60 protein-coding genes (2 of these 60 only partly in view) are annotated in these 57,671 nt (G+C 43.3%); 19 read left to right on the top strand and 41 right to left on the bottom strand.

The annotated features are described in order from the left end of the window. From perR to ACOJQI_RS05090, 8 genes are all read right to left on the bottom strand, one after another. Positions 1–32: the 5' portion of a peroxide-responsive transcriptional repressor PerR gene (gene perR / locus ACOJQI_RS05125; RefSeq protein ID WP_421383957.1), read on the bottom strand. It extends 406 nt beyond the left edge of the window; the window shows 32 of its 438 coding nt (coding positions 1–32); the start codon lies at positions 30–32; its stop codon lies beyond the left edge, outside the window. A gap of 93 nt (positions 33–125) precedes the next feature. Then, positions 126–680, bottom strand: a complete 555-nt coding sequence (locus ACOJQI_RS05120) for a cob(I)yrinic acid a,c-diamide adenosyltransferase (RefSeq protein ID WP_421383956.1) — start codon at positions 678–680, stop codon at positions 126–128. Between the two features lie 3 nt (positions 681–683). After that, positions 684–1,634, bottom strand: a complete 951-nt coding sequence (locus ACOJQI_RS05115; protein ID WP_421383955.1) for a D-2-hydroxyacid dehydrogenase — start codon at positions 1,632–1,634, stop codon at positions 684–686. Between the two features lie 254 nt (positions 1,635–1,888). Further along, positions 1,889–2,359 carry a thioredoxin-dependent thiol peroxidase gene (gene bcp / locus ACOJQI_RS05110; protein WP_421383954.1) on the bottom strand — a complete coding sequence of 157 codons (471 nt, stop codon included), beginning with the start codon at positions 2,357–2,359 and terminating at the stop codon, positions 1,889–1,891. A 56-nt stretch (positions 2,360–2,415) separates the two neighbouring features. Then, positions 2,416–2,838: an ion channel gene (locus tag ACOJQI_RS05105; RefSeq protein ID WP_421383953.1), complete on the bottom strand. Its 423-nt coding sequence runs from the start codon at positions 2,836–2,838 to the stop codon at positions 2,416–2,418. Positions 2,839–2,976: 138 nt separating this feature from the next. Beyond that, positions 2,977–3,762: an ABC transporter permease gene (locus tag ACOJQI_RS05100; protein ID WP_421383952.1), complete on the bottom strand. Its 786-nt coding sequence runs from the start codon at positions 3,760–3,762 to the stop codon at positions 2,977–2,979. A 3-nt stretch (positions 3,763–3,765) separates the two neighbouring features. Beyond that, positions 3,766–4,557 (bottom strand): ABC transporter permease, encoded by a 792-nt coding sequence (locus tag ACOJQI_RS05095; protein WP_421383951.1) that lies wholly within the window; start codon positions 4,555–4,557, stop codon positions 3,766–3,768. A 12-nt stretch (positions 4,558–4,569) separates the two neighbouring features. Next, positions 4,570–5,613 carry an ABC transporter ATP-binding protein gene (locus ACOJQI_RS05090; protein ID WP_421383950.1) on the bottom strand — a complete coding sequence of 348 codons (1,044 nt, stop codon included), beginning with the start codon at positions 5,611–5,613 and terminating at the stop codon, positions 4,570–4,572. A 166-nt stretch (positions 5,614–5,779) separates the two neighbouring features. Here ACOJQI_RS05090 and ACOJQI_RS05085 point away from each other — a divergent pair, with 166 nt between their 5' ends. From ACOJQI_RS05085 to ACOJQI_RS05075, 3 genes are all read left to right on the top strand, one after another. Then, positions 5,780–7,075 (top strand): glutamate-1-semialdehyde 2,1-aminomutase, encoded by a 1,296-nt coding sequence (locus ACOJQI_RS05085; RefSeq protein WP_421383949.1) that lies wholly within the window; start codon positions 5,780–5,782, stop codon positions 7,073–7,075. Between the two features lie 177 nt (positions 7,076–7,252). Beyond that, the gene (locus tag ACOJQI_RS05080) at positions 7,253–11,764 is read left to right on the top strand and encodes a glutamate synthase-related protein (RefSeq protein ID WP_421383948.1); all 4,512 of its coding nucleotides are present in this window, start codon (positions 7,253–7,255) and stop codon (positions 11,762–11,764) included. A gap of 425 nt (positions 11,765–12,189) precedes the next feature. Beyond that, positions 12,190–13,275: an FUSC family protein gene (locus ACOJQI_RS05075; protein ID WP_421383947.1), complete on the top strand. Its 1,086-nt coding sequence runs from the start codon at positions 12,190–12,192 to the stop codon at positions 13,273–13,275. A gap of 30 nt (positions 13,276–13,305) precedes the next feature. Here ACOJQI_RS05075 and nikC read toward each other — a convergent pair whose 3' ends face one another. From nikC to fabL, 10 genes are all read right to left on the bottom strand, one after another. Beyond that, positions 13,306–14,202 (bottom strand): nickel transporter permease, encoded by an 897-nt coding sequence (nikC, locus tag ACOJQI_RS05070; protein ID WP_421383946.1) that lies wholly within the window; start codon positions 14,200–14,202, stop codon positions 13,306–13,308. Between the two features lie 15 nt (positions 14,203–14,217). Continuing rightward, entirely contained in the window at positions 14,218–15,222 is a 1,005-nt protein-coding gene (locus tag ACOJQI_RS05065; RefSeq protein WP_421383945.1) for an ABC transporter permease, read from the bottom strand. A gap of 155 nt (positions 15,223–15,377) precedes the next feature. Then, entirely contained in the window at positions 15,378–16,931 is a 1,554-nt protein-coding gene (locus tag ACOJQI_RS05060) for an ABC transporter substrate-binding protein (protein WP_421385396.1), read from the bottom strand. 76 nt (positions 16,932–17,007) lie between these two features. Beyond that, on the bottom strand, positions 17,008–17,985 hold the full coding sequence (locus tag ACOJQI_RS05055; protein ID WP_421383944.1) for an ABC transporter ATP-binding protein: 978 nt from the start codon (positions 17,983–17,985) through the stop codon (positions 17,008–17,010). Then, positions 17,960–18,976, bottom strand: a complete 1,017-nt coding sequence (locus ACOJQI_RS05050; protein ID WP_421383943.1) for an ABC transporter ATP-binding protein — start codon at positions 18,974–18,976, stop codon at positions 17,960–17,962. The genes ACOJQI_RS05055 and ACOJQI_RS05050 overlap by 26 nt, the downstream gene beginning before the upstream one ends. Positions 18,977–19,375: 399 nt before the next feature. Next, positions 19,376–21,124 (bottom strand): ABC transporter ATP-binding protein, encoded by a 1,749-nt coding sequence (locus ACOJQI_RS05045; RefSeq protein WP_421383942.1) that lies wholly within the window; start codon positions 21,122–21,124, stop codon positions 19,376–19,378. A 114-nt stretch (positions 21,125–21,238) separates the two neighbouring features. After that, positions 21,239–21,769, bottom strand: coding sequence for a nucleoside tri-diphosphate phosphatase (locus ACOJQI_RS05040; RefSeq protein WP_113929686.1), 531 nt, complete (start codon positions 21,767–21,769; stop codon positions 21,239–21,241). A 136-nt stretch (positions 21,770–21,905) separates the two neighbouring features. Further along, positions 21,906–22,157 (bottom strand): YgaB family protein, encoded by a 252-nt coding sequence (locus tag ACOJQI_RS05035; protein WP_421383941.1) that lies wholly within the window; start codon positions 22,155–22,157, stop codon positions 21,906–21,908. A 389-nt stretch (positions 22,158–22,546) separates the two neighbouring features. Beyond that, complete coding sequence (locus tag ACOJQI_RS05030) at positions 22,547–22,726, bottom strand: gamma-type small acid-soluble spore protein (RefSeq protein ID WP_421383940.1); 180 nt, start codon at positions 22,724–22,726, stop codon at positions 22,547–22,549. Between the two features lie 101 nt (positions 22,727–22,827). Further along, positions 22,828–23,577, bottom strand: coding sequence for an enoyl-[acyl-carrier-protein] reductase FabL (gene fabL / locus ACOJQI_RS05025; RefSeq protein ID WP_421383939.1), 750 nt, complete (start codon positions 23,575–23,577; stop codon positions 22,828–22,830). A 105-nt stretch (positions 23,578–23,682) separates the two neighbouring features. Between fabL and ACOJQI_RS05020 the strand changes: the two genes are divergently transcribed. Next, entirely contained in the window at positions 23,683–23,907 is a 225-nt protein-coding gene (locus ACOJQI_RS05020) for a hypothetical protein (RefSeq protein ID WP_421383938.1), read from the top strand. A 21-nt stretch (positions 23,908–23,928) separates the two neighbouring features. Here the strand turns inward: ACOJQI_RS05020 and mutY are convergent, their stop codons facing one another. Further along, on the bottom strand, positions 23,929–25,035 hold the full coding sequence (gene mutY, locus ACOJQI_RS05015) for an A/G-specific adenine glycosylase (RefSeq protein ID WP_421383937.1): 1,107 nt from the start codon (positions 25,033–25,035) through the stop codon (positions 23,929–23,931). Positions 25,036–25,120: 85 nt separating this feature from the next. Next, entirely contained in the window at positions 25,121–25,426 is a 306-nt protein-coding gene (locus ACOJQI_RS05010; protein ID WP_421383936.1) for a hypothetical protein, read from the bottom strand. A 111-nt stretch (positions 25,427–25,537) separates the two neighbouring features. On the opposite strand from ACOJQI_RS05010, the gene ACOJQI_RS05005 reads away from it, so the two are divergent. Continuing rightward, complete coding sequence (locus ACOJQI_RS05005; protein ID WP_421383935.1) at positions 25,538–26,521, top strand: metal-dependent hydrolase; 984 nt, start codon at positions 25,538–25,540, stop codon at positions 26,519–26,521. A 36-nt stretch (positions 26,522–26,557) separates the two neighbouring features. On the opposite strand, the gene ACOJQI_RS05000 is transcribed toward ACOJQI_RS05005, so the two are convergent. Further along, positions 26,558–26,827: a YfhJ family protein gene (locus tag ACOJQI_RS05000; protein ID WP_421383934.1), complete on the bottom strand. Its 270-nt coding sequence runs from the start codon at positions 26,825–26,827 to the stop codon at positions 26,558–26,560. Positions 26,828–26,966: 139 nt separating this feature from the next. On the opposite strand from ACOJQI_RS05000, the gene ACOJQI_RS04995 reads away from it, so the two are divergent. Together ACOJQI_RS04995 and ACOJQI_RS04990 are read left to right on the top strand one after the other, a co-directional pair. Continuing rightward, positions 26,967–27,131 (top strand): small, acid-soluble spore protein K, encoded by a 165-nt coding sequence (locus ACOJQI_RS04995; protein ID WP_113929677.1) that lies wholly within the window; start codon positions 26,967–26,969, stop codon positions 27,129–27,131. A gap of 43 nt (positions 27,132–27,174) precedes the next feature. Continuing rightward, positions 27,175–27,336 (top strand): YpzG family protein, encoded by a 162-nt coding sequence (locus tag ACOJQI_RS04990; RefSeq protein WP_119547620.1) that lies wholly within the window; start codon positions 27,175–27,177, stop codon positions 27,334–27,336. Positions 27,337–27,387: 51 nt separating this feature from the next. Here ACOJQI_RS04990 and ACOJQI_RS04985 read toward each other — a convergent pair whose 3' ends face one another. Next, a complete protein-coding gene (locus tag ACOJQI_RS04985) occupies positions 27,388–27,711 on the bottom strand; it encodes a YfhH family protein (protein ID WP_421385395.1) in 324 nt (107 codons plus the stop codon). Positions 27,712–28,300: 589 nt separating this feature from the next. Here ACOJQI_RS04985 and ACOJQI_RS04980 point away from each other — a divergent pair. Further along, on the top strand, positions 28,301–28,978 hold the full coding sequence (locus ACOJQI_RS04980; protein ID WP_421383933.1) for an SDR family NAD(P)-dependent oxidoreductase: 678 nt from the start codon (positions 28,301–28,303) through the stop codon (positions 28,976–28,978). A 68-nt stretch (positions 28,979–29,046) separates the two neighbouring features. Here the strand turns inward: ACOJQI_RS04980 and recX are convergent, their stop codons facing one another. Further along, a complete protein-coding gene (gene recX / locus ACOJQI_RS04975; RefSeq protein WP_421383932.1) occupies positions 29,047–29,850 on the bottom strand; it encodes a recombination regulator RecX in 804 nt (267 codons plus the stop codon). Between the two features lie 96 nt (positions 29,851–29,946). On the opposite strand from recX, the gene ACOJQI_RS04970 reads away from it, so the two are divergent. The 3 genes from ACOJQI_RS04970 to ACOJQI_RS04960 all read left to right on the top strand — a co-directional run bounded on the left by ACOJQI_RS04970 (position 29,947) and on the right by ACOJQI_RS04960 (position 31,359). Then, positions 29,947–30,855: a TIGR01777 family oxidoreductase gene (locus tag ACOJQI_RS04970; RefSeq protein ID WP_421383931.1), complete on the top strand. Its 909-nt coding sequence runs from the start codon at positions 29,947–29,949 to the stop codon at positions 30,853–30,855. 54 nt (positions 30,856–30,909) lie between these two features. After that, a complete protein-coding gene (locus ACOJQI_RS04965) occupies positions 30,910–31,038 on the top strand; it encodes a YfhE family protein (RefSeq protein WP_421383930.1) in 129 nt (42 codons plus the stop codon). Positions 31,039–31,164: 126 nt separating this feature from the next. Further along, positions 31,165–31,359, top strand: coding sequence for a YfhD family protein (locus tag ACOJQI_RS04960; RefSeq protein ID WP_421383929.1), 195 nt, complete (start codon positions 31,165–31,167; stop codon positions 31,357–31,359). Between the two features lie 266 nt (positions 31,360–31,625). On the opposite strand, the gene rlmD is transcribed toward ACOJQI_RS04960, so the two are convergent. The 7 genes from rlmD to ACOJQI_RS04925 form a co-directional block, all read right to left on the bottom strand. Further along, complete coding sequence (gene rlmD, locus ACOJQI_RS04955; protein ID WP_421383928.1) at positions 31,626–33,056, bottom strand: 23S rRNA (uracil(1939)-C(5))-methyltransferase RlmD; 1,431 nt, start codon at positions 33,054–33,056, stop codon at positions 31,626–31,628. Continuing rightward, positions 33,013–33,885, bottom strand: coding sequence for a DNA-3-methyladenine glycosylase family protein (locus ACOJQI_RS04950; protein WP_421383927.1), 873 nt, complete (start codon positions 33,883–33,885; stop codon positions 33,013–33,015). Before ACOJQI_RS04950 ends, rlmD begins: the two co-directional genes overlap by 44 nt. A gap of 123 nt (positions 33,886–34,008) precedes the next feature. Next, positions 34,009–34,812, bottom strand: a complete 804-nt coding sequence (gene pdaA, locus ACOJQI_RS04945) for a delta-lactam-biosynthetic de-N-acetylase (protein ID WP_421383926.1) — start codon at positions 34,810–34,812, stop codon at positions 34,009–34,011. Between the two features lie 218 nt (positions 34,813–35,030). Continuing rightward, positions 35,031–36,581 (bottom strand): fumarate hydratase, encoded by a 1,551-nt coding sequence (locus ACOJQI_RS04940; RefSeq protein WP_421383925.1) that lies wholly within the window; start codon positions 36,579–36,581, stop codon positions 35,031–35,033. 127 nt (positions 36,582–36,708) lie between these two features. Then, on the bottom strand, positions 36,709–37,152 hold the full coding sequence (locus tag ACOJQI_RS04935; protein ID WP_421383924.1) for a GNAT family N-acetyltransferase: 444 nt from the start codon (positions 37,150–37,152) through the stop codon (positions 36,709–36,711). A 57-nt stretch (positions 37,153–37,209) separates the two neighbouring features. Next, positions 37,210–37,386 (bottom strand): SE1561 family protein, encoded by a 177-nt coding sequence (locus ACOJQI_RS04930; protein ID WP_421383923.1) that lies wholly within the window; start codon positions 37,384–37,386, stop codon positions 37,210–37,212. Positions 37,387–37,522: 136 nt separating this feature from the next. Continuing rightward, positions 37,523–38,404 (bottom strand): YfkD family protein, encoded by an 882-nt coding sequence (locus ACOJQI_RS04925; RefSeq protein ID WP_421383922.1) that lies wholly within the window; start codon positions 38,402–38,404, stop codon positions 37,523–37,525. A gap of 316 nt (positions 38,405–38,720) precedes the next feature. Between ACOJQI_RS04925 and ACOJQI_RS04920 the strand changes: the two genes are divergently transcribed. Further along, a complete protein-coding gene (locus ACOJQI_RS04920) occupies positions 38,721–39,140 on the top strand; it encodes a pyridoxamine 5'-phosphate oxidase family protein (RefSeq protein ID WP_421383921.1) in 420 nt (139 codons plus the stop codon). Positions 39,141–39,246: 106 nt separating this feature from the next. Here ACOJQI_RS04920 and ACOJQI_RS04915 read toward each other — a convergent pair whose 3' ends face one another. Continuing rightward, positions 39,247–39,633, bottom strand: coding sequence for an OsmC family protein (locus ACOJQI_RS04915; protein WP_421383920.1), 387 nt, complete (start codon positions 39,631–39,633; stop codon positions 39,247–39,249). A 116-nt stretch (positions 39,634–39,749) separates the two neighbouring features. Here ACOJQI_RS04915 and ACOJQI_RS04910 point away from each other — a divergent pair, with 116 nt between their 5' ends. Together ACOJQI_RS04910 and ACOJQI_RS04905 are read left to right on the top strand one after the other, a co-directional pair. Beyond that, the gene (locus ACOJQI_RS04910; protein ID WP_421383919.1) at positions 39,750–40,931 is read left to right on the top strand and encodes an MFS transporter; all 1,182 of its coding nucleotides are present in this window, start codon (positions 39,750–39,752) and stop codon (positions 40,929–40,931) included. Positions 40,932–41,113: 182 nt separating this feature from the next. Continuing rightward, a complete protein-coding gene (locus ACOJQI_RS04905) occupies positions 41,114–43,042 on the top strand; it encodes a heavy metal translocating P-type ATPase (protein WP_421383918.1) in 1,929 nt (642 codons plus the stop codon). Between the two features lie 261 nt (positions 43,043–43,303). On the opposite strand, the gene ACOJQI_RS04900 is transcribed toward ACOJQI_RS04905, so the two are convergent. Together ACOJQI_RS04900 and ACOJQI_RS04895 are read right to left on the bottom strand one after the other, a co-directional pair. Then, the gene (locus tag ACOJQI_RS04900) at positions 43,304–44,149 is read right to left on the bottom strand and encodes a YihY/virulence factor BrkB family protein (protein ID WP_421383917.1); all 846 of its coding nucleotides are present in this window, start codon (positions 44,147–44,149) and stop codon (positions 43,304–43,306) included. Positions 44,150–44,173: 24 nt separating this feature from the next. Then, complete coding sequence (locus ACOJQI_RS04895; protein ID WP_421383916.1) at positions 44,174–44,554, bottom strand: YtxH domain-containing protein; 381 nt, start codon at positions 44,552–44,554, stop codon at positions 44,174–44,176. 631 nt (positions 44,555–45,185) lie between these two features. On the opposite strand from ACOJQI_RS04895, the gene ACOJQI_RS04890 reads away from it, so the two are divergent. Further along, positions 45,186–45,410 (top strand): DUF1128 domain-containing protein, encoded by a 225-nt coding sequence (locus ACOJQI_RS04890; RefSeq protein WP_119547518.1) that lies wholly within the window; start codon positions 45,186–45,188, stop codon positions 45,408–45,410. A gap of 59 nt (positions 45,411–45,469) precedes the next feature. On the opposite strand, the gene ACOJQI_RS04885 is transcribed toward ACOJQI_RS04890, so the two are convergent. From ACOJQI_RS04885 to motA, 6 genes are all read right to left on the bottom strand, one after another. Next, complete coding sequence (locus tag ACOJQI_RS04885) at positions 45,470–45,991, bottom strand: type 1 glutamine amidotransferase domain-containing protein (protein ID WP_421383915.1); 522 nt, start codon at positions 45,989–45,991, stop codon at positions 45,470–45,472. A 124-nt stretch (positions 45,992–46,115) separates the two neighbouring features. Next, the gene (locus ACOJQI_RS04880) at positions 46,116–47,060 is read right to left on the bottom strand and encodes a class I SAM-dependent methyltransferase (RefSeq protein ID WP_421383914.1); all 945 of its coding nucleotides are present in this window, start codon (positions 47,058–47,060) and stop codon (positions 46,116–46,118) included. Between the two features lie 38 nt (positions 47,061–47,098). Then, positions 47,099–48,415, bottom strand: coding sequence for an FAD-dependent oxidoreductase (locus ACOJQI_RS04875; RefSeq protein WP_421383913.1), 1,317 nt, complete (start codon positions 48,413–48,415; stop codon positions 47,099–47,101). 226 nt (positions 48,416–48,641) lie between these two features. Next, complete coding sequence (locus tag ACOJQI_RS04870; protein ID WP_421383912.1) at positions 48,642–50,015, bottom strand: alanine/glycine:cation symporter family protein; 1,374 nt, start codon at positions 50,013–50,015, stop codon at positions 48,642–48,644. A gap of 129 nt (positions 50,016–50,144) precedes the next feature. Then, positions 50,145–50,915, bottom strand: a complete 771-nt coding sequence (gene motB / locus ACOJQI_RS04865) for a flagellar motor protein MotB (protein ID WP_421385394.1) — start codon at positions 50,913–50,915, stop codon at positions 50,145–50,147. After that, a complete protein-coding gene (gene motA, locus ACOJQI_RS04860) occupies positions 50,899–51,699 on the bottom strand; it encodes a flagellar motor stator protein MotA (RefSeq protein ID WP_421383911.1) in 801 nt (266 codons plus the stop codon). The genes motB and motA overlap by 17 nt, the downstream gene beginning before the upstream one ends. 153 nt (positions 51,700–51,852) lie before the next feature. Between motA and ACOJQI_RS04855 the strand changes: the two genes are divergently transcribed. Next, on the top strand, positions 51,853–53,397 hold the full coding sequence (locus tag ACOJQI_RS04855; protein WP_421383910.1) for a methyl-accepting chemotaxis protein: 1,545 nt from the start codon (positions 51,853–51,855) through the stop codon (positions 53,395–53,397). 41 nt (positions 53,398–53,438) lie between these two features. Here the strand turns inward: ACOJQI_RS04855 and ACOJQI_RS04850 are convergent, their stop codons facing one another. Then, complete coding sequence (locus ACOJQI_RS04850) at positions 53,439–53,813, bottom strand: DUF1992 domain-containing protein (protein WP_421383909.1); 375 nt, start codon at positions 53,811–53,813, stop codon at positions 53,439–53,441. 180 nt (positions 53,814–53,993) lie between these two features. Between ACOJQI_RS04850 and ACOJQI_RS04845 the strand changes: the two genes are divergently transcribed. After that, on the top strand, positions 53,994–54,149 hold the full coding sequence (locus tag ACOJQI_RS04845; protein WP_187442715.1) for a hypothetical protein: 156 nt from the start codon (positions 53,994–53,996) through the stop codon (positions 54,147–54,149). Between the two features lie 94 nt (positions 54,150–54,243). On the opposite strand, the gene hmpA is transcribed toward ACOJQI_RS04845, so the two are convergent. Then, entirely contained in the window at positions 54,244–55,455 is a 1,212-nt protein-coding gene (gene hmpA / locus ACOJQI_RS04840; protein ID WP_421383908.1) for an NO-inducible flavohemoprotein, read from the bottom strand. A gap of 195 nt (positions 55,456–55,650) precedes the next feature. Between hmpA and ACOJQI_RS04835 the strand changes: the two genes are divergently transcribed. Continuing rightward, positions 55,651–56,103, top strand: a complete 453-nt coding sequence (locus tag ACOJQI_RS04835) for an RrF2 family transcriptional regulator (protein WP_421383907.1) — start codon at positions 55,651–55,653, stop codon at positions 56,101–56,103. A gap of 128 nt (positions 56,104–56,231) precedes the next feature. Next, positions 56,232–57,671, top strand: the 5' end (the start) of a protein-coding gene (locus tag ACOJQI_RS04830; protein WP_421383906.1) for a hypothetical protein. The gene runs 1,779 nt beyond the window's last position; the window shows 1,440 of its 3,219 coding nt (coding positions 1–1,440); the start codon lies at positions 56,232–56,234; the stop codon falls past the right edge of the window.

Genomic DNA, 57,671 nt, shown 5'->3' with positions numbered 1-57,671 from the left:
TCGATCGCTTCCTTCAATTGGACATCTGACATCGTCATGCACCTCTATTCCATAAAGATTCTTACTTTATAATGTTTATAATTAGTGTACTAACGAAAGACCTGTTTTGTCAATAAATCTCATCATTAATTCCCTTGATGAAGATTTTGCTCTTTTTCTCCGAGCTGATTATTAATATACCTTGCCGCCACGAACAGAAAGTCCGACAGGCGGTTCAAGTAAGATAACACTAATGGATTAACTTCCTCTTCAACACTTACCGCTTCTCTCTCCGCCCTGCGGACCACTGTCCGGGCAGTATGTAGTGCTGCACCGGCAGGGTGTCCCCCCGGCAGGATGAAGTTAGATAAAGGTGTCAGCGCTGAATCCCACTTGTCGATGGTCGCTTCAAGCTCAACCACATCATCATTTGTCACTTTCCACTTCACTTCTTTTCCTGCTGGTGTAGCTAATTCCGCTCCCACATGAAACAGCGTCGTCTGAATTTTATGGAAGACAGATTGGAATTCATCCCGTCCATCAAAATACTCATTCTTGATATAGCTTAACCCAAGGCCAATCAAAGAATTCGCTTCATCACAGGTGCCATATGCCTCTACTCTCCTGTCTGCTTTCGAAACCCGCTGTCCGTAAACTAATGATGTTGTTCCTTTATCACCGGTTTTTGTATAGATTTTCATCTTTTAGTACCCTCTTTCCGTATCAATTTCATTTATATAGTCATTTCCATTAGTAGTATATGTTGTCAGGTTCTTTTTAAAAATAGCAAAAGAACGCGGAAGATATTGTTTTGTCCTGCTTGAAAGATGAGGCGTGACCGTCACCTTGTTCATCCTCCAAAAAGGATGATTCTCTTCAAGCGGCTCAGTTTCAAACACATCAAGGAAAGCATGTGCAAGTTCACCATTTTTCAGGGCTTCGATAAGAATTGAGCTTTTGAACAAGTCCCCTCTTCCTATGTTTATGAATACTGCTGAAGACTTCATACGTTGAAAATGTTCCTTTTTTAGTATGTACCTGGTCTCTTTTGTACTGGGGAGGATTGATATGACATAATCTGCTTTTCCAAGAGCTCCTCCCATCTCATCCAGCGTGTACATATCATCAAAGTTTTCCGTTATTTTACCACTCGTATTAATTCCTGAAACATTCATCCTAAAAGCTTTTCCGAGCCTGGCAATCTCGCCCCCAATGGCACCCGCCCCCAGAACAAGCAGGTTCTGCCCGCATAACTCTAATCCTGGAACCTCCCTTTGCCATAGCCCCTGTTTAACTTCTTCTCTGATCTTCGCAAGCTGCTTGGCATGCTGAAGCATCAGGCCAAATGCAAACTCTGCCATCGGAATCGCATGGATTCCCTTCACGTTGGTCACCAATATCCCTTTTTCCTTGATCATTTCCAGGGGCATTAACTCCAATCCGGCAGATATAACCATAATCCAGCGCAGCTGCCTGGCTTGAACAATATGGTCTTCTGTCAGATCTTCTCCAAAAGTAACGAGTACTTCTGCCTCCGTTAAACATCTCGAAGCAGACTGAATGTCTCTATGAAATTCAAATTCGCAGCCTTTGAAACCGGCTTTTAATTCTTCCGCCATCTCTTCTGACGGAAGAAACGTAAATAGTATCTTCATACCTGCACCTCTGTTTTCATACCTTTGTCATTGTAAGAATATTTTATCATTTATTCATTTGAAGCCCAACTTTCTGGTTAGTACAGAATTATAGTCATATAATCAGGAGCTTTCCGCTTAACAATAAAAAAGAACGGCCGCACGCTGCAGCCGTTAAAGTTCCGAGACTTATTTGAGGAGGTATGCCCTACTTTAATCTATGTAAATGAAAGGAAAGTGAATGGACAAAAGCCTCCTCTTAGTAAAAATAGGCTTTATTGGAGATTTTCTTTTATGTATTCCAACGCATCCTCCACATGCCCTTTCACTTTTACTTTTCTCCACTCTTTTGAGATATTGCCTTCCTTATCAATGATGAATGTTGACCGTTCGATCCCCATATATTCCTTACCAAAGTTTTTCTTCAGTTTCCACACTCCGTAATCTTCCGCCACTTTATGATCTTCATCCACAAGCAGCAGGAAAGGCAGTCCATGCTTTTCAACAAACTTCTCATGTTTATCCTTTGGGTCAGGGCTCACTCCCAAAATCACTGCATCAAGGCCTTCAAACTCTTCATGCTGGTCCCTGAAATCGCATGCTTCTGTAGTACAGCCTGGTGTCATGTCCTTTGGATAGAAATATAGAACCACATTCTTGCCTTTGTAATCCGAAAGTTTTACTGTCTCACCGTTACTCGCTTCTAATTGGAATTGTGGTGCTTGTTTGCCTGTTTCGACTGTCATCCAAACTCCTCCTATCACTTTGGTTACTTTTAGCTTACCCAAAATGACATCAAGGCTCAACCATTTGTCTTCCTCGTATGATCCCCTTCTATAAAAAATGTCTTTATCACAAATGCAGCAGGGATGGTGTATCCCAGCCAGGACTCGATGAGGGCAATCCCCCGGCCGATCCCGATGGGGGTTACATCACCATACCCTACAGAAAAAAGGGTGACACCGCTGAAATATAAACACGTAAACAAATGGTCAAGGAAATCTCCCTGGATTACGTCTCCGCCTTCTATCAGCAAATCGATCCCTTCCACTTCCAACAGGACATAGACCAGACCGAATCCGACCATCAGCACCAGATAGGAAATCCCCAATAATAGAAAGTTCTTAATGGAAAGGTGCTTTTCCCTCCACTTTGAAGGGAAGAAAAGTGTTCTGAGGCTTAATATCATACATATAGCTATGGCAGCAATTAAAATATATATCATTGTCCATCATCCTTTATACGGGAGACCTTGTCTTTCCATCTTACGTGAGGACAACCTGAAAAATGTTGTTCTCATAGAAAAAACATCCCCTTTAATAAGGAGATGTTTGATGAAAAATATTTAGGTATATATAAAACCCTAATTCCCAGCTCCGCGGTACCTCTTTACCCCCTCATTCCATAGGAAGATAGAAAGTGCAAAGAATGTAGCACCAATTAATGGAGTGATGTAGGAGAAGGTAAACCATTCTTCCTTGCCTAGGAAATAGGCTGCCGGATAGACCCCTACGAAAGCAAATGGCAATATCCATGTAAGCACAAAACGGATGACATTATTATAGATATCGACCGGGTATCTTCCGTAATTCCCGATATTGTACATCATCGGCATGATGGACGTTTTCGCATCCGACCAGAAGCCGATGCTGGCCAGGGAAATGAAGATCCCCGCATATACCAGGGCACCGCCGGCTGTAAACAACACAAAAAGAATCGGATCCAGCCATCCGATTGATAAGCCAAGATTGTTTCCGGCATAAAACATAATCACCAGTCCAGTTATTACACCGAATAGTGACTCCAGCTCCATCCTTTCCAGAATGACCTGGAAGAGACTGTGAATCGGACGCGTCAAAATCCTGTCCATCTCCCCCTTTACAATATACCTTTCGTTGAAATCCCATATATTGAAGAAAGTTGAAAAAAGAGCAAAGGGTACAAGGAAAAAGCCATAGATAAATATAATTTCATCCCGTGTCCAGCCGCTCAATAATTGGGTATGGCCGAATACAACCAATATAAACACGAGGTTTACAGCTTGAAACAGAAGGTCAGAAAGTATCTCAACCACCAGGTCTGTCCGATACTGCAATCTGGTTTTCATATATTGTGAAACATACCTGAAGAACATTGATAGGTAAAACACTTCTTACCCTCCTTGAATGATCATCTGTTTTTTTGCAATCTGCCATAGTGCCCCGATTGGAATCAGCAATACGAGCACCCACACAATTTGAAGGCCCAGAGCTTCATATACCTCAAAGCCGGTATAGCCTTCTGTGAATATCATACTCGGCACATAGCTGATGCTCTGAAAGGGCAGGAACTTCATTGCATCTTGAGCCCATATCGGAAAGAAACTGATAGGCAGCAGGAGACCCGAAAAGAGGTCGATCACGACTCTCTTCGCACGGATTAATCCATCATTATTAAATAAGAAAAAAGTAGTGATCCCTGTCAGCAGATTGATCTGTGTATTAATCATAAAACTGAAAATGATGGACAGTGCAAAGAACATCCAAGTCGAGGCGTTGGCCGAAACCTCTATAGGGAATACCAGGGCGACAATGAACATGCCGGGAACCGAGAAGAATAATAACCGGAAAATCCCTTCCCCAAGACCCTGCATCGTTTTCATTCCAAGATAGCTGTATGGCCTGATCAACTCCACGGCAACTTTACCTTCTTTGATTTCCGCCGCTATCTCCCTGTCGATATTGTTGAAATAAAAGGCTCGCGCCATCCAGGCCACCGCAATATAGGTGGTCATTTGGATGACTGAAAGGCCTTCGATATCCTCTTTTCCACCGTAGATAGCCTGCCAGAGGAAATAATATGCACCAATATTGATACTGTAAATCAGGATGCCGCTGTAATAATTTGTTCTGTATGCAAGCATCATCAAAAAGCGGATCCTGATCATCTCGATATATTTTGACATTGCCGATCCCCCCTACACCTTCACTGTTTCTCGTTCAGTTGGTTTAATATCGACAATCCCTTGTTCATATATATTTCGGATGATTTCTTCTGTTGTCGTTTCCTTGATTTTCATATCCCTGACTTTATATGCAGATACTACAAGGCCGATCAAGTCGGAGATTTTGTTTTCATCGGCTTCAATCGTTGCCGAGAACCGCATTTCTTTCTCATCAAGCTGCCATTCTGCTCCTAAATTCGAAGTTAGTGCATTTAACTCCTCTGCAGAAGGGCTGTCAATGAATTGGAACTGGATTTCCTTGTGCTCTCCCCATTCCGTTTTCAGGTTTTTGAGTGCACCGTCATAAATGATTTTTCCTTCATCCAGCATGACCACCCTTTCGCAAAGAGCCTCTATATCAGAAAGGTCATGGGTCGTCAGCAAAATGGTTGTATTATATTTTTCGTTGATTTCTTTCAGAAACTGTCTTATTTTTAGTTTCACGAGGACATCCAGGCCAATTGTCGGCTCATCCAAAAATAATAAGGGTGGATTGTGGACAAGGGCTGCCGCCAGCTCGCATCTCATCCTCTGTCCAAGGGAGAGTTTCCTGACAGGCTTGTCCAGCAATGGTTGAATCTCCAATGTTTCAATCACGTGGTCCATATGTTCTTTATATTGTTGATCCGGGACCTTATACACTTTTTTTAAAAGCTGGAAAGATTCCTGAACAGCGATATCCCACCAAAGCTGGGAACGCTGTCCGAACACTACGCCGATACTTTTAACAAACTTCTCTCTTTCTTTATGAGGGTTCATGCCATTGACAGTCACCCCTCCGGATGTTGGAGTCAGGATCCCTGTGAGCATCTTGATGCTCGTTGACTTGCCGGCACCGTTTTCTCCTATATATCCAACCATCTCTCCTTGCTTTACTGTAAAACTGATATCGTTAACTGCTGAAACAACTTTATAATTACGCGTGAACAAGTCACGAAAAGCACCCTTTAATCCAGAGCGGCTGGAGTAGGCTTTAAAATCTTTTCGCAAATTGTGAACCTCTATAGCATTGCTCATTGATACTCCTCCTTCAATTTAAACCATGGAATAGTGTAACACAGCCCCCTGTGAAGAAGTGCGGAAGATGCTTGCCAATTCATAAGGTTTCCTTAATTTGCGCATTCCCGTCCATCGTACTAAAATGATTGAGAGATTTAGAAATATAAAGGAGGAAATGGTCAAAATGGATTTCACTAATTCTGAACGTTTACATAAAAAAGCACTAGAAAGGATCGTCGGGGGCGTCAACAGCCCCTCCCGCTCTTACAAAGCTGTCGGAGGCGGTTCCCCTGTTGCCATGGAACGAGCTAAAGGAGCCTATTTCTGGGATGTAGACGGCAATAAATACATCGATTATCTTGCCGCATATGGACCTATCATCACAGGCCATGCACATCCGCATATTACGAAAGCAATCACAAAAGCAGCTGAAAACGGGGTATTATACGGAACACCCACCCCATTCGAAGTAAAGTATGCCGAGATGCTGCAGGAAGCGATGCCGAACCTGGATAAAGTCCGGTTCGTCAATTCAGGGACAGAAGCGGTCATGACAACGATCAGGGTAGCGAGAGCTTATACCGGGCGCGATAAGATCATCAAATTCGCGGGATGCTATCACGGCCATTCAGACCTGGTGCTTGTAGCCGCAGGTTCCGGCCCTTCCACACTCGGCACTCCCGATTCTGCAGGAGTACCGAAAAGCATAGCCAACGAGGTCATAACAGTACCATTCAATGATATAGAACCTTTCAAAGAAGCAATGAAGAAATGGGGCGATCAGATTGCCGGTATCCTCGTGGAACCGATTGTCGGCAACTTCGGTATCGTCGAGCCAAAGGAAGGATTCCTTCAGCAGGTGAATGATATTTCCCATGAAGCAGGAGCCCTGGTCATTTATGATGAAGTCATCACTGCTTTCCGTTTCATGTACGGCGGAGCACAGGATATGCTGGGTGTAAAACCCGATTTGACAGCAATGGGGAAAATCATCGGAGGCGGCCTGCCGATCGGTGCTTATGGAGGCAAAGCCGAGATCATGGAAAAAGTTGCACCACTCGGACCTGCATACCAGGCAGGCACAATGGCTGGCAACCCAGCTTCAATCCTTTCAGGAATCGCCTGTCTTGAAGTTCTTAAAGAAGAAGGAGTATATGAACGCCTGGACGAACTGGGTGCAATGCTGGAAGGTGGAATTCTTAAAGCAGCAGAAAAATTCAACACTCCTATAACGATCAATCGATTGAAAGGTGCACTGACTCTCTACTTCACTAAAGAAAAAGTGGAAAATTATGAGCAGGCCGAAGCAACTGATGGAGAAATGTTCGCCAGGTTCTTCAACCTCATGCTGCATCAGGGAATTAACCTTGCACCATCAAAATACGAGGCTTGGTTCCTTACTACGGCTCATACTGAGGAAGATATTGAAGAAACGATCAAAGCTGTTAATCATGCATTCGAACAACTTCATAACGCATAAAAATTCAACTATATACAAGGAGGGTTTCCTCCTTGTTTTTATTTTACCCTAATATGTAAGCGTTTACAGGAGGGATTCTCACCTGTTTCATCACATAACCATCCACTGTTTTGAATAAAAAATTGAATTCTGAAAATTCTTGTGATATTATGGAATTAGTATTCAGAATATTTAGTTATGTATTCTGCAATTTTTACGGAGGTGCTTTTATTGAAAGATCAACGAACTCAATGGAGTCCTGAACTCTTTAAAGATTTCCATAATGGTGCACATGATGCATGCGGAATTGTTGCATCAATCGAAAAAGAAAGAATCCCGACAAGAGAAAATATTGACCGTTGTATAGAAGCTTTGGTCACGATGGACCACCGTGCAGGATTTATAAACGGTGAAGGAGATGGAGCTGGTATACATATAGATATTCCCAGAGCCGTCTGGTCCGAAAAGCTCGAAGCCGCTTCTATCGATTCCTCTCTAGCACTATTGCCCCGATTCATTATCGGCCACTTTTTCATTAAAGGAATTCCAGTAAACCAAGGGCAACATGAAATTGTTGACAAGCTTGAGAAACAAGGTTTTGAAGTATTGCTGACTGATCTTGATTCAACAAGGCCTGACACCTTGGGACCAATTGCCGCTCAAGAGAACCCTCATTTTCTGCAGGTGGCAATGCTTGCTCCGGAAAATCAAGAGCAAGCGGTGACTTATACACAATTATTTGACCTGCTGGCTTCAATTGAAGAAAACAGCGCCATCCATGTTTCTTCTCTTAGCCCGGACCATGTTGTCTATAAAGTGATGGGAGCAGGTGCTTCCCTGCAGAAATACTATAAAGACCTGACCCACCCAAAGGTTGCATCCACTATGACACTGGGGCATAACCGCTATTCAACCAACACACTGTCCAACTTTTTCCGTGTCCAGCCATTCAGTGTAATCGGCCATAACGGTGAAATCAATACCATCAGCAAGCTAAGGGCAGAAGCGAAAAAGATTGATGTACCGCTCGTTGAAAATGGCAGTGATTCGCAGGACCTGAACAGAACAATCGAAACCCTGATTGGAAGGGATGGCTACTCCCTCTTTGAAGCAATGGAGTTAGTATTTCCTCCAATCATTAATGAAATCAAGCAGTATCCAGACCACCTTCAGGACCTCTATACCTATTTAAGAGAAACTTGGGGCCATTTCGCCCAGGGTCCTGCCGGCATCATCTCCAGATTCGGCGAAGAAGCTGTCTTCAGTGTGGACTCTTTGGGACTGCGCCCGCTGTGGATGGTGGAAATCGAAAGCGCCTATGTATTTGCTTCTGAACCTGGTGTAATCAGATCTTCTGAATTCACCGGAGATCCCAAACCTCTTTCCCCTGGAGAAAAGGTCGGGTTCGCATGGGAGAATGACAAGATTAAAAAATTTGAATACACCGACTTCCAAGCTGAGACCTATAACCGTTTTGAAAATAGAATCGATTTCAAAGGCTATAAAAACAGGCTGGAAACTCTTACTCTTCCAAAACACATCATGATGAGTTATCCTACCAGCATTGAAAATGGACAATATAATGCATTCGGCTGGGAAAGAGAACAAGTTCAGCTGTTGGAACAAATGGCAGAAAAAGGTGCAGAACCTATCCGCTCCCTTGGACATGATTCACCACTTGCAGCCATTAACCCTAATCGCAAGAATGTGACGGACTTCATCAAGGAAAGTGTTGCAGTCGTTACGAATCCCGCCATTGACAGGGACCGTGAAACGGAGCACTTCTCTACCAGAACGATCATCGGCAAAAGACCGCATTATAACAGCAAATCCAAGAAGCACCTTGCCGTAGAATTGTTGACTCCTCTGGTTATTGAGGGCAAGGCGGGCTGGCAGGCTTCAGAGATTTTGCAGCAGCCCAGTTATGACGGCCTTGTGAATCTCTTCCAAAAAGAAAATCTGTGTCACTTTATTTCTACCACATTCACCGAGAATGAAACGATTCAGGAAGCTTTAGATAGATTAGCAGACGAAGCCCAGGAAGCCGTTTCCTCCGGCAAGAGCCTGCTTGTACTTGATGACGGCAACTCTCACCATGACGGGAATCTGTGGATGGATCCCCACCTTGTCCTGGCAGCGGTTGACCAGAGGCTGACGGATGTCTCTTTACGAAGAGACTGTTCCCTGCTTCTTCGTTCAGCAGCAATCCGCTCCCTTCATGATGTCATCGTCGCATACGGTTTCGGTGCTGATGTGATCAGCCCTTACTATATGTTCTTGACAGTCTTGGAAGATGAGTCCATTGAACCTGTGGTCAATTTGTATTCTTCCCTTCAAAAAGGATTGGAGAAAGTCATTTCAACCATCGGAATCCATGAACTCAGGGGTTATGGAAGACTCTTCTCTGCGATTGGCTTGAGCGACGAGGTTGCGGAGACATTAAATATCGTAAACTTCTTTGGTTCTGAAAGTCTTGCCTTCAATTTTGATGAAATGAAGAAAGATGCTGTACAAAGAGCAGCTGATTACTTCGATGAAAAACAAAGAATCGCCAAGAGCTTCCATCTGTTTCCGCGGATTTGGAAAGCGATCGGTGATGTGGCCCGAACCGGTGACTATTCAGGCTACAGGGAAAAGATCACTGAGCAGGAAGAATCCAAGCCTGTCACCATCAGGCATTTAACTTCTCTCAAAAAGTCTGAGAAAACGGTTGATCCTTCAAAAGTTGATATCAGCGTAGGAGATCACAGTCTTCCATTTGCCATCGCGTCAATGTCATTCGGCTCCCAGAACGAAATTGCTTTCAGGGCTTATGCGGAAGCTGCGGACCGTCTCAACATGGTCAGCCTGAATGGTGAAGGCGGAGAGATCAAAGACATGATCGGCAAATACCCAAAAACACGCGGCCAGCAAATCGCATCCGGACGATTCGGTGTCAATGCTGAACTCCTGAACTCTTCTAACCTTCTTGAAATCAAGATCGGCCAGGGAGCCAAGCCGGGAGAAGGTGGCCACCTTCCAGGATCAAAGGTGACAGCAAAAATTGCCCAGGCACGTAACGCAACCATCGGGTCTGATTTGATCTCGCCTTCGAATAACCATGATATTTATTCGATTGAGGACCTTGCTCAGATGATTCATGAGCTGAAAACCGCCAATGACCAGGCGAGAGTTGCTGTAAAAGTACCTGTCGTACCTAATATCGGAACGATTGCAGTAGGTATTGCCAAAGCGGGTGCCGATATCGTTACCCTGAGCGGTTTTGACGGTGGTACTGGTGCAGCGCGGATACATGCCCTTCAGCATGTCGGCCTGCCTGTCGAAATCGGTGTTAAAGCTGCTCATAACGCACTTCTTGAAGCCGGATTGAGGGATACAGTCGAAATCTGGGCTGATGGCGGAATCAAAAGTATGCAGGATGTTATGAAAGTAATGCTCCTGGGTGCCAACCGCATCGGTTTCGGTACCCTGTCCATGATTGCGATTGGCTGTACGACTTGCCGCGGCTGTCACCTTGACACCTGCCATGTTGGGATCGCCACTCAAATTGAATCTGAAGCACAGGCAAAAGACCATGGCCTTCGCCGTTTCGTACCTAGACAATTAGATCTTGCTGTATCCGGCCTCACTAACCTCTTCACTGCTTTTGGAGAAGAATTGAAAGCCTTGGCAGCCTCCATCGGAATCCAGCGTCTTCAGGATGCAGTCGGTCGTTCCGATCTATTAGAACAGGTAAGCGGCAAGGAATTCATGAACTTATCAACTCTGTTGCAGCCATTGGAAATCGGACAGTTCCATAAAGAAGCTGCCGCATCCCTGGAGCAGCCGAAGATGCTTCAGGCAGTAGCTGGAGGATATCTGGACAGCAGTGTTGAAGAACTTCACCTTTCAAGAGAATTCTCGGGAGTCATCTCAAACCAGCGCGTGCTGGGAAGCCGTGCATCTGGACACCGGGTACGTTCAAAGCTGCAGAATGTGAACTCCGAATTACAGCCCGTTCAGCTTTCTTATAAAGATTGTTCCATTCCTGGAAATGGACTTGGTGCTTATAACGTTGATGGCATCAATATTTCCGTCAGCGGCGGTGCTCAGGATGGGCTTGGTAAATCCAGCTATGGCGGTTCTATCACTGTCACGAAAGGAAGAACAAAAAATAACCTGTTCTTTAACGGTTCAGCTGGTAAAGGCTTTGGTTATGGAGCCCAGCAAGGTCTGCTAATGGTTCAAGGGAATGCCGATGCACGTGCAGGTATAAGGCTGTCAGGAGCCGATATGATCATCGGCGGACTCATCACCAAGCCGATTCCTGCAAAGGAATATGGAAATATCGGGGCAAACGCCAATATCAAAGGATTTGCCTTTGAATACATGACAAATGGCCGCGGACTCGTACTCGGAGATCCAGGTCCTTGGATTTGCGCAGGTATGACTGGCGGAGTCGTTTATCTTCGTCATCAGCCTGAAATGGGACTTACACAAGATGCATTGAAAAGAAGGATTGCAAAAGGCGCCAAAGTTCAACTTCAGCCTTTGAGTGAACAAGGACTTGCAGATGTCACTGAACTGCTATCCAGCTACATCAAAGTGCTTGAGGCTGAACAGCCTGAAGAAGCGGAAAGCTTAAGGAAACTACTTGACTCGCCAAGTGAACACTTCCTTCAGGTAATCCCTTCAAAAGAGCAAGCAGATCCATCTGTTTCAACGGAATAAGACCAAAAGTGCAAGCGGCCGATCAGCGCCGTACAGATTGGAGGGCTCTCGCATGAGATAAATCACGAAGAGCGACAGCGATTCGATGATGACTTATCGCAAGGAGAGAGACCGAAATCTGCTAGGCGCTGGCCGCTGGAGCTGGATGCAGAAATCAATCTTCCGTCATCCACACACTAAGACTTTATAATTTACTAAACAACAAGAAAAAAGGCTGAAGCTGGATAATAGTCCAGCTCAGCCTTTTTTCTTGTGTATGACCGGTGAAATTTCCTATTCCCTTTTGCCAGCCTTATCAGTAAAATAAGGTCTATGCCAAAGGAAAAATTGTTTAGCATTCTCCCTTTGTGTTAAATCTACAATATAGTCATTTACGAACAACAGGAATCAGCCAAAATAAGTACTATGGAAAGGATATTCATACAATGAAGTTAGGTGCCCGTATTTTTAAGACCGGGATTGCAATTGTACTTGCCCTGCTGGCAGCAGACTTGCTCAACTTCCCAAATCCGGTTTTCGCCGGGATTGCTGCAGTTTTTGCTGTACAGCCGACCATTTACCGCTCTTATCTTACAATTATTGAACAGATTCAGGCCAATCTGATCGGCGCTATTCTGGCTGTTCTGCTTGTACTCTTATTTGGCCATAATATATTGGTCATCGGACTGGCTGCCATTATTGCCATTCTGATCATTTTAAAACTAAAGATTGAAAACACGATTGGACTCGCTCTTGTTACCCTGATAGCGATAATGGAAGCACCTCAAGATGACTTCATCCAGTTCTCTTTGATCAGGTTTTCCACTATTATGACAGGCGTGTTCGCTTCTTTCGTCGTCAACTTGATTTTCATTCCGCCGAAATATGAAACTAAGCTGTACCATAAGATTGAAGACATCACTGAAGAAATTTTAAAATGGATTCGCTTGAGCAACAGACATTCATCTGAGTTCCATCTATTAAAGAAAGATTTTGAGAAAATCAGAGAAAGATTGACGAAGAGTGAACAGCTCTACCTTTTATATAAGGAAGAACGGAATTATTTAAAAAGCAGTGACGTGGCAAAAAGCAGAAAGCTCGTGATCTACAGGCAAATGATTTCTGCTGCCAGGAGGAGTTTCGAAATTCTTAAACGCCTGAACCGTTATGAGAACGAAATCAATCATCTTCCTGAACAAATGAGGAGCTTGATAACAGAACAGCTCGACTGTCTGTTGACCTATCATGAACAGCAGCTTCTCCGCTTCATTGGAAAGATGCATACTGTCACCGACAGTGAATACACCAATACGGTTTGTTTAAACAGAAAAGAAATGATGAACCACTTTATGGAGGAGATTAATAAGTCCTACAATGAAAGTGACATCAATACATTCCACATTCTGCATATCTTCTCTGCCATCTTTGAATACGATGAACAGCTTGAGCATCTGGATACACTCATTACAAGCTTCCAATCCTATCACAAGGATGAAAACGAAGTAACCGTCAAAGAAGTGGAAGAAAGATAACAAAAAGGATGCCTCTTTGGGCATCCTTTTTTAGTTCTTCATTTTTGGATCAAGAGCATCCCTCAGGCCGTCACCCATGAGATTGAACCCTAATACTGTTAACATGATGGCCAATCCCGGAAAGATCATAGTCCAAGGTGCATCGAGCATATATTGGCGGGCATCTGACAGCATTTTCCCCCATTCAGGATCTGGAGCCTGCGCACCGAGTCCAAGGAATCCAAGTGCTGCTGCTTCAATGATGGCTGTAGCAATCGCCAATGTTCCCTGGACGATAATGGGTGCCATACTGTTTGGAAGGACATGGCTGAATAGAATCCGCATATCACTCATCCCAATCGCCTTTGCCGCCATTACATATTCTTCTTGTTTAACACTGAGAACCCGTGATCTTATCAGGCGTCCAAAGTTAGGTACATTGATAATGGCGATGGCAATCAGGGCATTTCTTAGTGACGGCCCCAATGCAGCCACTACCGCGATTGCCAGAAGGATACTAGGGAACGCGAGCAAAATATCAAAGATCCTTGAGATGATGGTATCGACCCATCTGCCGTAATATCCCGCCACAATGCCCAATAAACTTCCCACTACAGCTGAACCAACCACTGCGAAAAATCCTACCGAGAGTGAGATTCTTGCGCCATGAATGATTCGTGATAAGATATCACGGCCAAAGTCATCTGTCCCCAGCCAGTGATCAGCTGAAGGAGCCTGAAGCCTGATATCCATATTCTGCTCATTAATCCCCTGGGGGGCGATAAGCGGGCCTGTCAGGGCAAGAAGGACAAAGAATAGAACAATCGAGAGCCCTACCAGAGCTGTTTTATTTTTACGAAAGCTTTTCCATGCTTCTTTCCACGGAGATATCGTTTCTTCTGCTGCTTTTTGTTTTATTTCACCTGTGTTTGGTGCCAGTTCTGCCATATCGGACACCTCTCTTTAATTGTATTTGATTCGCGGATCGACTGCTGCGTACAGAAGATCGACAATGAGATTGATCGTTACAAAGATGGTCGCTACAACCAGGATTCCGGACTGGATAACTGGATAATCCCGATAACTGATAGCATCATAGATATACCTGCCGATTCCCGGCCACCCGAAGATGGTTTCCGTCAATATCGCTCCGCCAAGCAAAAGCCCCATCTGCAGACCGATAACCGTCAATACAGGGATGACCGCATTCTTCAAGGAATGCTTATAAACAACAAGGAACATCTTTAATCCTTTTGCTCTTGCTGTACGGATGTAATCCGATCTCATCACTTCCAGCATGCTTGAACGTGTCATCCTTGCAATGATTGCCATAGGGATTGTCGCGAGCGCTAATCCTGGAAGGATTAAATGCTGTATGACGGCACCCAGCTTATTGAATTCCCCTTGAATCAGCGTATCAAGGATATATAGGTTTGTAATGGCATCGACTGGATTCCGGATATTCTCCCGGCCCGTTGTAGGCAGGATGTCCAATTGAATGCCGAAAATCCACTGCCCCATCAAGCCAAGCCAGAAAATCGGCACAGAAACACCAATCAAGGCCAGGATCATCGCTGTATAATCAAACCATGAATTCTGGAACCACGCACTGATGATTCCTGCATTCACACCTATGACTACTGCTATAATGATCGCTACTATAGCCAATTCGAAAGTAGCTGCAAGGTATGGCCAGATTTCACTGGCAACCGCAGATTTGGTTCTGATGGATTCACCCAAATCACCTTGGAAAAGGCCGGCTAAGTATTCGAAGTACTGCACATACCATGGATTGTCCAATCCAAGCTGTGCTCTTAATGCTGACACAGCTTCCTTGGTCGCCTGCTGTCCAAGAATGGTTTGAGCAGGATCCCCAGGGATTGCCCTGATAATCATGAAAACGATAAACGTCATTCCTAATAGTACAGGGATAAGCTGCAATAATCTGCGAATCGTATATTGAAACATTGTTGGTCACCTCTTTTAGTAAGGATCTTTTTCCTGCTGCCCCATACTTGATGTGGGTTTGATGACCGTGATGGTTTTCATCCCATCTAATCCGGCAAACCCATCCAATATGTACAAAAGGGAGAAATCTGAGAAATCCCCCCTTTTGTTATTGCTTATTCGATTTCTACGCCGCTCAACAAGTCAGATCCAGTTGGATGCGGTTTGAAATTCTTGATTTTCGAGCTTCCAGCCAATAGCGGAGTAGAGTGCGCTAAAGGTACCCAAGGAGCGTCTTCATGGATGATTTCCTGAGCCTGTTTATAAAGCTCTGCACGTTTGTCTTCGTCTACCTCGGACTGTGCTTCGATCAGAACTTCATGTAGCTCGTCGCTGCTGTAATAAGAGTAGTTGTTGCTTCCGATATTGTCCTTATCAAGAAGAGTGTAAAGGAAGTTATCGGCATCACCGTTATCCCCTGTCCAGCCAAGAAGGAATGCATCCGCTTCACCTTTGCTTGCTTTATCCAGGTATGTTGCCCACTCAAATGATACGATTTCTGCTTTTACACCAATCTTTGCAAAGTCTGCCTGGATTGCTTCTGCCACTTTTTGACCATCAGGCATGTACGGACGAGGAACAGGCATTGCCCACAGTTCCATTTCAAATCCATCAGGGTATCCTGCTTCCGCAAGAAGTTCTTTTGCTTTATCAAGGTCAAATTCATACGGTTCAATATCATCGTTGTATCCGTTGATTACCGGCGGCATCGGGTTCTTGGCCGGATCAGCTTTACCTTCGAAGAAAGCATCGATGATGGCCTGTTTGTTTACAGCATGGTTAAGTGCCTGGCGCACTTTAGGGTTGTTGAATGGTTCCCTTGTGGAAGTTAACCCTAAGTAACCTACGTTTAATGATGGACGTTCAAATAATTGCAGTCCTTCTTCAGAAGTGACCTTTTCAGCGTCACTTGGGTTGATACCATCTGCCAAATCAATTTCACCTGAAATTAGTGCATTCAAACGTGCAGAGTTTTCAGGAATAGATTTGAAGATGATTTGATCAAGTTTTGGCAGGTCTTCTTGCCAATAGTCTTCATTTTTCTCAAGGACGATTTTGTCATTTTCTTTCCACTCAACAAATTTGAATGGACCTGTACCGGCATCTGTAGGCTGTTTCGCAAACTTGTCACCAAGCTTTTCGACAGCTTCAGGGCTGGCAATCGAGAACGGGCTCATTGCAAGGTTCTTCAAGAAAGGTGCTTGAGGGCGTTTCAATGTGAATTGTACTGTTCCCTCATCGACAGCCTTAACTTCTTTGATTACATGTCCTTCATCCGCTTTGAATCCGCCAAACATGGATCCATAGTATGGGAATTCATCAGCAGTACCATTCATCCAGCGCTCGAAGTTGAACACTACAGCATCAGCATTAAAGTCTGTTCCGTCTTGGAATTTGACTCCATCCTGAAGTGTGAATGTGTAAGTAAGGCCATCTTCAGAGACTTCCCATTCTTTTGCAAGGCCAGGGTTGATCTCTGTGTCCTGCTCTCCGAATTTCACAAGAGTTTCAAAAATGTTTTTTGTTACTTTGAATGACTCCCCATCAGTGACAGTGATCGGATCCAGTCCGACTGAGTCACCGCCGCGTCCAAAAATCAACGTTTTGGAAGCAGAGTCACCAGATGACTCATCACCTCCGCAGCCGTAAAGAGCGGTAGAAACTGCCATAAGAAGTACTAAAAGTACTGCCCAGCTCCTTTTCTTCAAATAAATCCCCTCCAAAAAATTTTTTTATATGCTTACGTCACTTGTTGTCTTCGTAAAGATGACAAGCAACATAATGCCCTGGTAAATGTTCCTGGAATTCAGGTGTCTTGCTTTTACAAATATCCATTGCATGCGGACATCTTGTATGGAAAGCGCAGCCTGCCGGCGGATTTGAAGGACTCGGGATATCCCCTTGCAAAAGGATGGTTTCCCTTTCAAATGCCGGGTCAGGTATCGGCACAGCTGACAATAGAGCCTGGGTGTATGGGTGAAGCGGCTTCTCATAGAGATTTTCACTTTCACTCAGCTCTACCATTCTTCCTAAATACATGACACCCACTCTATCACTTATATGCCTGACCACCCCTAAATCATGAGCGATAAATATATAGGTGAGATCAAACTCTTCCTGCAGCTCCTTCATCAAGTTAAGGACCTGGGCTTGAATCGAAACATCCAATGCCGAAACCGGCTCATCGGCAATGATCAGCTTCGGCTGGGTCATCAAGGCCCTTGCAATTCCTATTCTCTGCCTTTGGCCGCCGCTGAACTGGTGAGGATACCTTTTTGCGTGATAGCTGCTCAAGCCGACAATTTCAAGCAGTTCATGGACTTTCTTCTTCCTTTCCTTAGCCGATCCGATCCCATGGACAATGAGCGGCTCTTCCAGGATTTTTTCAACAGTATGTCTTGGATTCAGTGAAGCATAGGGATCCTGAAAGACCATCTGGATATCCCTGCGGATTTTCCTCATTTCCGCCTTTGATAGACTTGTAAGCTCTTTATCTTCAAAAGTAACCTTGCCTTCAGAAGGATCTATCAGTCTCATTAACATTCTTCCGGTTGTCGACTTTCCGCAGCCGCTTTCCCCGACGATTCCAAGAGTCTCCCCTTTTTTCACCTGAAACGAAACGCCGTCAACTGCTTTCACATGGTTGACTGGCCGTCCGAGGATTCCGCCTGTAATGGGAAAATGCTTTTTAAGTCCTTCAACCTTTAACAGCGGTTCTGTCATGAGCCCTCTCCTCCTTGCTGTCATATAAAAAACATCTGCTTGTATGGCCTGGTGCCGTCTCATAAAGCTCAGGAGTTTCACTTAGGCAGCGGTCGAAAGCATATTCACACCGAGCCGCAAACCGGCATCCATGCTTGATGGAGCCTGGCTTCGGGACACTTCCCGGAATTGAGTAAAGCTTTTGCTTTTTATACCGCATGTCCGGGACTGACTGGATAAGTCCCTTTGTATACGGATGCTGCGGATCGTTGAAAATATCTTCAACAGTCCCTTCCTCTACGACTTTTCCTGAGTACATTACGATCAGCCTTTCACACGTTTCAGCGACTACACCCAGGTCATGTGTGATGAGGATTACAGCTGTGTTCATTTCTTTATTCAACTGCTTCATCAATTTCAGGATTTGCGCTTGGATTGTCACATCCAATGCGGTTGTCGGTTCATCGGCAATCAATACCTTCGGATCGCATGCCATGGCCATGGCAATCATGACCCTCTGCCTCATTCCCCCTGACAGCTGATGAGGATACTCATCCAGTAATTCTTCAGCTCTTGGCAGGCCTACAAGCTGCATGATTCGGACTGCATCCTTCCTCGCCTCTGCTTTGCTGCTCTTTTTATGTATCCGGATTGCTTCGGTCAACTGATTGCCAATCGTAAAAACAGGATTTAATGATGTCATTGGCTCCTGAAAGATCATGGCTATATCATTTCCCCGAATCTCTCTCATTCTTTTTTCAGTAGCTTTTGTTAAATCTTCATCCCTGAACAGGATTTTTCCGCCTGTCACTTTTCCCGGCGGACTAGGTACCAATCCCATAATGGAAAGGGATGTAACACTTTTCCCGCAGCCGGATTCGCCGACAATCCCCAATATTTCCCCTTCATTCACATGGAAATTAACTTGATCTACCGCCGGAACTTCTCCGTCATCTGTAAAAAAGGTGGTTTGAAGCTCTTCCACTTTTAAAATAGGAGTATTTGCTGACAATTCTATAACCCCCTAGGTAAGACTATTTAAAATTTTATAACATTTCTGAATTCTCTTGTTCTTATTATACATAGCCGCTCAAAAGAATCAATAGGAAATATCCAATTAGTAGATAGAATGACATTCTATGGGAATTTCCTCCTAGAACCAAACCCTTGATTTACGGGTGTTTTTTTAAATACAACGAATACTTTTTCAGACGGGTGATGGCAGCCAAAGATTTTTAGACAAAACATGCGAAATTTCGGCATGAAACCATAAAAAAAGAAGTTGAATCGATATTGATTCAACTCCTTTAATACCTTTATAAAGAGATTTTTTCAAAGGGCTCTCTATCTTTTTTTCCAATTTGAAAAAGAATTTAATTTAGTTCAAAAGGATTACCATGATTCTTACGTACTATTGGTCGAGCTGCTGAACCTGGAACAGCTTATGGTAGTGTCCCTGTTTTTCCATCAACTCAGAATGGGTGCCCATCTCCGCAACTTCCCCGTATTCAATATGAATGATACGGTCCGCATGCGTAATGGTGGACAGCCTGTGAGCTACAATAAAGGTAGTCCGGTCCTTTGCCAGTTTCTCCATTGCTTCCTGGATAAGGTGTTCACTTTCCAAGTCCAAGGCAGAAGTCGCTTCATCCAGGATAAGGATCGGCGGATTCTTAAGGAATACCCTCGCGATGGCAACCCTCTGCTTCTGACCTCCGGAAAGTTTAACCCCGCGTTCACCTACTTTGGTATCGTAGCCCTCCGGCAGGCTCATGATAAAGTCATGTGCATTGGCAGCTTTGGCTGCAGCAATGACCTCTTCATCAGATGCTTCCGGGTTTCCAAACAAGATATTCTCCTTAACGGATTCACTGAACAAGATATTATCCTGAAGAACCATTCCGATATTATTGCGGAGACTTCTCACCTGGTAGTCCTTAATGTTTTTTCCATCAAGAGTGATTTTCCCGCGTGTGACATCATAGAACCGGGGAATGAGGCTGACAAGTGAAGACTTTCCGCCTCCGCTCATCCCGACGAGGGCAACTGTTTCTCCAGCCGGGATCTTTAAATTGATGTCACGCAGTACTTCTTCATCCTCAGCATTGTACTGAAAATGTACACCGTCAAAGATTATTTCCCCTTTAACATTTTTACATTCAACCGCCCCAGGCTCATCATCGACATCATATTTTTCATCCATGAATTCAAATACCCTGTCCATGGAAGCGATGGACTGAGTCAGCGTAGTCGAAGAGTTGACAAGCCTTCTAAGTGGATTGTAGAGTCGATCGACATAAGCAATGAATGCCGCCATGACACCTATAGTGAGATTTCCGTTGATTACCTGCAGCCCTGCATACCCGATGACGATCAGCGGTGCGATATCCGTAATCGTGTTAACGACGGCAAATGCCTTTGCATTCCAGCTCGTTTGTATTAAAGCTTTATCCAGGAAATGGCTGTTATGTCCCCTGAATTGATTTTGTTCATGATCTTCCATAGCAAAGCTTTTGATTACGGACATGCCCTGCACCCTCTCGTGAAGGTAGCTTTGCACTTCTGCAAGAGCCTGCGACCGGTCCCTGGTAAGTTTGCGCAGATTGCCGAAAAAATACTTCACTGAAATGGCGTAAAACGGAAAGGCGATCAGCGACACCAGCGTCAACCCTACATCGTATGTAAACATAATCCCGAGAGCAATGATGATTGTCGCGACATCAAGCCACAGGTTCATCAAGCCTGTAATTACAAAATTCTTCGTCTGTTCGACATCATTGATCACCCGTGAAATGACCTCTCCGGCTCTTGTATTGGAATAATATTTAAAGCTCAGCTTTTGAGTATGGCTGAACAGCTTATCCCTCAAATCATAAAGTATCTTGCTGCCTGTCCATTGAGCGAAATATTGTCTGTAATATTCCACTGGCGGACGGACAATGACGAAGATAAAGATCATGACACCCATGATCATTAAAAGCTTATCCGTCTTCTCCCCGCTTGATAGAGTATCGCTTCCGACGATATCATCTATGACATATTGAATTAAGATTGGAATCAGCAAAGGTATGGCAAACTTAATGATTCCGATTAATAGTGTTCCGATTATCTGCAATTTGTATGGCCGTACAAACTGCATAAAGCGTTTTATGCTATCCATCCATTCATCCTCCTCCCGGTATTTTTCCCTTTGAGAACAATAAAAAACCTGTTGATTCAAGCCCAACAGGTTTCCTGCAGCATTCAGAATATTTAACCGGCCAATGAAGCTTTCTTATTTTCTGTGATAAAGAAACCTTTCATACCAGACATCAATGAAATCCGGAGCGAATGGACCTTTCCGCTGCCTGATCCAGCGAACAAGCTTGTCCACATTCCTTTTTAAAATATGGTCAATGACATCCGGATATCCCATCTGTTTTCTGTGCTGCTCATACTCGTCCTCATCAAGCAGAGTATAGGTCATATCTGGAAACACTTTAATATCCAGGTCATAATCTATATATTTCAGTGCTTCATGATCATAAACAAAAGGTGAACTCAGATTACAATAATAATAAATTCCATCTTCCCGAATCATGCAAATGATATTAAACCAAAGCTCTGCATGAAAATAACAGATGGCTGGTTCACGGGTAATCCATGTTCTTCCGTCCGATTCGGTTACCATCGTCCGGTCGTTTCCCCCGATAACAAGATTTCTCGTTCCTTTTAATACTGTCAGTTCGTTCCATACACGATGGATCTTGCCATCGTGCTTATAGCTATGTATTTGTATTGGTTGCCCTTCACTGGGAACCGCCATCAGTCTCCCCTGCCTTCCTGCAGAATATTCCGCTAATCTCTTAAGTCTATTCTATTATTATAACGTTTTGAGAATAATTTTAAAACAAAAGAGCCATTGTTTTTGGCAATGGCTCTTTCTTTGGGGGTGAAATTCGTCAAAGTAAGACTTTTTCTTCCGAATATATTTGGATGACTTCATTTGTTTGATCCTGAAAGATTTGCTGAATCTCCTTTAACTCTTCTTTCATTGTGGTGATTTCTTTTGTGATTGAATCGAGCTTGGATTGCTGCTGTAATTCAGCGAGCTCCTTTTCGATTTCTTGGCAGCGCTCTATTTCTGATTGAAGAAAAAGGAGTTTATCCATGGTTTTCAACTGATCCGTAATAAGCTTGTTAAATTGAGACAACACAAACACCCGCTTTCTCAGTAGTTCTCCTTAATTAGATTCCCTGTCTTTATGTAAATCCCTTTGACTAGTTATGTCGCTTAAAGGGTTTGTTTGTCGGCGGGTATTTTTTTGCTCAATACAACGAAATTTCTAGAAACTTATAAGTCTTTAGATGCCGCCCGTACTTCTTACCGACTTTCTTGGTGACTCTAGAAGGGCTTTAAACGACTTTTTCCCCTCACGATCCACTCTCTTCGGGTCTCTAGAAGCACTTTAGACGACTTTTTCCCTCACGATCCACTCTCTTCGGGTCTCTAGAAGGGCTTTAGACGACTTTTTGCTGTCTACCATCCTTTTCAAAACACAAAAAAGCACCCTGTTCCCAGCAGGGTGCTTCCTCAAACTAATTAGCGTTGGTTTTTGCCTTTGTTAGCTTGAGATTGAGCGTTTTGATTTCTTACTTCTTGAACGTCTGTCTCAGAAGCAAACTCAGCACCGTATTGGCCAGCTTGTCCTTGAGATTGAGCGTTTTGTTGTTTAACGTGTTGTACGTTAGTACCAGATTGAGTTTGGTTGCGTTTTGCCATTGTAATCACCTCCACGAATGTTAATTTAACCAAGGAGGAGAATTACTATTCCAAAAAAGTTTATAAAAAGTCGGTTTTTTTGAAGCCTTTTTGAACCCGCTTTAAACCAATAATGAGCGGCCGCCATCTACAATGATTGTCTGGCCGCGGATCATAGATGCGTCATCGGATACAAGGAACATAACAGCATTCACCAGGTCTTCGATTTCCACCATTCTGCCGGCCGGCGTTTTGGTACGCGCATCTTCCAGCAATTCTTCCCGGTTAGGGAAATGAGTCAGGGCATCTGTATCGATCGCTCCGCCTGAAACCGCGTTGACCACGATATTTTCTTTTGAAAGTTCCACAGCCAAGTAACGGGTCAATGCCTCCACAGCCGCTTTCGATACGCCGACAGTCGTATAGTTATCCAGATAACGGATGGATCCTAAAGAGCTGATGCTGACAATTTTGCCTCCTGTTTCCTTATCCATTAATTTGGCAGCTTCCTGTGCACAGAACAAAAGGGCTTTGCTGTTGATATTCATCGTCCAATCCCAGTGGGACTCTTCCAGTTCCATCGCTGGCCTTAACACGCCTGAGGCCGCATTGTTGATGAATACATCCAGCCTGCCAAATTCTTCTTTGATTGTCTGGAACATCCCTTTAATTTTTTCAACGTCACCGACATTCGCTCTGACGATCAGAGCTTTCCTGCCGAGCTTCTCAATTTCTTCTGCAGTCTCCAATGCAGCTTTTTTGCTTCTTGCATAGTTTACAACAATGTCATAGCCTGCTTCGGCAAGCCTTAAAGCCAGTGCCTTGCCGACTCCCCGGCTGCTCCCTGTTACTAGTGCTACTTTATTTGTCATTTAACATTACCTCTTTCCTGATAATTTTCATTTTGGCCTTTGGTGGCATAATCAATAATGTTTACAGAGAAACTATAACCAATTATGCGAAGGAGGATACTCAGTATGTATGTTGGCAGAGATATGACAGAGCTATCGATGGTACCGAAAACGGAATGGGACAAGAGTGAGCTGGCTTTTTTTCACCACTCCCTTCAACAAATGGTTCCCTATCTGAATGCCGAAGGGCAGACAATCCATAGGGAGATCGTTGAGGAAATAGAAAGCCGCGGCGGCCTTAAACGGAATGAAGCTGACGCCAGCCACGGGACCAAAGTTACTTATGATTGATAAAATGAAGCTGCCTTGACATCATTCTGCAAGGCAGCTCTCTTTATAGCTTTTCCAGATTTTCTGGTGCGAAACAGGAAAGGCAAATTGAGCCAGCTCTTCCTCATCAACAAGTCTTAATTTCTCTGAAATGCCGCTGCTGTCTTTGACATGTCCGACATACACATCGATATTCCATACTAAGTGGGAAAAAACATGCTCAATTTTCGTCAAAAGACCGTTGTCGATATTTGCCTCTACATTATATTCCATCTGCAGATACTCTTCCAACTGTTTCCTTTGGGAACCAAATGAATCAAGTTCAAAGTTCGGAAATTCCCATAGGTTGGCAAGCAGCCCTTTTGATGAGCGCTTATGGATAAGGAGTTTTCCTTCTTCCGTCCGTAACACTACGGCTCCCATCGCCAGCTTTTTAACACTCTTCTTTTTCGTTTTAATAGGCAGCGTATTCTGGTGCCCTTCATGGAATGCCCCGCAATGTTCCCTGACAGGGCATAACAGACATTTGGGCGAAGTCGGGGTGCAGATCAGGGCACCCAGTTCCATCAATGCCTGGTTAAAATAAGATGGATTTTCATGTGATATGAGTTTCCGTACTGCTTCTTCAAATACTTTTCTGGATGAAGGCTTGGCTATATCTTCCCAGATCGTCAGGATCCGCGACAGTACCCGCATGACATTTCCATCTACAGCCGGCTCCGGTATTCCGTAGGCAATACTTAAAATCGCCCCTGCGGTATATGGTCCGACCCCTTTTAACTTTGAGATTTCCTTGGGTTCCGAAGGCACTACACCTCCATAGGTGTCGCGCACCTCTTTAACAGCCGATTGGAGATTCCTGGCCCGGGAATAATAGCCAAGCCCTTCCCAGGCTTTCAGCACTTCTTCTTCATCTGCCGAGGCAAGTGCTTCAATTGTAGGGAACTTATTGATAAAATTAAGAAAATAAGGGATTACGGTATCCACTCTGGTCTGCTGAAGCATGATTTCAGATACCCAGACCTTATAGGGATTGCTGTCTTCTCTCCAGGGAAGCTCTCTCTGCTCAGCGGTAAACCAATCGAGCAGGTCTTTCCTGAATGTCTCTATGTCAATTTCTTCTATATGTGTTAAAGGATTACTCTCCACTTTTGTACCTCCAAGATGTTAAACCTTCACTTATTGAGGGAATATAATACTAACGAATAAGGTTCTTTTAAAAATATGAACTGAATCAACCATGTTTTAATGCAAAGCAGTCCATTTGGTTCAGGCCGCCCGATATGCAGTCATCCAGCATGCCGAACAATAGGTGGTGACGGGACTTCCTCAGCTTCTTCAATGCATGATAATGGGATTCCGTCGGAAGTGTGATCACTTCTATAAAGTTAGTCTGGCTTCCGGGAGAAGGCATCCAGCGGATATCAACCGCATCATAGGATTTCAGGGTTTCGAGGATGTTCTTCATCAGCTGCTGGTATTGTTCAATGGACGATTCTTTGATTTCATACTGAATATACATCTGAAGTGAATGATTCATTGAAATAATCTCCTTTTATACCATATCATTTTCGTCTATGAATACAAGACCATATGATTGGAATTATGACTAAAAAATTTCAGGTAAAACCTTTTTAAAGGAGGATTAACCTTGGATACTGGTACACATATAGTAATGGGGTTTGCTATAGGCGGATTGGCCACACTCGATCCTGTAGTGGCTGAAAGCGCGGCGACCTCGCAAAGTGTTTTGATCGGTGCCATCATCGGGTCGCAAATTCCCGATATTGATACCGTACTTAAATTAAGAAATAATGCCGTATATATCCGGAATCACCGGGGGATCACACACTCCATCCCGGCTGTTCTGATATGGCCGCTGCTTATATTAGCTGTTCTTTATCCATTTTATCCAGATGCTAACCTGCTTCACTTATGGATTTGGACGTTTCTCGCCGTTTTCCTCCATGTATTTGTCGACATATTCAACGCCTATGGAACCCAGGCAATAAGGCCGTTTTCGTCGAAATGGGTCGCATTGGGAGTAATCAATACCTTTGATCCGATTATTTTCGGCATTCATGTCGTCGGGTTAATCTTTTGGGGATTCGGCTTTGAACCAGGACCGACTTTCCTGTTCATGTACATGATTATCATCTTATATTACATTTTGAGATTCTTTGTGCAGAATGCGGTTAAGTCCGCAGTACGGAAGAAAATCCCTGATGCTGAGAAGATCATCGTCTCTTCCACAATGCGTTTTTACCAATGGAGACTGGCAATCATCACAAAAGAATTCTTCTATGTAGCACGTGCTTATGGCAGTTCCATCACTTTCTTTGAAAAATATAAACGTATTCCCGTTCCGGATAACCAAGTCATCAATGCAGCCAAGAAAGATAAAAACCTGTCTGCTTTCCTCTCCTTCTCACCTGTGTACAGATGGGAAATTGAGGACTTTGAAGATGATGGCTATGAGGTAAGGTTTATTGATTTACGCTACCGCAGCAACGGACACTATCCTTTTGTCGCTGTCGTAAAGCTCAATGATGAGTTAGAAATTGAAAGCTCCTATACAGGATGGATCTATAGTGAAGAAAAATTGAGGAAGAAGCTCGAGGTCATTCCTGACTAGCCATAATAAAAGGTGCCGCTAACCACGGCACCTTTTTTAATGGCTGATATCATTGTCATCTTCAAGCATATGACTGTACTTTGGATTTCCGGCAGCAAACTCATGCAGCCTCCCTCCATAACTGTCGATCCATTGCTTCACTAAACGGCTTGTCATCTCTTTACCGAGGTATTCCCCGCGTGCTTTGGCGTAAGTGGTTTCAAAATCTTCCCATAATAATTCCACCCAGGTCCTCGCTCTTGCATACGATAAACGTTCATTTTTCTGCAGTAATTCATTCGTCAAATCTTCATGAAAAGTATCCATATATATTATCCTCCATTCCCAATATTTTTAATGATAACTGTTTCGATTAAGCTCCATACTATAAGTACGCAATCAGCAGATTCCAATGGCGGATTTGCTTTTTGCGAGGTAACCATCATTTATTCTTGGGAGGAATATTATGCGCAATAAAGAAAGAGGCTTTCCTAACCAGAATAACAACAAATTTGAAGGTGAACCACGGGCGAAGCCGGAGTATGCTTCCAAACGGGCTGACGGCACCATCAATACTCATCCCCAGGAACGCATGGCTGCATCCAACCAGCGTGAAAACGATTCAATTTAAGTTCTCGAGTGAAAGCCAATTTAAGGAGGCGGTTGTTTTGGGTATGGGCAAAAAGAACAACTCAAATCATTTTGATAAAAATTATGTGAGTCCTTTCAACCAGGCTTTTTACAATGCCAAACACGCGCACTCACAGGCTAATGGACATACCATTCAAACTCAAGACTTGATCATACTGGAAAGACAGACCCGAAAAAGATCCTAATATAATAAATGGAAACAAGGCTGCTCTATATGCTCCTTGTTTCCATTTTTATTATTTCTTCTGATTCAGCATAGAAATCGGCAGTGCTTCTTCCTGGCCCGATCCACCAAGACGGTATCCCCAGGCAAATACACCATTCATATAGTCTATCTTGAAAAAGACACCGGGATCTCCTTCAATTCCATATATGTCTCCAGCCTTGAAATCTTTAGGGTTCAGAAGGTAAGCTTGTGCCATCAGGGCTTTTCTTTCGAGAACGGCAAATTCATTTACCATTCCGAGTTGTTCGGCTTTTCTGGCCTTCTCTTTCAACTGGGCAATCTCTTGTTTCAATTCATACTCGCTCAGTTCACTGTATCTGGTTTCTTTGTCCACAATGATCACTCCATTCTCCTTTATTATAGGAAAAATGTTAGGATAAATAAAGTTTGGTTTATTATGGCTTCTGGAGGAAAAAATACTAATTAGTGCAGGAAGATTGCCAGGCCAATAAAAAATCTATATAGGACCTCTCGTGAAAAATTGGGACATCATTTAGGCTTGGTGACTGATATGATGTCCTCAATCAAGGGCTTTGGGGACATCATTTAGGCTTGGTGACTGATATGATGTCCTCAATCAAGGGCTTTGGGGACATCATTTAGGCTTGGTGACTGATATGATGTCCTCAATCAAGGACTTTGGGGACATCATTTAGGCTTGGTGACTGATATGATGTCCTCAATCAAGGACTTTGGAGACATCAATTAGGCTTGGTGACTGATATGATGTCCTCATTAAGGGGCTTTGGGAACATCAACGGGCTTGCTGACTGCGATGATGCCCTTAAAACGGTTTTATTCGTACATCAAACTAAAAAAAACTGAAAATGATGCTCTATCCACACGATTACAGTGGTGAACCTTTAAGAAATTTTTGAAACAGCTTAAAGAATCTCTATAAAAAAGATATAGGAGGAATACATATGAAAACAGCAGTTATTTCAGGTGGGGGCTCCGGCCTTGGAAGAGAGCTCGCAAAAGTCTACAGCAATGACGGATATCATATTTTGCTCCTTGGGAGGACTGAGGAAAAACTTCAGTCAGTGAAAGAGGAAATTATTACTGACGGGGGCACCGCCTCCTACATGACAGTGGATATTGCCTCTTCTGAAGAAGTGCAGAAAGTAAGCAAAGCAATTCAGGAAAAACATGATGTTCAGCTTCTGATCAATAATGCCGGTGTCGGAATCTTCGGCCCCTTCCTTCATACTTCCTTTGAAGAAATGGACCATATGCTTTCTGTCAATTTTTCAGGGACAGTGTATTTAACGAAAGCCCTGCTGCCTGGAATGGTTTCCAAAGACTCCGGTACAATCATCAATATCATCTCTACTGCCGGCCTGCGCGGAAAGAAGAATGAATCCTATTACGCCGCCAGTAAATTCGCCTTAAGGGGCTTTGCAGAGAGCCTGCAAAAGGAATTTGAAGATACAGGCATCGAAATCATCAATGCTTATATGGGCGGAATGAATACACCGTTCTGGGATGAGTCGGAACATGTTAAAGACCCAAGCAGGCTGCGTTCTCCACGCGAAATTGCTGACATCATTTATGACGAAAGCAAAACCTCAACTGACATCATCATTGAGGCAAAAAAATAAGAGTACTTTTATACGTTAAAGCGCTAAGGGGGACTGTCCCTCTTAGCGCTTTAACGTATTGACGCATTTTACTCTTCTTCTTTCAACCTTTCGATGGCTCCCTCGATTTCTTCAATCGAAAAACCTTTTCGGTATAAATTCTGTTTCATCTTCATTTCATAGTCATAGCCGGTGAATTTTGACTTCAAACGGTTATGGGCTTTTTTGGCATGAACAAGGACGGCTTCCAGTTTTTCATCTTCTGATTTTTCATTGTCTGTTTCTTCCCAGGCAAGTTGGATGATGGAAAAAGGATACCCCTTCCGAGCCAGGTTCTGCTCTATTTTTTGCTTTGCCACAACAGCGGAATCCTTTTTATACTTTTTAAACAGCTTGTCCGTCAATGCCATCGCTTTCTCTAATTGAATCTCCTTGGTAAAGGCTCCAAGTGCATCATCGATAAATGCCTTATCCACTCCTTTAGAAGCAAGCTCTCTTTCAACCGCTCCCGGGCCTTTGTCCGACGTGTTGATCTGGGTATTCACAAAAGCTTGAGCAAACTCATGGTCATTCAGGTACTTATATTTTTTTAATTTATCGATAGCTTCCGCAGCCACTGCATCTCCAAGCTCTTTTTTCTTAAGGTAGTCCGAAACTTCTTTCTCTGTTCTCATCCTGAACGACAGATAATGGATCGCCAGGTTGAAAGCTTTTCGAATATCGTCTTCATACCCTATTTCAGCAATCGCCAGCTCATCAATTTCTTTTCCTTTGCCCAACTGGAACCTGGCGAGTATTTCTTCATCGATACTGAAAGAATATTCACCATCAATGAAGATATTATATCTTTCTTCATTCTTTACTTGTTTGGTTATCTTCGTAATGACTCCCATGTTTAACACCTCTCTATTAATGTAACACATCCAAAATGTTTTTTATTATCTGGGAGGGTAAAATAAAAACAAAGCAGAAATTAAGGAGGTATAAAGATGAAAGCGGTCATATCAGGTGGAACAGGATTTGTCGGGAATGCTTTAACAGAAGAACTGCTTGCCGGCGGATATGAAGTTTCCATTTTAACCAGAAACCCCGACAAACATGAAAACCGGGATCATGTCTCGTACATTAAGTGGTTGTCTGATGGAGCACATCCTGAAAACAAGCTTGAAGGCAGTGATATTTTCATCAACCTTGCCGGCGAATCCATCAACAGCGGCCGCTGGACGGATGAACGAAAGAAAAGGATATTAAAGAGCCGTGTTGACGCCACAAGGGAAATGATCAGGATTGTTGAAAATCTTGAACGGAAGCCTTCAGTTTTCATCAATGCCAGTGCAATCGGGATTTATGAATCCTCCAAGTCAAAGACGCATACAGAAAACTCATTGGATACGAGCTCGGACTTTCTTGCCGAAACGGTAAAAAGATGGGAAGCGGAAGCAAGCAGAGCCAAAGATTCCGGGGTGCGGACGGCTTTTACCCGATTCGGAATCATCCTGGGGAAAGAGGAAGGCGCACTTCCAAAGATGGCCCTTCCCTATAAGCTTTTTGCCGGCGGTACTGTGGGATCCGGGGAACAGTGGATGTCCTGGGTCCATATTCAAGATGTTGCAAAAGCGATCCGCTTCGTCATTGAGACGAATCACATAGACGGTCCGGTCAATGTGACATCCCCCAATCCAGTCACGATGAAGGAGCTTGGAAAGACATTGGGAGATGTATTGAACCGCCCCCATTGGATACCGGCACCAGCCTTCGCAATAAAAGCAGCTTTGGGTGAAATGAGCACTTTAATCCTTGAAGGCCAGAAAGTAATCCCTTCTGTATTGTTGGAAAATGGCTACACATTTAAATATCCTCAATTAAAAGAAGCACTGACGGCAATTTATCGACAGTAAAGTATGATTTCTCAAATGATAGGAAAAAATAGGTATATACTCATTTGAGAAAGGATGATCCCTGTGGAGAAAAAGCGTAAAGAAAAAACAAAATCAGCACTGTCTTCAATGCAAGAGGTAACGTATTCCCGTGAGTTTAAACGTGCGGACAGAGCCGGCGGATTCACTCAGAAGAAACATTAAAATTATTCGGAAAGAGCGGTATCAAAAAATACCTCTTTTAAAATCCTCTTTACGGCTAATACTAAAGGAGCGAAAACATTTTCCGTTTTCGCTCCTTTATCTTTATTTTGAAAGGGGACGGTCGTAATGGGCAGAGCACACGGACATAAAACACGTGATAAAAACAAAAATAAACTTCCTCAGGTTCCAAAAAACATGAAATCTGACGGTATTGATGAGGAGTTCTCCCGAGAACTTGCTGATCAAGCGGATATGGAAGCACAAGCTCGTGCAAATGCGGCTAACCAGCGCCAAAGGGTGGCAAACCGGAATAAACGATAAAAAACTGATAAGATGGTCCTGGTTATAAAGGACCATCTTATCCACAACTACATACAAAATCTGTTAATTAACTGTTGATAATAATCCACAGACCATTGTGGATATTGTTAATAACTTTCTGAATATTAGTAATATTAACAATAATAATGTGAATAAATCTGTTTATAAACACTTTAGCATATTAACGCACCGGGGGACTGTCCCCCGGTGCGTTAATATGCTAAAGCGAAAAGGAGCCGCTTATTTCAGCAGCTCCTTTATATTATTTATTTTTTTAATACAAGCTTCGCAACGCTCTCTACATGCGCGGTTTGCGGGAACATGTCCACTGGCTGGATATATTCCACTTCATATGACTTGCTTAGTGTTTTCAAATCTTTTGCAAGTGTAGAGGGGTTGCAGGATACATAAATGAATGTTTTCGGCTTTACTTTCAGGATCGTATTCAAGAAGCTCGGTTCACATCCTGTACGAGGCGGATCCACGACGACAACATCCGGCCTCCAGCCTTCAGCCTTCCATTTCGGGAGCCATTCCTCGGCTGTTCCCACTTCATATACTGCATTTTCCATTCCGAACTTCCTGCTGTTTTTCCTGGCATTTTCAATTCCTGCTTTTACAACATCCATGCCGCGGATTTCTTTCGCTCCGCTTGCAAGCCACATCCCAATTGTACCGACGCCGCAGTATGCATCGACCAGTTTCTCGTGACCTGTCAATGCTGCTGCATCCCGGACTTCATTATAGAGATTGATTGTCTGGGTTGGATTCAACTGGAAGAAGGCCCGTGCAGACAGTTCATAAGAAAACTTATCAAGCCGCTCGACGATGGATTCTGTTCCATACAGGTGAATTGTTTCATTACCGAATATTAGGGATGTCGACTTCGGGTTAATATTTTGCGCAACCGATTTGACTTCAGGAAGGCGTTTGTTGATATCCGATACAATCATATCTTTCCGTGGTAGTTCTTTTCCGACTGTCACCAGGACAACCTGAATTTCGCCAGTGGTCACTCCCACTCGGACTACAACGGTTTTAACGATTCCTTTTTTGGTTCTTTCATTATAGATGGGAACCTTGAAGTCACTCAATATTCTTTTTACTTCGTTGGTCACTTTATTCGTTGAAGGATGCTGCACGATGCACTCCGGAATATCAACGAGTTTATGGGAATTCAGGCTGTACAGGCCGGAAATGATCTTTCCATCCCGAAAGCCAAGCTGAAACTGGCTCTTATTCCGGTAAAACCAAGGTTCCACCATGCCGATCATTGGTTTGACTTCGAGCTTTTCCAAGTCGAATTTGGTGTGGCGCTCCAGTGCCTGCATAAGGATATCCCTTTTCTCAACAAGCTGCTGCTCATAGCTTAAATGCTGAAGCTGGCAGCCTCCGCACTGCTCATAGACAGGACATGGCGGTTTGGTGCGGTGCTCCGACCTTTTTCTTACTTTTTTTACTCGTCCCTCGGCAAACTTAGGATGTACTTTAACCGCTTCGACAACAACCTCTTCCCCCGGCAGCGCCCCGGGAACAAACACAACCTGCCGCTTAAAGTAGCCTACACCTTCGCCATTTATTCCAAGCCTTTTAATCGTCAGCGGGAATTGCTGTTTTTCTTTTATCTTTACTGTTTTATCATTCTTCACTGTTTCACTTCCTATTTTCAATACTTCTCCATAAATATAATGATGCATAGCTCAAATATGGATCCCAAGCTGCGCTCATTTCATCAATTTCATCCAGGCTGGGCTTTCTGTCCATGCCATACAATTGCTTCAGGGCATTCTGGATCCCGATATCTGTCTTTGGGAAAAGATTCAATCTGCCAAGGGCAAACATCAAGTAATTTTCAGCCGTCCAGGGACCTATCCCTCTTAGCTTGACCAATTCTTTTATAATCTCTTCATCCGATTTTCCCTCAAGCTCCTCAAGTTTTAATCGTCCTTCGGCAATCTCCTTTGAAACACCGATGACATACTCCGCTTTCCTCTGGCTGAACTGCATCTCTCTAAGTTCACTTATATCCACCTTGGCAATTTCAGAAGGCCTGGGATAAAACCAGACACCATCTTTGTTTCTCCCGTATTTATGGACAAACCTTTGCGTAAGCGTATGGGCAAATGCCAGATTGAGCTGCTGATGGATTATGCTTTTCATCAGTGTGGCATAGGGGCTGAACTCAAGGACGATGGGTGTTCCCGAATGTTCCTCAAATATATCCTTAAGATCTGTTTCTAAGAAATGCTGGTGGATACCCTGAAGAGTGCCTTCCCACTGAAATACCCTTTTTAGATAGTCTATTCTGATATTTTCCTTATCTTCCGTCTCCATTTTTACCAAAAAAGAAGGACTTTCGGTTGTTCCAGTTGCAGTGACCGTCAAAACCTCATCCTCTTCCCCATAAAAAGGAACCTTAACTGTCCGGCTGTCCATATCCACAGCATTCAATGGATCCAGGGACAGCCTGTCCAATACCAAATCAAAATTATAAGGAGGTAAAACCGTAATCGCTGCTTCTCTCATAACATCCTCACTTTTACAAACGTTTATGAGTATTATATCACTTCGGCCTAAGGGCATAAACGAATAGCCTTTTGCAGTTCCATAAAAAAAGGATGAAACAATAGATGTTTCATCCTGGCTTATTCAGGGACTAAGCAAGGGATTCTCTCCGCCCTTGCTCATCTCATAGTAATCCAAGCTTTTGAAAGTATACCCCTGCTTCTTCAAATCCTGGATCACTTTTTCCAGAGCCTCTGCATTATCTTTTGATACCGTATGCAGAAGCATTACAGATCCCGGATGAATCTGTTTCATGATGTTGTCATAAGAATACTTCCAGCCCTTTTGACCGTCCGTATGCCAGTCAACAAAAGCAAGTGACCATAAGACATGGGTGTAGCCTGCATCCTTTGCTACCTTCATGGTCCTCTCACTGAACACACCTCGCGGCGGCCTCAAATAGGTCATCGTCTTTTGTTTTGTAATTTCTGCCGTCTTCTCTTTAACGAGATTCAGCTCTTTCCTGAGCTTTTCGTCAGACACGGCCGTTAAATCAGGGTGGCTCCAGGAGTGATTTCCGACAATGTGCCCCTCATCAACCATTCTTTTCACAAGGTCAGGTGCACTGTTCAGATAATGGCCTGTCACAAAGAAAGCTGCTGGCACTTTCTCTTTCTTCAACACATCAAGAATCTTCTCGGTATAGCCGTTTTCATAGCCGTTATCAAACGTCAGGTATAACACTTTCTTATCAGGAGAATCTTTATAAAATGCACCATATTTCTCAAGCAGGTCATCATAGGCTTTTCCCGCTTCAGCCTGTTTTCCGTCGCCGCCTTTCTTGAATCCCCAGCCAATACTCTTATTGGAGATTGCAGAAGCACTGTTGCCGGCAAGCATCCCTAAAGCGAGGAATCCTGTAATCAGTATCATTAAAACCTTTTTCATGAACTCAACCTTCTCTCTGTTTTGTACTATTTTTAGTTTTTCGGAAGGGCTGCGTTAACATGCCTTCTAATTGATGGAAAAAAGGTTTTTTGGATGTACAATGCTCACATACCTTATTTCTCAGTTTTTCGATTTTGATGTCCTTCGCTGGCCGAGCGAGATTTCCGATCAACTAAAAAACCGCTGCCCAAAAGGCAGCGGCCAAATTAGTATATATTTTAGCTGAATACCTTCTCCTTGAACTGTGCAAGCTTCTCAAGAGAAGATTTATCAATATCTTTATGAAGGCTGTTACCGTGTGAATCCATGGTAACGACTGCAGTGAATCCTTCTACTTCAAGATGCCACATCGCTTCAGGAATACCGAATTCCATGAAATCGACGCCTTCAACGGATTTAATGCAATCTGCATAATATTGTGCAGCCCCTCCGATTGCGTTCAGGTAGACACCACCATGCTCACCAAGGGCTTCAAGGGTTCTTGGCCCCATTCCGCCTTTTCCGATGACGGCACGGATGCCGAATTTTTTCATGATATCACCTTGATACGGCTCTTCACGGATGGAGGTTGTCGGACCTGCCGCTTTGACATGCCATCTGCCATCTTCATCTTTCATCATAACCGGGCCGCAGTGGTAAATGACTTGTCCGTTGAGATCGACAGGTGAGTCATTGTCGGAAAGATGTTTGTGGATCGCATCACGGCCTGTGTACATTCTTCCGTCAATACGGACCACATCACCGACTTTCAGGCTGCGGATCTTTTCTTCTGTAATCGGAGCTGTCAGAGTGATGACCTCAGATTCTCCCTCCGATGCAGCAGCCGTTTCCTGCTGAGCTGTGCTTTCTGAAAGGTCGACAAGCTCCCCTTCCTGGTAAAGCCATTCCTGGACGGATCCTGTTTCGGCATCAAGTTTGAAGCCAAGTCTTCTGAAAGCCCAGCAATTATACGCTACAGATACAAAGAAACTTGCCGGAATACGGTTCATAACGCCTACTTTACAGCCAAGCAGGGTAGTCTCACCGCCAAATCCCATTGTGCCGATTCCCAGCTCATTGGCGTTCTCCATTACATATTCTTCAAGCTTGCGAAGGTCTTCATTGCTGTTGACATCGTCTACAGAACGGAACAGCTGCTCTTTGGCCAGATCATATCCGGAAGAACGGTCTCCGCCAATTCCTACACCGATGAATCCTGCAGAACAGCCTTGGCCTTGTGCCTGATAGACGGAATGCATGATACATTTACGGATACCGTCCAAATCGCGTCCTGCACGGCCAAGTCCTTCAAGTTCACATGGAAGGCTGTATTGGATGTTTTTATTTTCACAGCCGCCTCCCTTTAAAATCAAGCGGGCATCAATGTAGTCTTTTTCCCACTGCTCAAATTTAATGACAGGTGTGCCAAGGCCCAGGTTATCGCCGCTATTGGCTCCAGTCAGAGAGTCAACTGAATTGGGACGCAGCTTCCCATCCTTTGTTGCCTGTTGCATGGCAGCATAGATAGCCTCTTTGATTTCTAATTGGTTCACCCCTACAGGTGTCTTGATCTTGAAAGTTGGCAGACCTGTGTCCTGGCAGATCGGAGAAACATTATCATCGGCCATTTTGATATTGTTTGAAATCGTCGCAAGGCTCATTGCTGAACGAGTTCCGGCACTCTCTCTTGCCTTTGCCGTCTTAATAGCTCTTCTAACATCTTTAGGCAAGTTAGTGGAGGTCTCAACAATCAACTGATACATGCTTTCTTGCAGTTTTTCCCTGTTCATAAAAATCCCCTTCTCCCGCAAAGTTTTCTATATTTAGATAGTGAATTATACAAAATTTGAATTTTTCACAACTCATTATACTCCTATAATTAGCAGAAAAAAAGACCTGATTGTAAACGATTACAGCTCAGGCCGGCAATTTTTTTCGAAAATGAATTCTCTCACCCTCTGCAAGATAGGGTGTGTATCCGTTTCTCTGATAAAAATGAATGGCATCTTCCCATTCCTGATTCGTCTCCAATACCATGCTTACAGCATTCCTTTTTTGCGCTTCCACCTCTAAAAAAGAAAGCATCATCCTGCCAAATCCTAAATTGCGAAATGAAGACAAGACCGACATCCGGACTACCCGGCATTCGGAAGGGGTTTCAAACACGAAACCGCCGGTCGCAATCAATTGGTCCTTGTAATGTCCCACATAAAAGAATTTATCTCCACGATAATAAGCCATTATGTCATCCAAATCAGGATTCAATCCGTCAATGATCGTCCCGAACCGCTCTTTGAAACCTTGCAGGACAATCCGCTTCGCCTCTTCGGTCTGCTCTGGCACAATAAGTGAAATATTCATCCCCATATCTCCCCAAAGTTTTTTTATCTAAAAAAAGAGCCCATTAAGGCTCTTAATTTATTTCTTGAATTGATCAACCTTCATCTCCAGATCATCTATCATTTGGATTAAACGGTCGATATCTTCTAATTCCGTATGTTCAGGGTCAATTGAATCAAGCACTTCCAGGAACATGCCTAATCTCTGTTTCAAATATAACACCTGGTCGTCTCTGTTGCTTGCAGCTTTACCCAATGTGTTCGCTCCTTTGATTGAATTTCCTTTATCATCGTACCGAATTCCGCAACAATTGACAAGCATTGCAGGAAAAACATTTCTTAATTAATAAAAACTGACCCCGAACTTGCCCCGGGGTCAGCAGCTGCTATTTTTAACGAGGTTTATCGGCAGTAACAAATCCGAAAGAAACATGGTCTTGAACCGGAATCCAGGCCCCGATTCCCTGCGATGTAACATTTTTAACGACGATCGTTCGTTTTGAACCCTTCATGACCAGGTATACTTCTCCATACGTTACTTTCCCTTTTTCATTCACCGCAGGAGCGTATCCATATAGGTATCCGAGTCGCTTGGGCGCTATATTATATACATGATCTTTCTTCGTTCCTGCCCCGACAATGGTTTGGAAGGAAAGCGGAAGATCTGAGTTTTCCATTGCTTTTAAAAGCATCATCTTCTGTACATCATCAGAATGGGGCACTTTTGCTGTAAGTCCGCCCTTAATCGTTTTTTGCGCTTCCTGCACATAATGGATTTGATAGTTTTGATTTCCGCCTCTGTTGTCAAAGTAATTGGTATTTATCTTTTGATATTCCCAGTTTGGTGCTGTTTCCGTCGATTCATAATTCAAAGGCCATTCACCCATATAAATAGTGGCTCTCAATCCAAGGGCAAAGGGTGATTTATTCATGCTCGACTCATTGAACATGCGGATAAGGTTAGGATTTTCTATTTTGACGTTTGAAGTTTCAATCAGCTCTGCTGTTAAATCACTTGGTTGAAGATAAGGAAGATCCTGTGTAGGATTTGGATACGTATTTTCCTTGGCAATATTCAATACGGAAGAAGGAATTTTAACTTTCGGTTCAGCTGGTTTCGGCTCTGGTTTCTCAGCTGTTTTCTCCTCATCCTTCTTCTGGACTTTTTCCTGTTTTGGGGCCTGCTGTTTATTTTCCTTCTCTTGTGCCGAAGCTGCCGGCAGAATCATAGATGAAATGAAGAACATCATAAGTACGATCCGTAAAATTTTCATGCTGTTAGACTCCCTTCTTGCTTATGCTTTTTCTGTAGTTAGTTTTTCCGTTGTTTTCGTAGTTATCCAATCATTTTAAAAAAATTTCTAATAATGAAAATTGAATATTCACAAAATTCAATTTTCATTATATAATTTGGTTATAACCAGCCGGTCCAACCGGCAGAACAGATTTTCATTCCCTAAATTCCCTAATAAAAACAAGGAGAAAGCTGAAAAGCTTTCTCCTTGTTTTTTTCACGCCTATATAAAAGTTTGGTTAAAAAAATCTCCAATAACACAGATTAATATCGTACATTTAAAGGAGGTTGAAACTATGTCCCAGACATTAAAAGAAAAGGTCATTGAATTATTCTCCAATCATAAAGTTGGAACCCTTGCCACTATTAGAAATAATCAGCCCTATTCCCGTTTCATGATGTTTTTTAATGAAGAGCTGACTTTATTCACTGCCACCAACCAGCATGCCCATAAGGCCGAGGATATTGCCCAGAATCCTCATGTCCATATCCTCCTTGGCTATGATAGAGACAGCAGCCATGAGCATTATGTGGAAATTGAGGCATCTGCTGAAATTGAAAAATCAGAAGAACTGAAGGAAAAATTCTGGAATGATCATCTCAAACCTTGGATTACAGCTCCCGATGATCCGGAATATATGCTTCTCCGGCTTACTCCCAAAACGATCCTTTACTATGAAAGAGTAGGAAAAGAACCACAGGAATTAAGCCTCTGATCTATTACAAGAATTACCGCGGGTGACCCCCGCGGTCTTTTTATATTCTGTAATACTTTAAAGCACTAAGGGGGACAGTCCCCCTTAGTGCTTTAAAGTGCTAAATTCAGTTGGCCTTTATTTCAAAGGTTTCTTCGATGTCGATGCTTCCGGTCACTGACTGGACCATCGAACAGTTTTTTCTGGTCAGTTCCATCGCTTTTTGGATTTTCTCTTCTTTCAGATTTTCTCCTGTAATTGTGAAATGCAAAGCGACTTTCTCGATTCTATTCGCCTTCTCTTCATTCCTGGTTACATCTACCTTAATAGAAATATCCTCGAAGCTGATTCGCTGCTTCTCCAGTATTTTCCTCAACACCCCACCACTGCATACTGCAATGGATGATACCATCAGCTGATAAGGGCGAAAACCATGTTCTTCATTACCCGAAATGTCTAATTGGCCATAAGGAAGGTCTGTAACAAACCCGCCTTCCTTCATTTTGAATTCCACAACGATCACTCCTTCTTATATTCTGTAGAAAAGTGTACTCCATAATCTTTTATCTTGCCAATGTTTTGAAATGACGATACCATCGTAAAGGAAATAAATCGTCGGGAGATAGATACATGGATAAACAAATGAAATTCCGTTTTTGGGTGTTGATCAGCATTGTCGCTATATCGGGCTTTTCTCAAGGCATGCTTCTTCCACTTATCGCTGTCATATTTGAAGGGGACGGGCTTTCTTCCTCCCATAACGGCCTGAATGCTGCGGGACTCTATATCGGGATACTGTTGATCTCTCCCTTTATGGAAGACCCGCTAAGGAAGTTCGGATATAAGCCTATCATTATCGGTGGAGGTTTGCTTGTCATTCTCTCACTCATTTTCTTTCCTCTCTGGAAGTCATTCTGGTTCTGGTTTGCACTCAGGATGTTGATCGGCATTGGTGACCATGCTCTCCATTTTGGAACACAGACTTGGATCACCTCATTTTCCCCGGAAAACAAGAGGGGAAGGAATATTTCCCTTTACGGACTGTTTTTTGGTGTGGGTTTTGCGGTCGGCCCTTTAATGACACCTTTAGTAGAAGTAAATGAATCGCTGCCGTTCATTCTCTCTTCCTTATTATGTCTTGCAGCATGGGTATTCCTTTTTGTTTTAAAAAATGAATATCCTGAACAGTCAATGGAGGTCAGCTCTTTCCGGAGCACCATGTCCCGCTTTAAGCAAGCAACTAAATATGGCTGGGTTGCTTTCCTGCCGCCTTTGGGATATGGATTTCTTGAAGCATCGCTTAACGGCAGTTTCCCGGTTTACGGGCTAAGGAATGGTATTGACGTCACCAGTGTGTCGATACTCTTGACGTCGTTCGCCATTGGGGGGATCGTCTTCCAGCTTCCACTGGGGATTCTGAGTGACAAATATGGAAGGCGCAAGGTGCTTCTCACCATTCTATTACTCGGTTTTATCAGTTTTACCGCAGCGAGTTTCCTTGAAGATCTAATGCCTGCACTGACTGTGACTCTTTTCATCGCAGGCATGGTTGTGGGGTCCACCTTCTCTCTTGGGATCAGCTATATGACAGATTTGATGCCAAGTAAATACCTGCCGACAGGAAATTTGCTGTGCGGAGTGGCCTTCAGCATTGGCAGCCTGGCTGGACCGTATACCGGTGGAATGTTCATTGAGTTATTTGAAAACGTCAGTTTCTTCATGATTATTAGTTTCACTCTTTTAATCATCTTCCTGGTCATCATGTTCTATGGGAAAGAAAAAAGCCCCCTACAAACAGCTGGCCGGAAATAACCGTCACTTCCTGCTTCCAAAAGCATAAACTGTATGGTAAAATAATTTAAACAATCAAATACGAAAATTCTGTTTTTTCTAGGCATTACAGCTGTCACCTGCAAAAGGTGGCAGCTTTCGTCGTTTTATTGGGGAAATGAAGCTGATTATTGTTATCAATTAACCTTAAAGGAGTAGAGAATATGAGCTCACATGCAAAGACAATGTCTGTAAGTGAACCTGCCGAAACCTCATCACATACTTATCTTGATAAAATTAAGCCGCACGCCGAATTAATCGCTGCACTCATAAGCGGTGTCTTCATCTTGATGGGCTGGCTGACAGCAAATGATTCCTCTTCATTGTCGATCACCTTCTATCTGCTGGCATTCGTCATCGGCGGATTTGCCAAAGCGAAGGAAGGAATTGAAGAAACGATTGAAAACCGGGAATTAAATGTAGAAATGCTGATGGTATTTGCAGCTATCGGCTCTGCCATCATTGGATATTGGACCGAAGGCGCCATCCTAATTTTCATTTTTGCGATCAGCGGTGCACTGGAAACGTACACCCTGAATAAAAGCCAGCGGGAAATTTCTTCCCTGATGGACCTGCAGCCGGAAGAAGCTTTGAGGGTAACCAAGGGTGTGGAGGAACTGGTCCACGTTTCAGAGCTTTCCATTGGTGATCACATCCTCATCAAGCCGGGGGAAAGAGTCCCCTCCGACGGCCTGATTATAAAGGGTGCCACCACTATTGACGAAGCAGCCATTTCGGGGGAGTCGCTGCCGGTCAGTAAATCTGTTGAAAATGAAGTGTTCGCCGGGACAGTGAATTTGAACGGGGCCATCACAGTTGAAATCACTAAGCCAAGCAGTGAAACACTTTTTCAAAAAATCATTGATCTCGTTCATTCAGCTCAAAGCGAGAAGTCCCCGTCTCAGCTTTTCATTGAAAAATTTGAAGGAACTTACGTAAAAATTGTATTGGCAGTAGTTCTTCTGATGATGTTCCTGCCGCATTACCTTCTAGGATGGAGCTGGACCGAAACATTCTACCGGGCAATGGTCCTCCTGGTAGTCGCATCCCCATGCGCGCTGGTTGCCTCTATAATGCCGGCAACTCTATCGGCCATCTCAAACGGTGCAAGGAGCGGAATACTTTTCAAAGGCGGCATGCATCTTGAAAATCTCAGCAATCTTCAGGCTATTGCCTTTGATAAGACTGGAACGCTCACCAAAGGAAATCCCCAAGTGACAGATGTCATTACAGACGGCACCATCTCTGAACGTGATGTTTTAGGTATTACTGCCGCGATTGAAAACCAGTCTAACCACCCACTCGCCCAGGCAATTGTAAAACACACTAAAAGAATCGAACCTGACCTTCACTTGTTAGAACCTCAATCAGTAGAAGATGTGTCAGGATGGGGGTTAAAGGCTGTCATTGATGGGAAGGAATGGAAAGTCGGCAAAGCTGAGTTTGTCGGTATTGATAAGGCAGCTGAATTTGCCGGCGGGAAGGCTGAGCAATTGGCTTCAGAAGGAAAGACAACAGTCTTTGTAGCAAATGAAAATGGAATTGCTGCGCTGATCGCGTTAAAAGATGTTATCCGTGAAGAAACCAAGCAAGCGTTAAAGTCCTTGCGAACAGAAGGACTCTTCACCATAATGCTGACAGGTGACAGTGACGACACCGCAAAAGCAATTGCTTCTGAAGCGGATGTAGATCATTTTATCGCAAAGTGTCTCCCTGAAACAAAAGTTACAGAACTTAAAAAGCTGACGGATCAATATGGAACGGTTGCCATGGTGGGTGATGGAATTAATGATGCCCCTGCTTTAGCAACAGCAGATGTAGGGATTGCCATGGGAGAAGGTACAGATGTTGCCCTGGAAACAGCCGACATAGTCCTCATGAAAAATGATTTGAACAGGATTGCTGATGCTGTTCGGCTATCCAGGAAGATGCAGCGGATTGTGAAACAAAATATCATTTTTTCACTGTCTGTCATCTTTGTCCTGATTGCCTCTAACTTCCTGCAAATCCTTGACCTTCCTCTTGGAGTAATCGGTCATGAAGGAAGCACTATACTGGTTATTTTAAATGGTTTAAGATTACTGCGCTCCTGATATAAAAAAGGGTTTCCCGGCTGGAAACCCTTTTTCAATTCCTAGTGATATCCGTTTTGTCCGTTAGCAGAACCGGATGTTTTGTTCTTTGATTTTTGTTTGCTGTTTTGCTTAGTACCGCCGTCTTTTTTTGTATGTTTTGTCATCGTCTATTCCTCCCTTTGATGTTCAAGGCCATTTTATTAAAGAGCCTCTTCTAAATAGTCTGTTCAAACGGAAAAAAGAGTTTACCGGTAAATGTCGGTAAACTCTTTTTTTATGTTATTTGCAATCCCTTGAATTCTTCACATTCATGATGGCATTGATATGGCCGCCTATCATGATGATGATGCCTGTCAGATAGAACCAGATCATCAGGACAATGATTCCCCCGATGCTTCCATAAGTAGCGGAGTAATTCCCAAAATTGCTTACATAATAAGAGAACGCCAGTGAGGCGCCTACCCAGCCTAATGTAGCAAATACAGCACCTGGGACCGCACTTAAGCACTTTATTTTTTTACTTGGTGCAATAAAATAAAGACCCACAAACACGACAAACAAAATAATTGGCGAGATTGCCCATCTGATTGCGCCCCAAATGGTCAGGAATTGATCCGAGAAGCCAAATTGGGAAAATAGGAACAATCCTATCTGCCGTCCGAATACCGGCAGCAGTAAGGCAATAATAAAAACAAATATCATGGCAATGGTCAGCACGATTGACATAAGCCTTGTTACAATAAAAGACCTGGTCTCCTCCACTTCATACGCATCATTCAATGATCTTACAATGGCATTCATCCCATTGGATGCAGACCAGATAGTCGCGATGATACTGAATGATAACAAGCCTGTATTGCGATTTGACATGATTTCATTAATCGTCGACTGAATCATCTCCATCGTTTCACCTGGTGCGAAATCCCTGATAACGTTTAGTATGTCTTCCTGTGCAAAAGGCAGATAAGGAAGCAAGGTTACCATGAAGATCAATAATGGAAAAAGTGATAGTAGGAAAAAATAAGCCAGCTGTGCTGCCAGTCCTGTTACATCTCCATCAGATATCTTTTGAAATAACTTCTTACCGAAGCCCTTTATTCCTCCAGTTTTACTCCTCTTCGTCATCCTTTCACCTCTTGTTCTGCTGTATTACTCCACTCGTGTGCTGGCGGAATGATGATCCTCCTCAGTAAAGACCTCTTTATAGGATTCAGAGGATGAATGGATCGTCTCTTTCGTATCTTCAATTAAATCCTTTACTTGAGGAGAGAGTTCTTTGATTTCTTCTACCTTTTGATTGATGAATTCCATATCCTCTCCGATTTGCTGGGCGGTCTCCCTGACCTTTTCATATACTTCTTTAGTGGATGCCACCAGCAATTGAGGGTCGCGGGCATACCGTCCAATAAACTCGCTGCCCTTTTTTGTACTATTCATCACGTCTTCCCGCGTCTCTTTATTCAGCAGTGTGATGAACCCGCCGGCCATCGCTCCAAAAACCAAACCTTTGATAAATCTCTTCGTTCCCATATTCATCCTCCGTTACATTAATGTTGTTAGCTTGCACCTGTTTTGTTTGTTTAATCATACATTGATGCAAAAGAGCAGTACAAACACTAAGGCGCAAAACACTTCTTACCTTCTACTTCTTTTTCAAGAGTGTTTTTCCCTTTTTTAAAAGGCTCTTTTCGTACAGATTGTTGCAATTGGAATAATTTTGTTGATTTCCGCTCCAGGTGTGCGACTCCGCGGGGCGGGCGTTGAGCCTCCTCGGCTTCGCCTGCGGGGTCTCACCTGTCCCGCTAGTCCCGCAGGAGGTCACACACCTTCCACTCCAATCAACCTTCGAAAAAATAACTATAAAAGCAAAGGGATTTTTTTAGTTTTTAATGAAAGCATAGTTTAAATGTCCTTTGCTTTTGCTGCTATAGTTCTTTTTTCTAGATAAAAAAGAGACTTGTCATTAGTCCTGAAGGGAGACATGCATAACTTATACTTTCGATGGGGTTAAACAATAGTATTATTTATCCATTCCTATCATTTCTCAAACATATCAACAGGCTCTGATTCCCCTGCGCATAGCGGTTTCAAGTTGACATCCCTCCTCAATAATGAAAAGATGTTACTAATGATTAAAGTATAATAAAGGATGGATGAAACCATGGATCTTTCACAAAAATCACCAGAAAACGTAGAATTCATGATTGAAAAAATCAAAGAGAAATTAAGGGTGGTCAATGTCGGTGCCATCAAACCTTCTCATTTCGATGGTGAAATGTATGAAGAACTTAGAGATATTTACGAAATGGTTGATCGTAAAAACCACTTCAGTCCAAGTGAGATGCAAGCGATCGTTGAAGAGCTTGGAAACCTGAGAAAGCAGTAATAGACATCAGCACAATCAAAAGGACCGCCGGGAATTGGCGGTCCTTTATTTACTATCTACTAGGATGCATTTTTTAACAGCTTAAGTGATTCACGGACGAAAGCCGGAATGTCATCTGGATTACGGCTTGTTACAAGCTGATCTTTGCAAACCACTACTTCTTGATCCTTGTAGTTTGCACCGGCATATTCCATATCGACTTTAATGGATTTAAAACCAGTAGCATCTCTGTTTTCCAATGTTTTCGCTGTCAACAGAAGCTGTGGTCCATGGCAGATTGCCAGAACTGGTTTGTCACTTTCCATAAAGCTTTTCGCAAATTTGACGAATCGTTCATCAGCGCGGAGCTGATCAGGAGAGAATCCTCCAGGAAGGAATAAGGCATCGAAGTCTTCAGGATTTACATTATCGATACTTTCATCAATCGATACTTTTGCTTCCCCCTGCTTGCCTTCTACCGTCTTGCCTGATTCTTTTTCAATGGTGACGACTGTGTGCCCTTCATCCTTAAATGCATCTGCAGGTTTGGTGTACTCTACATCTTCAAACATATCTGTTACTAAGCATGCAATCTTAGCCATTTGCAACCTCTCCTTTATAGCATTTTTTCTACATTTCATTAATTCCCGCTTACGATTTTGAGAAACCTGATGAGCGTAACAAAATATTGGAAAAATATTCTCCCTGTAAAAATTCACCTGTTCTTCACTTTTTAAAAACAGCTATATACCAGCCGCCTTCTTTGACGACCGGGTCTATGGTATCCATTTTCAATCCCGATTTCTTGGCAAAGCTTTTCAGGTCCTTTTCAGTTGGCACCGGGTAGAGATTATCAAAGGTCATGAAGAAGCTGTTAAAGGCACTTGAGAATTCTTTTCCATGCTTTGGTTTCTGGAGCGGGGTGATTATGGAAAGCGCACCGTTTTTCTCGATCCACTTTGCAGCAGTCTGAAAGAAACCTGCCCTTTCTTGCGGTTCAATATAGTGAAGGAGGTTATTCGCCATCACCAGCTTATATTGATCCTGAGGCTGATACTCATTAATATCTTTATTTAAGATTTCAATGTTGTCATGTTCTTCAACAACTTCCCTTGCATTATTGGCAACTTCCTCATTCACTTCCACTCCGACCATTTTTTTATCGGGGAATTTTTTTGCCAGTTTGCGTAAATATCCTGCTTCTCCACAGCCGACATCCAAAACGGAATCAACTTTATACTTTTTCATCACTTTCTCTACTTTTGGATATGCGAGCTGTTCCAATAGTGTTGAGGTCTTTGCCACGGTCGGGCCATGGACATCCGAGTCAAAATGCTGCTTGCTTTGATTTCTGAGTAGTTCCGGATAGGCCAGCAGCGAAGGAATGTGAAGTTCCATCATTTCCTTCAAGATGATGCCTGAAGAAAATCGATTGGATTTTGACTTTGGCAGCTTCCATTTTTTTATCGTTTTGACTTTCTCGGCAGATACCCTTTTAAAATGTTTCAGGATTATCCCTACCTCGACCCATTGTTTTAGGAGATCATACTCTAGTTCCCTTTCAGCTGCCACCTCACTGATTGAGACCGGTTTCTTGAAGGACTTGAACAAGTCCAGTTCATATCCTACATAAGCATGCCAGCTGATCAGAAAAGGCATATTCTTCTTCATCCATCCCCTAGCCCGCCAAACCCTTATATACTCTCTTATCATACTAATTGCTCCTTCCATTTCCACGGATAATCTTCTCTTTCGGTGAATAGCTTTTCTGCTTTCTCTTCAGTCGTCAGGGGTGTACTCCGTTTTGGAAGCAAGCCTCCTTGGATCATACGGTCTTTTACTGTGTCCTGCCACATCCCCAGTCCCGAGATATTCAGCATTTGTTTAAAATGGAGAACTGGATCCTGTTCGATTCGCTTCAGGCTTCTTTTTCTCAGTTTGCCGACCGACTTATACGGATACGAGTAGGCAAGTGCAGAGAGATGGCTCAATTTCATTTGATTTTTGACCCTTTCCCTTCGGACATGCGGGAACCATTTCAGGTTTTCTTCGTTAAGTTTATCTTTAGCGAACATATCACATAGAAGCTCACCTAACACATCACCGTCTTGGATCGCCATATTCATCCCTTCACCGGCCATGGGATGGACAGTATGGACTGCATCACCAATCAATGCTTTATTATCTTTTATATAATGATCCGTGTGATAGGCGACCGGCACCATCAACTGGATGGTTTTCCAGCTGTCGATCTGGTTCACATACCCATCCATCTCCGGACATAATTCAATATATAGATCATGAAAATACTCAATCGGCTTTTTCCTGATTTCCTTGTATTCTCCTGCCGGAATGAGGTAAACCGAACGCACTTCATTATTAGGCAGCGGGAACAGTCCCAGAAACCGGTCAAACGTCGAAATGATTTTCCCTTCTGTAAAAGAAGGTGGGCGCGGAAAAGTCACTGTAAGAAAGTGATGATTGTACTCATTTTCTTCTTTCTCAATTCCCATTTCCTGCCTGGTCACCGATACCCGTCCCTCTGCACCTATAAAGAACGAACTCTCGTATAGCTCTTCCTTCTTCTCTTTCCTGTCCTCCACCACAGCCTTTCCGTCTGAAAATCCTTTGCAGCTGCTGTTCGATTTATAATGAAAAGAAGGGAATTCCATGGCTGCGTCTCTGATGATCTCCTTTAATTTCTCATGATGGATCATCAAGGAATAGGAATATTTACTTGGGACCACATTATATTTCATATTTGACTCATCAGCCGTTCCGGAATTCTTATCTATTTCCACAAGATTCAACTCATCAATTACATGTCCATTCGCTTTCACTTCATCCAACAAGCCTAAATCGTCAAAAATCCCCAGGCTCTTAGGCTGCAGGAGTTCCCCTTTATATACAGGCGTCGGTCCGGGCAGACGTTCAATCACTGTCACATCAATATTGCACTTCGCAAGTTTAAGAGCGAGAGTCAGTCCGCCGATTCCTCCTCCTGATATAAATACATCAGTTTTCAATTCTATCACCGCCTTTTACCGGTATTTATCCTTTTTTCTCTCTTTTGAAACAAGCGGATGTGCGGAATACATAGCCATCCAGAGCGTAAAAATATGGTAAATATTTGTTGAATTATTTCCCGGAAAATAAGGATACATGCCGACTTGTTGCACGCAAGTGGATTTTTTTGTAGATAAAACAAAAAAACGGCTGCTGTACGTGAATACAGCAGCCACTCATTATATATTATTTCCTGCCTACATCTTTAAGGTAATAATGTTCAGAAGTAAAGAATTCCTTGGTCAGCCTTCTCACTTCCTTGCTCAACAGCAAGACAGCTAAAATATTTGGAACCAATATGGCGACGAGGGCTAAGTCAAGGAATTGCCAAATGACTTGCGCTGCACCAACAGAACCCAGGACTATGGCTGCAATATAAATGAATTTAATGGCCAAAGCCGCCTTTAGACCAAATAAGAATTCGGCTTGTTTCGCCCCGTAAAAAATGATCACGACAATTGTTGATAAAACGAAAAAGATCAATGAAATCGTCACAATCAGGCTTCCTGTATTTCCGAGATAATTCTCAAATGCTTGCGTAGTTAGTGCTGACGGATTATCGAGTGCCCCTTCTGCAGTCCATACGCCCGATGAAATGACGACGAATCCTGTTGCCGTACACACAATCAATGTATCGATCACAATACCGATAATAGCCCAAAGCCCTTGCCTGACAGGATGGTCGGTCGTAGCTGCAGCATGGGCAATCGGCGCGGTTCCAAGACCAGCTTCATTTGAATAGAGTCCTCTTGCAAACCCCCACCTGACCGTCTCAGCCACTGCAACTCCGGCAAATCCTCCCATTGCAGACATTGGCTGAAATGCATGGGTAAATATCAAATTCAACACATTTGGCAGTTTTTCGAGATTCATAAACAGGATGACTAAACATGCTCCAACATAAAGTATCGCCATGAAAGGAACAAACATTTCAGTTACTCTCCCGATTCTTTTTATCCCGCCGAATACAATTAATGAAACAACCAACGCAATCGCAATACCAGTATACATGCCGTCTACATCAAACGATTCTTGAACAGTAGAGGCAACTGCATTCCCTTGGACCATGATACTCGGAATCAATTCAATCATTAGTGCAAAGGCAAACCAGACGCCCAGCCACTTCATATTCAAGCCGTTTTTCATGTAGTACATCGGCCCGCCGACAAATTCGCCTTTCTCATTCTTCTCCCGGTACCTCACTGCGAGTACACTTTCAGAGAACTTAAGTGCCATCCCTATCAGGGCAATAACCCACATCCAGAACAAAGCGCCGGGTCCCCCAAACATGATGGCAGCCGGTACACCCACAATGTTAGCTGCACCGATTGTGGAGGAAAGGGCGGATGTCAATGCCTGCAAAGGTGTGACCGTCCCTTCCCCTTTCGGTTTCTTGAAGATACTTCCTAATGTCTGCTTAAATATGTAAACCGGATACCGGAATTGCACAAATTTCAATAATAAGGTCAGGTAAATACCCGTACCTGCTAAAATGATGATTACCGGTGGTCCCCAAAGCCATGCCGAGACCGCTCCTACTGCTTCCAAAAATCCATCCAATCTGCTAAACCCCCTGTAAAAATTCTAATAGTAGATACCCTTGCCATTCCGTTTCTAAACTTTCCAATATTTAGAATTCGGGTGATTCCTCACAAAAAAAAGACACCCGCTGGTTACAGGTGCCTTTCTCTATTGCATCATCCTCGGTAAAATCAACACTTCTACCCTTCTATTCTCGGCTCTTCCTTCACTTGTATCGTTGCTTGCTAACGGTTTAAATTCCCCGAAGCCTTTGGCACTGAACCAACGCGGGTCGAGGTTTTGATTTTTCAAAATGATCTTCATGAAATTGACAGCCCTCATGACGCTGAGTTCCCAGTTTGACTCATAGTTCGCATTGCTGATCGGAACATCGTCGGTATGGCCGCTGATTATGACACTTCGCGGTGTATCCATTTCCAATAATCCCGATAATTCTCTTGCCACCCCTTGGTCTTTTGCACCCACCACAGCCGATCCAGACTGAAACAGCACATTATCCCTGATAGTCAGGAGCAGGCCTTCGGAAGTTAATTCCGTTGCAAACTGCTTTTGCAGTTCATTCGCGGCAATGTAGCCGTCCACCCTTTTCTGCAGTTCTTCTAATTCCTGCCTGTCCTTCTTTTTGGCTGCCTCGATTTCATCCACTGTTAAAAGCTTTTGCTCTTGAACTTGCTTGTCATCTCCAAGATCAGCTTCTGATTCAGGTACAGGGGAAGGATAATCCATTACACCGGGGCCGCCTACAAAAATTTCATTAAAAGCACTGGACATTAACTGAAACTTTTTCACATCAATACTGCTTGATGCGAAAAGCACAATAAAAAGGGCCAACAATAATGTGAGAATATCCGCATAAGGAATTAACCAGGATTCATCTACATGTTCTTCGTGGTCATGTTTTTTACGCCGCCGCGCCATCAGTGACCACTTCCTCATCTGTTATTCGTTTCCTTTCACTGGCAGGCAGATACGAGGCCAGTTTCTGCTCTATCACTCGTGGAGCTTCACCTTCAATGATGGAGAGGATTCCCTCTATCATCATCACTTTTTGTTTAACTTCTTCCTTCGATTTACGCTTCAGTTTGTTGGCAAATGGATGCCACAGAACATAGCCTGTAAAAATCCCCAGCAGGGTGGCAACGAATGCAGCTGATATTGCTTCACCGAGCAAAGCTATATCCTCCATATGTCCTAATGCTGCGATTAATCCGACTACGGCTCCAAGCACTCCCAAAGTTGGAGCGTAAGTACCTGCCTGGGTGAAAATCAAAGCACCTGCTTGATGCCTTTCCTCCATAGCGTCGATTTCCTCATTCAAAACATCACGGATATAGTCGGCAGACTGCCCATCAACCGCAAGCCCCATGCCATTTTTCAAGAAAGGGTCTTCAATTTCATTAGTTCTTGCTTCTAATGCCAGCAATCCCTCTCTTCGTGCAAGGTCTGCCCATTCAGAGAACATAGTAATAAGTTTTTTAGGTTCCTGCAGCTTGCTTTCCTTAAAGATGATACCGAATAGTTTCGGTACCCTTTTTATTTCAGAAGTCGGGAAGGCGATGGTTACCGCTCCTATTGTACCGAAGATAATTATTAAAATTGCTGGCAGGTTAAGCAGCCTGTCTACAGGAACACCCTTCAGCACCATTCCGACACCAACAGCCACAACTCCCAATACGACTCCAATTAACGATGTTTTATCCATAGAATTCACCCTATACTTTTTTTCTTACTATTTATATCGGAAGTTGCCGAAAAAATTGAAGGACAATTTTCGCTTTTCAAAGATTTACTATTTAAAGTCGGTTTCGGGAATTTGATAGTATTTTTTAAAATTTTCCAATTATGCTATTGAAAAATGGTGAAATATACCGATGAAATTAGTAGAAAAGACTACTACATTCGACAGGAGAGACAAAAAATGACCATTGAGGATCTGAAACTGGAGGATTTAAAAAGGAAGAATATCCTGATGCTTATTTTGTATTCCGCTTCCTTACTGGCTGCCATATCCTATACCCTGTTCAATCATAACCCACTGATTGAGACCATGCTGTACTCCGCACAGCTTGCGGCCATGATTGTTTTCTTTCTTATTTTTCAAGTGGGCTTAAAAAAATATCAGTTGTTTCCCCTCTTTACCATCCCGGTAATTTACTTAATTATCGGAGCCGATATTTTTATCAATGGAGGTTCCGGCAACAATCTTATCATTCTGCTTTTCCTTGCAGTTATTTCTGCATTGCATTTTAAACTGTCGCTTTTTGCCATCGGGTATGGGGCAGGCTTTGTCCTCTTTATCCTGAATAAACTATTCTTTAAGGGTGCCGGCGAGATTGATTCCATTTTTGTTCCCGGTGTCTTGGTATACATAATGCTCGGAATCCTGTTATTCATAGTGGTAAAGCTTAACACCAACCAGTTTGCACAGCTTCAAATGCTCATCGCTGACGCAGAGGAAGAGAGCCTAAAAAAAGAGAACCAAAAAGTGCTTCTGGAAGCTGAACTGGGAACGATATTCCAGAGTATCAAGAAGGTTAATGATCAAATCCAGCATCATTTGATATCTCACAATGAAATGAAAGCCGCTCTCCAGGAAATTTCTGCAGGCAGCCAGATGCAGAGCGATCAAATCAATAGTATCGCATCTATTTCGGAGACAACGATGAGAAAAATGGAAGGGATGGCCTCAATGGCAGAAGTGCTTTTCCAGCATTCTGAAGAAGCCAGCAATACGGCCATCAATGGAACCGGAAAAGCAGATGAGCTTCAGCTTAATATGAATGAGTTAAACACTTTCATTGATGAGCTGAGTATAACATTCACTGAACTAACAAATAAAATTGAAGAAACAAATAGTTTCATCGGCACAATTCAGGGGATAACGGAGCAAACAAACCTGCTTGCACTCAATGCCTCTATTGAAGCTGCGAGAGCGGGTGAAGCAGGGCGGGGATTTTCTGTTGTAGCAGAGGAAATCAGAAAGCTTGCTGAAATGACCAGCAATACCGCAGCACGTATCAACGAAAACCTTGCTTCAGTCAATCAGGCAAACTCTACCGCACTCCAAAAAATGAATTTGAGCAGCAGCAAAATGTCAGACAACGTTCAAGCCGTCGAAGATGTGAGCAGTTCATTCAAAGAGTTAAGATCCAAACTTCAGCTGCTACAGACTGAATTCCATACCCTGGCGGATAATTCGAACTCTGTTAAACAGCAGACTGTCCATGCGGAACTTTCCACTAAAGAACTTGCTGCCGTCATTGAAGAGGCATCTGCAGGACTTGAAGAAGTCAGCGCCACTATTGAAACTTTGAATGACGACACCAACACGATTGCGGGTTATGTAAATGAAACTGTAAAAAGTGCAGAAAAGATACAAGCCAATATAGATAAGCAGTAATAAAAACGAGCATCCCTATTTAAAGCGGATGCTCGTTTAGTTTATAACAATTTTTTCTCTATTTTATGTTCATAGTTCTTGAAAACGGAACTATTTGTGTTGATTCTCTTTTTGGACATCAGCCCATTAAACTTCAGAAGTTTTTCATTAAGGTCCTTTTTAAGGCCTTCTTTTTCGAGCTGGTCCTCACAATCCCTGATCATATCTTCAATGCGGAGCATTTCTTTTCTCAGGGCATTTTCTTCAGTTGAAAAACCAGCATTTTTCATAATACGGTGCGCCATGCGGAGTTCTTCCGGGATACTTGAGTCGTCTTCTAATTTCAGGGGCTTTCCGAATCCTGGCAAACGGTCGAATTCTCCGTCTTCATATGCTTTCTTGATATTCTGTTCAGAAAGTATTGTAAATAAGTCCATCTGGATCCCCTCCTCATAATTCATTGGTTACTATGTCCTTCTATTATATCCTTCATCTCCTTACCTTCCCCCTTACATATAAGTCAATTTTTTGAAATTTGCTTCAACCTAAACAGCTTTTAATAATTTTGACTGTCGTGGAAAAACTAATCACAGGTACAATGGAAAGGGGTGTCGATCATGAGCAGAGGTAAATCTTTTCAGCACAAAAAGAAAGGCCATCCGGGAAACTATCCTTCAGACTCACTGACTGAAAAACATACGAAAGAAAAAATTGAAGACGAAGAATATATCGTTACACAGGAAGCTTTCAAAAACCGTGTAGATGGGGATTGATTCTTAGCCAGGGGGAACCAGTACTTGCTGGTTCTCCTTTTTACTATTTTCAAAAAAACACCCAGGGAATCAAATCCCTGGGTGTTTCAAGCTCTTATGCTTCCTGAAGTTCAAATTTCATGGCAGGACCAAAGAACTCATAACGGATTTTGCCTTCCGGGATGCCAATGGACATCAAGGAAGAGACCACCGCTTTCATAAATGGAGCAGGTCCGCATACATAGCACACACTGTCTCTATCGACGAGTCTTTCGAGAACAGCCGTGTTAATGTATCCTTGGTGATCACAAATCGTTTGCGGGTCGATTGGTTTTTCATAAACAAAGAAAGCATTTCCATTCTCCATCGCATTAACCAGTTCTGTGACGTCATCTTTAAATGCATGGACTTCCTCATTGCGGCTGGCATGGACAAATATCGTTGGCCTTGATGGATTATTGTCCGCAATGGTCTCAAGCATACTGAACATTGGTGTAATACCAACACCGCCGCTAATCAATGTGACAGGTGTATGGTCTTCTGTATCAAGGTGGAAATCACCAGCTGGCGCACTGACCTCAACCACATCCCCCTCATTAACCTTATCGTGAAGATAGTTTGATACTTTTCCCTCGGGAGACTGTTCCGCTTCACGCTTCACTGAAATCCGGAAGTAGTCTTCGTTAGGAGCTGACGATAAGCTGTACTGGCGGTTGAAGAGATATTCTTCGCCTGGTATGCCTAGACGGATGGTGATGTATTGACCCGGCAGATAGGCCGGTACCTTCTGTCCATCGTTCGGTTTTAGGTAGAAGGAAGTGATCAAAGAGCTTTCTTCCTCTTTCTTTACCACAGTGAAATCCTTAAAGTCCCTCCAGCCTGCATTTTGTGACTCGGCATCCTGGTACATGCCCTCCTCCACATCAATAAAGACTTGAGCGATGACTCCGTAGGCTTCACCCCAGGCTTCAAGAATTTCATCGGTCGCTGCATCCCCAAGCACTTCTTTAATCGCCATTAACAGGTGCTCACCCACAATTGGATACTGTTCAGGCTTGATCCCTAGACTGCGGTGCTTGTGTGCAATCTGTTTTACTGCCGGCAGCAAGGCTTCCAGGCGGTCAATATTTTGGGCCGCTGCATAAACCGTATTGGCAAGAGCTGTCTGCTGGCGCCCTTTCTTTTGATTGACATGGTTAAAGATGTTTAATAGTTCGGGATGATTTGTAAACATTTTTTTATAAAATACAGTTGTAATTTCAGTTCCCTTCACTTCCAAAACCGGGGCTGTTGATTTAATGATGTCGATTGTTTTTTGAGCTAACATGTAATCGCTCCTCAAAGATATATTTTGAATACATCTTTATCGTAGACCTAAAAGATCCTTAAAGCAATATTTAAAATACATCTTTAAAAAAATGGACACATTTAGACAGCCCTGCCTGTAAGATTGTATAATGTAGATATCCCGGGAGCCCATCTCTGAAAGTTCTATCCGGCTGCCCCAATGAAGGTGAAGCAATTGAAATTAACGTTATATACCGATTACTCATTGCGCGTCCTGATCTATCTCGCATCCAGAAAAAAGGACGAGCTTGCCAATATCAAAGAAATTGCCGATTCCTATCAGATTTCCAAAAATCATTTGATGAAGGTAACACATGAACTTGGAAAAATGGGAGTCATCGAAACAATCCGCGGGAGAAATGGCGGTATAAGGCTAGCCAAATCCCCCGGTGAAATTAATATAGGAGCACTTGTCAGAAAAACAGAGGATGATTTCCACTTAGTGGAATGTTTTTCTTCTGAACACAACACTTGTATCATCACACCTGTATGCGGGCTGAAACACGTACTTGCAAAGGCATTGGATGCCTACTTAAACGTCCTGGACCAATATACACTGCAGGATCTCGTACAAAGCCCTGACGACTATCGGCTGCTTTTTTCGTTGAACAATCCTCCCAATTCTTAAAATTCTCGAGAACCGGCAGTATATCTGCCGGTTTTTTTCAGGAATAATCTGCTAACCTATCAAGCTATTTACATTTTTACAGATTGGGATAAAATCAATTCATAAACTACTAAACATTGGGTGATGAAATGAATAAAAAATATCTTTGGTTTCTGTTGCTGCTCATCCCTGCTATCCCCTACTTTCTATGGCTGTTCAAAACAGAAACCCCTCTAAGCGTCGTCATACTGGATAAAACTGTTCCTGAAGACGACTACAGAGAACACAGCGGCCTGACCTGGCTGCTTAACCATTGGAAAATTGTCGATCCTGAAGACAGCAATTCCTACAAGCTGACTGATTATGCAGGATGGCATCCAGAAGGCGCAAAAGATAAAAAAATCAAAGAATTGGATCTATCTTCTGTAAATCCAGACCTCATCTATATTGCTGATACCTATGGAGTTTATCCTGACCAGGCAGAAAACTCTGAGCGAGGCAATGACCCTATATATGGCGGTCTGACTCAGGATGAAGTTTACCAGATAGATAAAGCACTAAAAGAAAAGGGGTCAACTCTTATAACTGAATTCAACACCCTGGCGAGCCCAACTGAAGAAAAAGCCAAGAAAGCTATGTATGACCTCCTTGGCATTGAGTGGTCGGGATGGACAGGGAGATACTTTAATGAGCTTGATCCCAATGAAAGTCCGGAGATCCCTAATTGGATCATTGACTCATACCAATCCCAATTCTCCGCCTGGACTTTTTCCGGTCCTGGATTCGTTTTCTCCCATGAAGATGGCAGTCTCTTCATTCTCGAAGAGAAGGAACATTTTAAAGGAAAAGGGCTATGGATCGAATACAGTGAAAAAGGCCGGGACCTATTCGGAATAAAGGATTCCCCTGCCTACGGTTATTGGTTTGATATTATTCAAAGCACGTCTGCTGAGGTTTTGGGAGACTATCAAATGGATCTGACTCAGGAAGGGAAGGAATTATTGAACGAACATGCAATTCCTGAGTCCTTTCCTGCAGTGACCCTGCTGCAGCAAGATCAGTCCAAGCGCTATTACTTTGCCGGCGATTTTGTCGATACCGGAAGCACACCTTCCATCCACCAATACATCGGGCTTGATTCCATCCAGAAGATGTTTGCATTTGACAAGAAGGACAGGCCTCAGACCTTTTACTGGAAGGCTTATGTACCGATGATGAAAGCCATCTTGAGTGACGCCGGGCATAAGGAAGAGACAGGGACAAGTCAAACCGAAAAGCCGGAAACCATGCCGGCTTTAGTGAAAGACGATCAATACCAGATCATGAAAGACGGCAAGTGGGAACCTCTTACGATCAAGGGCGTCAATATGGGAATTGCTAAACCGGGCTACTTCCCGGGCGAGACAGCCATTACCCGTGATGAATATTACCGCTGGTTTGAGATGATCCATGAGATGAATGCTAATGCCATAAGAGTGTATACACTGCACCCGCCAGGTTTCTATCAGGCCTTAAAGCAATTTAATGATGAGCATAAAGAAGATCCGCTCTATCTCTTCCACGGTGTCTGGATTGATGAAGCACCGCTT

This window comes from Bacillus salacetis (assembly GCF_049177075.1).
GTDB classification, from domain to species: domain Bacteria; phylum Bacillota; class Bacilli; order Bacillales; family Bacillaceae_B; genus Rossellomorea; species Rossellomorea salacetis_A.
This window is presented reverse-complemented; position numbering and strand designations above follow the sequence as displayed.

Excerpts from the sequence above, each read along its gene's own strand:
- ACOJQI_RS04960 (WP_421383929.1), top strand. The coding sequence starts at position 31,165 with ATGGGCAGAGCACACGGACATAAAACACGTGATAAAAACAAAAATAAA.
- ACOJQI_RS04925 (WP_421383922.1), bottom strand. The coding sequence starts at position 38,404 with ATGAAAATTTTACGGATCGTACTTATGATGTTCTTCATTTCATCTATG.
- ACOJQI_RS04890 (WP_119547518.1), top strand. The coding sequence starts at position 45,186 with ATGGATCTTTCACAAAAATCACCAGAAAACGTAGAATTCATGATTGAA.
- ACOJQI_RS04850 (WP_421383909.1), bottom strand. The coding sequence starts at position 53,813 with ATGGACTTATTTACAATACTTTCTGAACAGAATATCAAGAAAGCATAT.
- ACOJQI_RS05055 (WP_421383944.1), bottom strand. The coding sequence starts at position 17,985 with ATGACAGAACCGCTGTTAAAGGTTGAAGGACTTAAAAAGCATTTTCCC.
- ACOJQI_RS05065 (WP_421383945.1), bottom strand. The coding sequence starts at position 15,222 with ATGTTTCAATATACGATTCGCAGATTATTGCAGCTTATCCCTGTACTA.
- ACOJQI_RS04920 (WP_421383921.1), top strand. The coding sequence starts at position 38,721 with ATGTCCCAGACATTAAAAGAAAAGGTCATTGAATTATTCTCCAATCAT.
- ACOJQI_RS04995 (WP_113929677.1), top strand. The coding sequence starts at position 26,967 with ATGCGCAATAAAGAAAGAGGCTTTCCTAACCAGAATAACAACAAATTT.
- ACOJQI_RS05095 (WP_421383951.1), bottom strand. The coding sequence starts at position 4,557 with ATGTCAAAATATATCGAGATGATCAGGATCCGCTTTTTGATGATGCTT.
- ACOJQI_RS04910 (WP_421383919.1), top strand. The coding sequence starts at position 39,750 with ATGGATAAACAAATGAAATTCCGTTTTTGGGTGTTGATCAGCATTGTC.
- ACOJQI_RS04970 (WP_421383931.1), top strand. The coding sequence starts at position 29,947 with ATGAAAGCGGTCATATCAGGTGGAACAGGATTTGTCGGGAATGCTTTA.
- ACOJQI_RS04905 (WP_421383918.1), top strand. The coding sequence starts at position 41,114 with ATGAGCTCACATGCAAAGACAATGTCTGTAAGTGAACCTGCCGAAACC.
- ACOJQI_RS05010 (WP_421383936.1), bottom strand. The coding sequence starts at position 25,426 with ATGAATCATTCACTTCAGATGTATATTCAGTATGAAATCAAAGAATCG.
- ACOJQI_RS05090 (WP_421383950.1), bottom strand. The coding sequence starts at position 5,613 with ATGAGCAATGCTATAGAGGTTCACAATTTGCGAAAAGATTTTAAAGCC.
- ACOJQI_RS04935 (WP_421383924.1), bottom strand. The coding sequence starts at position 37,152 with ATGAATATTTCACTTATTGTGCCAGAGCAGACCGAAGAGGCGAAGCGG.
- ACOJQI_RS04965 (WP_421383930.1), top strand. The coding sequence starts at position 30,910 with ATGATCCCTGTGGAGAAAAAGCGTAAAGAAAAAACAAAATCAGCACTG.
- ACOJQI_RS05085 (WP_421383949.1), top strand. The coding sequence starts at position 5,780 with ATGGATTTCACTAATTCTGAACGTTTACATAAAAAAGCACTAGAAAGG.
- recX (WP_421383932.1), bottom strand. The coding sequence starts at position 29,850 with ATGGGAGTCATTACGAAGATAACCAAACAAGTAAAGAATGAAGAAAGA.
- ACOJQI_RS04950 (WP_421383927.1), bottom strand. The coding sequence starts at position 33,885 with ATGAGAGAAGCAGCGATTACGGTTTTACCTCCTTATAATTTTGATTTG.
- rlmD (WP_421383928.1), bottom strand. The coding sequence starts at position 33,056 with ATGCATCATTATATTTATGGAGAAGTATTGAAAATAGGAAGTGAAACA.
- hmpA (WP_421383908.1), bottom strand. The coding sequence starts at position 55,455 with ATGTTAGCTCAAAAAACAATCGACATCATTAAATCAACAGCCCCGGTT.
- fabL (WP_421383939.1), bottom strand. The coding sequence starts at position 23,577 with ATGACAAATAAAGTAGCACTAGTAACAGGGAGCAGCCGGGGAGTCGGC.
- ACOJQI_RS05030 (WP_421383940.1), bottom strand. The coding sequence starts at position 22,726 with ATGGCAAAACGCAACCAAACTCAATCTGGTACTAACGTACAACACGTT.
- ACOJQI_RS05040 (WP_113929686.1), bottom strand. The coding sequence starts at position 21,769 with ATGGCGGTTCCCAGTGAAGGGCAACCAATACAAATACATAGCTATAAG.
- motB (WP_421385394.1), bottom strand. The coding sequence starts at position 50,915 with ATGGCGCGGCGGCGTAAAAAACATGACCACGAAGAACATGTAGATGAA.
- ACOJQI_RS04855 (WP_421383910.1), top strand. The coding sequence starts at position 51,853 with ATGGTGAAATATACCGATGAAATTAGTAGAAAAGACTACTACATTCGA.
- ACOJQI_RS05120 (WP_421383956.1), bottom strand. The coding sequence starts at position 680 with ATGAAAATCTATACAAAAACCGGTGATAAAGGAACAACATCATTAGTT.
- bcp (WP_421383954.1), bottom strand. The coding sequence starts at position 2,359 with ATGACAGTCGAAACAGGCAAACAAGCACCACAATTCCAATTAGAAGCG.
- ACOJQI_RS05000 (WP_421383934.1), bottom strand. The coding sequence starts at position 26,827 with ATGGATACTTTTCATGAAGATTTGACGAATGAATTACTGCAGAAAAAT.
- nikC (WP_421383946.1), bottom strand. The coding sequence starts at position 14,202 with ATGGCAGAACTGGCACCAAACACAGGTGAAATAAAACAAAAAGCAGCA.
- ACOJQI_RS05020 (WP_421383938.1), top strand. The coding sequence starts at position 23,683 with ATGTATGTTGGCAGAGATATGACAGAGCTATCGATGGTACCGAAAACG.
- ACOJQI_RS04845 (WP_187442715.1), top strand. The coding sequence starts at position 53,994 with ATGAGCAGAGGTAAATCTTTTCAGCACAAAAAGAAAGGCCATCCGGGA.
- ACOJQI_RS04940 (WP_421383925.1), bottom strand. The coding sequence starts at position 36,581 with ATGAACAGGGAAAAACTGCAAGAAAGCATGTATCAGTTGATTGTTGAG.
- ACOJQI_RS04980 (WP_421383933.1), top strand. The coding sequence starts at position 28,301 with ATGAAAACAGCAGTTATTTCAGGTGGGGGCTCCGGCCTTGGAAGAGAG.
- ACOJQI_RS05080 (WP_421383948.1), top strand. The coding sequence starts at position 7,253 with ATGTATTCTGCAATTTTTACGGAGGTGCTTTTATTGAAAGATCAACGA.
- ACOJQI_RS05075 (WP_421383947.1), top strand. The coding sequence starts at position 12,190 with ATGAAGTTAGGTGCCCGTATTTTTAAGACCGGGATTGCAATTGTACTT.
- ACOJQI_RS04880 (WP_421383914.1), bottom strand. The coding sequence starts at position 47,060 with ATGAAGAAGAATATGCCTTTTCTGATCAGCTGGCATGCTTATGTAGGA.
- ACOJQI_RS05115 (WP_421383955.1), bottom strand. The coding sequence starts at position 1,634 with ATGAAGATACTATTTACGTTTCTTCCGTCAGAAGAGATGGCGGAAGAA.
- pdaA (WP_421383926.1), bottom strand. The coding sequence starts at position 34,812 with ATGAAAAAGGTTTTAATGATACTGATTACAGGATTCCTCGCTTTAGGG.
- ACOJQI_RS04900 (WP_421383917.1), bottom strand. The coding sequence starts at position 44,149 with ATGACGAAGAGGAGTAAAACTGGAGGAATAAAGGGCTTCGGTAAGAAG.
- ACOJQI_RS04990 (WP_119547620.1), top strand. The coding sequence starts at position 27,175 with ATGGGCAAAAAGAACAACTCAAATCATTTTGATAAAAATTATGTGAGT.
- ACOJQI_RS05105 (WP_421383953.1), bottom strand. The coding sequence starts at position 2,838 with ATGATATATATTTTAATTGCTGCCATAGCTATATGTATGATATTAAGC.
- ACOJQI_RS05060 (WP_421385396.1), bottom strand. The coding sequence starts at position 16,931 with ATGGCAGTTTCTACCGCTCTTTACGGCTGCGGAGGTGATGAGTCATCT.
- ACOJQI_RS05045 (WP_421383942.1), bottom strand. The coding sequence starts at position 21,124 with ATGGATAGCATAAAACGCTTTATGCAGTTTGTACGGCCATACAAATTG.
- motA (WP_421383911.1), bottom strand. The coding sequence starts at position 51,699 with ATGGATAAAACATCGTTAATTGGAGTCGTATTGGGAGTTGTGGCTGTT.
- ACOJQI_RS04885 (WP_421383915.1), bottom strand. The coding sequence starts at position 45,991 with ATGGCTAAGATTGCATGCTTAGTAACAGATATGTTTGAAGATGTAGAG.
- ACOJQI_RS04895 (WP_421383916.1), bottom strand. The coding sequence starts at position 44,554 with ATGGGAACGAAGAGATTTATCAAAGGTTTGGTTTTTGGAGCGATGGCC.